The following is a 57,671-nucleotide window of genomic DNA, read 5'->3' on the forward strand; positions in this document are numbered from 1 at the left end:
CCCCCCCCCCCCCCCCCCCCCCCGCCCCCCCCGGCCGCCCCCCGCCCGCCCCCGCCCCGCCGCCCCCCGCCCCCCCCCCCCCCCCCCCCCCCCCCCCCCCCCCCCCACTACATGGATGCTGATGCTGCCGAGCACGGTTCGGCATCCATTCAACGCCAAAAACACACAAGCCCCGGTTTCCCGGGGCTTGTGTGTTTTGTGGTTTTGGCATCACTTGCAGCAAGGCGCTAAAGCTGCCGGAAAAGCTGCCGTTATTGGTATCAGCAGCGGTGCTAAGGCTCTTCTTACCCCCGCCCACTGCACCCAGTACCGGCCAGGTGATGTGCCGGACCCAACGCCACATAGGAAGCTCGAATCATGGCACAAGTCATCAACACCAACATCATGTCGCTCAATGCTCAGCGCAACCTGGGCACCAGCGGCTCCAGCCTGGCCACCTCGATCCAGCGCCTGTCTTCGGGCCTGCGCATCAACAGCGCCAAGGACGATGCCGCCGGTCTGGCGATCTCCGAGCGTTTCAGCACCCAGATCCGCGGTATGGACCAGGCTGCCCGCAACGCCAACGACGGCATCTCGATGGCGCAGACCGCCGAAGGCGCGTTGACCGAAATCGGCAACAACCTGCAGCGTATCCGTGAGCTGTCGGTGCAGTCGCGCAACGCCACCAACTCGCCTTCCGACCGTGAAGCCCTGAACGCCGAAGTGCAGCTGCTGAAGGCAGAAATCCAGCGCGTCGCCGAGCAGACCAACTTCAACGGCACCACCCTGCTGGACGGCAGCTTCCAGGCACAGTCCTTCCAGATCGGCGCCGACCAGGGCCAGACCATCGACATCGCCCAGATCGCCAACGCCAACATCAAGGACCTGGGCAACTGGAACAAGGTCGACACCGCCGCTACCGCTTCTGCTGCAGCCGCCACCGGTGGCTATGTGGCCGGCACCCCGACGGCAGGTACCGGCACGCTGGACCTGAGCGGCCTGACCAGCACCGATGCACTGTCCTTCCAGATCGGCAGCACCACCATCAACGTCGCTGCCGACGCCGGACGTACGACGGCTGCAGGCCTCGCTACTGCCGTGCAGGCTGCCATTGGTACCAGCGTCGCCGGCGTCACCGCCACGGTAGCAACCAACAACGTAACCCTGAGCAACACCAACACTGCAGCCATCTCGGTGACCGGCGGCCTGACCGCCACCGTAACCGCCCAGACGGAAACCGGCGGCACCCCGGCTGACTTCACCGCCGGCAACTTCACCCTGACCGGCAGCAAGGGCACGGCCACCATCAGCTACGGCGCAGCCGGCAGCGGTGCCCAGCGCGCCACCGACCTGGTCAAGGCCATCAACAACCAGAGCTACAACACCGGCGTTTCCGCGTCGCTGGACAGCGCTGGCAAGCTGCAGCTGGCTTCGGCCTCGGGCCAGTTCACCGTTGCCGGCGGCGGCACCACGCTGACCGCGCAGACCGGCCTGACCGCTGCAACCACCACCAACTGGGCCGCAGGTGCTTCGGCAACCGGCTTCGCCGATCTGGACATCTCCACCACCGCCGGCGCCGACAACGCGCTGAACGCAATGGACGCGGCCCTGAGCACCATCAACTCGGCACGTGCCGATCTGGGTGCCGTGCAGAACCGCTTCACCTCGGTGGTTGCCAACCTGAACACCTCGTCGGAAAACATGTCTTCGGCCCGCAGCCGTATTCGTGACACCGACTACGCCAAGGAAACGGCAGAGCTGACCCGCACGCAGATCCTGCAGCAGGCCGGTACCGCCATGCTGGCCCAGGCCAACCAGACCAGCCAGAACGTGCTGAGCCTGCTGCGCTGATCCAGCAAGCAACACCCTCCACGTCGGCGTGATAACGCTGGCGTGGCACAAGCCCCGCCAGCAATGGCGGGGCTTGTGCGTTATGGAAGCACTGCAATGCCAGCGCCTGGATTACGGCGTCGAAGCCGACGCCTTGGCAACACCATTCAGCGCCGCCAAGGGTCCGCCTCTCCCCCGCCGTGAACTGCGCTGTGCGCGCCGGCAGGCACTGGCACGCCGCTTGCAGATGCCTGCGGAGCCACGCAGCTAAAGCTATGCCGCCGCGTGCCGATATCCGGGGTGGCGGTTGCAGCTTCACCCCCTCGCTGAAAGAGGAACATCCATGGCTACGTCTTCCCTGTCCACCATTGGCTCCGGCTTGGACATTCCTACCATCGTCAAGCAGTTGGTTGCAGCTGAACGCGCACCTGCTGCCAACCGCATCAACAACCAGGGAACCACGGCCACCGCCAAACTCTCCGCGCTGGGCAACATCAAGAGCTCGTTGAGCAGCTTGCAGACGGCGATGGACGCCATGGGCAAAGCTGCCGATCTGCGCGCCTATAAAACCTCCGTACCGGAGAAAAGTGGCTTCTCAGCGACCATCGTCACCGACCCCTCTACTGGCAAGACCTTGGCCGCGGCAGGTACGTACAACATCGAAGTGCTCAGCCTGGCGCAGCCGCAGAAGCTCAGCTCCGGCGCGTTTGACGCTGAAGCCGTGGTGGGCGACGGCAAGCTGTCGATCGCTTGGGGCGAGAAGGATTCCATTTCGGTCGATATCGCTCCGGGCAGTAACCTGACCAGCATCGCCGCCGCCATCAATAGTGCAGCCGGTGGCAAAGGCGTCAATGCCACCGTCATCACCGCCAACGATGGCCAGCACCTGGTACTCAATGCCGTCAATGCCGGCACCGACGGTAAGTTGACGGTCACTGCCAGCGGTGGCAATGGCGGCCTTTCCGCGCTGGCCTGGGATGGCAGCAGCGGTGGCATGTCACAGATCAGCGCTGCCACCAACGCGCACGTACGCGTGGACGGGTTTGACCGTGAATCCAGCAGCAACAGCATCAGCGACATCATCGCTGGCGTGACCTTGGACCTGACCAAGGCCGAGGTTGGCACCACCACCCCGTTGACCATCACCCAGAACAATGAACCACTGAAATCGGCGGTGCAGGCCTTCGTTACCGCCTACAACGCCTCCACCAGCCTGCTCAAGACCTCCAGCGCCTATGACGCCGAGAAGGACCAGGCATCGGTACTGACGGGCGATTCGATGGTGCGCGGTCTGCAGCAACAGCTGCGCGGCCAGCTCAGCGCCAATGTCATCGATCTCAAGGAACTGGGGCTGACCATCACCAAGGATGGCACCCTGTCATTGGATGCCAGTGTCTTCGACAAGGCGATGGCCAAGAATCCCGCTGCCGCCGAGGCTTTGGTTGGCAAGAGCGGCAAGCTGTATGAAGGTATGAACAGCATCCTCAAGAGCAACCTGGACAGCGGTACCGGCACCTTGGTGCAGCGTACCGACGCGCTCAACAAGGAAATCAAGAAACTCGGCAAGCAGCTCGACGACCTCGACGCACGCATGGAAAAGGTGTCGGCACGCTACACCGCCCAGTTCACTGCGATGGACAAGCTGGTGTCACAGATGCAGGGCACCAGCAGTTATCTTTCGCAGCAGCTTTCGGCGATGTCGGGCTGATAGCCCAGGACGGGCTCAAGTCATACGCATTGATGGCCGATAGCAGATCACGCCACACACATGATGTATCGGCAGTCGTTGCCATCACTGCACGAATACCAGGAGATTGAGTACATGTACGGTCCCAGCCGCAATTTCGCCGAGCAATACCGCCAGATCGGCGTTTCAACCCGGGTAGTGGATGCCGACCCCCACAAGCTGGTCTCCCTGCTTCTGGAAGGCGCCAGCGAGCGCATGCGGCGTGCCGAGGCCTTCCTTGCCAAGGGCGACCAGGCATTGAAGGGCAAGGCAATCGGCGAAGCCTGCGCCATCGTTGGCCAGCTCAACGGTTCGCTCGACCATGTCGCCGGCGGTGAAGTTGCAGGCAACCTTTCCGCGCTCTACGACTACATCGTGCAGCGCTTGACCGAAGCCAACCTCAATAACGACGTTGCCGCCCTGCAGGAATCACTCTCCCTGCTCAGTGAGATCGAATCTGCCTGGAACGCCATCCCCTCCGACCAACGCAGCACGTCTGCCGCAGCTGGAGCACGCTGATGGCCAACATCGCCAGCGCGATACTTGATGCCCTGCACGCCGATCTCGATGCCCTGAAGAATGCAATCGAGGCGGAAGATCATGACGGTGCCGAGAAGATTGTCGCTGCCCACGATGAGCGTCTGCGCAGCTACATCCAGGAAAACGGCACAGGCGGAAGCGCCGATGCCCTGCAGACGTTGCTGGAACAGCAGCACAGCGTGACCGCACGGATGCGGGAGCTACGCGACCAGGCCGCCATGCACCTGCGCGCCGAGCGTCAATCCACCCGCGCAGCCAGCGCCTATCAGCAGGCTGGAACCCTGGCATGAATCCCACTGGCATCGCTCACCCTGCAGAAACCGAGCTGTTCGACGACACCCTCAGTTGTGAACTGTCACTGCCAGTGGTGTTCGAGGCCGGTGCCAAGGTAAAGCGCCCGGGCAGTGCCGAGATGCTCCTGCGCAGCATCGCCCTGGTCGAGGATGCCCGCAATGTGGACGACGGCGACGAGCGCAACGACAACAGCCTGCAACTGCAGCGGCTGGAAGCACGCCTGGATCTGACCCTGGTACTGCTGGGCCGCCTGCTGCAGCGCGAGGCACCGTCTGCGCCAGCCACTCCGTTACGCTGGTCGCGGCATGGCCTGCGCCTGCAGCGCGAGCAGTTGGGCGGCTTCGTGGCCGGTACCGCTGGCGTCGTCTGCCTGCAACCGGCCGAATGGCTTCCCGACGCGATTGAACTGCCTGTCGTGGTCCTGGCCGAAGCGGATACAGCGCAGGGAGGGCAGCTATGGCTGCGCCTGGATACGCAGAATGATGCGTTGCTTGCAGCGGTGGAACGCCATTTGTTCCGACTGCATCGCAAGCAGATTGCTGACAGCCGCCGCAACCGGTGAGCCTATTCCCACTTTGTGCTCTGGCGCCTGCCTCGCCGCTCCGCTAAGGTGCAGCCTTCCGTTATGACCCGGTCTCCTGTGCGCGTTCTTATTGTCGACGACCACACCTTGGTTCGTGCTGGGCTCACCCGGCTGCTACAGACATTTGACGGTATCCAGGTGGTGGCCGAAGCCAGCAATGCCGAGCAGGCATTGGAAATGGCACTGTTTCATGTGCCGGACCTGATCCTGCTCGACCTGTCCCTGCCCGGCCGCTCCGGGCTCGAAGCCTTGACCGATATCCGCCAGCGGCTGCCGCACGCACGTGCGGTGATGATGTCGATGCACGATGACGCCGCACATGTGCGTGACGCACTGGATCGCGGTGCCGTCGGCTTTCTGGTCAAGGATGCAGCACCGGCCGAACTGGAACTGGCATTGCGCGCCGCCCATGCTGGCCAGATATTCCTGAGCCCGCATATTTCAGCAAAGATGCTCGCGCCGCTGATCGGCAAGGAACGCGCGACCGGCATTGGCGCGTTGTCGCCACGCCAGAAGCAGATACTGCGACGCCTGGGCACCGGCCAGACCACCAAGGAAATCGCCGCTGACCTCGGCATCAGCATCAAGACCGTCGAAACCCATCGGGCACGAATGATGGAGTCGCTGGGCTGCCGCCGCGCCAACGACCTGCTTCTGCTGGCGCTGCGCCATGAAAACGACCTTTCTTGACGCCGGCACGCCAGTCAAAGCGAAGCTGCGTCACGAAATCGGAAAGCCGTCGCCGACACGGCTCAAGCTATACAAATCAATTACTTGCAGAAATAAAGCAGATCCAGTGCGCCAATTATTCGACGCCGCGTAAGGGAATCACCTACATCGCGTAGGGCGAACTTTGACAGCTATCGGGCCAACACCTATTACCGCCCCGACATGAAGCACGCAAGATGCGTTCCACAACGCAGCCATCCACTGGCCGCAACGGGGAAACGCATGAAAGCCACACTCTCAGCCCAGCTGGGCCAGCAACTCCATCTCACGCCTGCCTTGCTGCAATCGATCCGCTTGCTGCAGCTCAACGGCATGCAGCTGGAACTGGAGGTCCGCCAGGCGCTGGAGAGCAACCCGCTGCTGGAGCTGCAGGAGCTGGCAGAGGACGCGCCGGCAGCGACCGATGCCGATGTTGCGCAGACTGAAACCGCTGCGTTCGATGAACTGCCCGAAAGCAATCTGTGGGACGTGCCCGGCGCCAGCTGGAACGCCGACGACGAAGATCGCATGGCACGCGTCGCGGCCGGCGAGTCGACCGACCCGCAGCTGCGCATCCTCAACGCACTTGCTTATGAGCTGGACGATACCGACCTGGCCGTGGTCAGCTTCTGGCTGGACCACTGCGATGAAGCCGGCTACCTGCAGGCCCCGCTGGCCCAGTTGACCCAGCTGGCCAGCGCCCGCCTGGACCGCAGCAGCTCCGATATCGAAGCCCTGCGCCAGCGCCTGCTGCACGGCGAGCCGGCCGGCATGGCCGCCGTCGACCTGCGTGAATGCCTGCTGGCCCAGCTCACCGCCCTGCCCGGCAAGGTCCCGGCTCGCCATCTGGCGCGCCGCCTGCTCGACGCCGACATGCAGCTGCTGGCCAACCACGACTACCCGGCCTTGGCCCGCGCCCTGGATGCCGACGTCGAGGACGTGCAGGAAGCCTTCCGTCTGGTCCTGTCACTGCAGCCACGCCCAGGCGAGACTCTTCTGCCACAGCAGGAACTGAGCGTTATCCCGGACGTGGTCGCCTGGCACGCTGACGGCCAATGGCGGGTAGCGCTGAATCCGGCCACCACCCCGCGCCTGGCCATCAACAGCAGCTACGAGCGGGTTGTCGCCGACAGCAGCGGTGAAGCCGCCCAGCCCCTGCGCGAGATGCTGCAGGAAGCGCGCTGGCTGACCCGCGGCCTGTCGATGCGCTACGACACCCTGCTGCGCACCGCACGGGTCATCGTCGAGCGCCAGGCTGCCTTCCTCGTCAATGGTGACGAGTGCATGGCGCCGCTGACCCTGAAGGAAGTGGCCGATCTGATCGGCATGCACGAATCCACCGTCTCGCGGATCACCTCCGGCAAGTACCTGCAGACCCCGCGCGGCACCTTTGAACTGAAGCACTTCTTCGCCGTACGCCTGGAAGGCGCCAGCGTTTCCGGGCAGGCCGTCAAGGCCATGGTCAAGCGCCTGATCGATGCCGAACCGGAGGCCCGCCCGCTGGCCGACGAGGCCATCGCCGGCTTGTTGTCGCGCCAAGGGGTGAACATTGCACGCCGGACCGTCGCAAAATACCGCGAACAGCTTGATATCGCCCCGGCCCGCGAACGTCGCCGCCAGAGCAGCAAGCCCCAGCCGGCCCGTGTGGGCTGAGACCAAGGATTCCCATGAACAAGCTCACCGTAGTACTGGTCGACGACCATGAAGGCTTCATCAACGCTGCCATGCGTCATTTCCGCAAGATCGACTGGCTGGAAGTAGTCGGCAGCGCAGCCAATGGGCTCGAAGCGATCGAGCGCTCCGAAACCCTGCGCCCGCAGGTCGTGCTGATGGATCTGGCCATGCCGGAAATGGGCGGCCTGCAGGCCACGCGCCTGATCAAGACCCAGGACCAGCCGCCATACATCGTGATCGCCAGTCACTTCGATGATGCCGAGCACCGCGAACACGCACTGCGCGCCGGTGCCGATAATTTTGTCAGCAAGCTGTCCTATATCCAGGAAGTGATGCCGATTCTGGAAGGACTCAAGGTACAAGAAGATGAGTGAATCACGCATTCTGGTGATCGACGCCGACGGCATGCGCGCCGAGCGCACATTGGCCTTGCTCGAATTCATGGACTTCAACCCACGCTGGGTCAGCGAAGCGCAGGACATCGACGTCAGCCGTCATCGCAGCAATGACTGGATGGCGGTGGTGGTTGGCGCGCTTGAAGATGCCGACCGTGCAGCCGGCTTTTTTACTTGGCTGGCCGGGACTTCGCTGCCGCCGCCGGTCTTGCTCGCCGAGGGTGATCCGCTGGCGTTCTCGCGCCACTACGGCCTGCACGAAGCCAATGTCTGGCCGCTGGAACAGCCGATGCGCCACGCGCAGATGGAGACGCTGCTACGTCGCGCCAGCCTGAAGCGATTGGACGCCGAACACCAGGCCGACAACGCCGGCGACAGCGGCCCAACCGGCCACAGCCCGGCCGTTACCGAACTGCGCCAGTTGATCGAGCAGGTCTCCAATTTCGATACCACCGTGTTGGTGCTGGGCGAATCCGGCACCGGCAAGGAAGTAGTCTCACGTGCCATCCACCAGCGCTCGCCGCGACGCGACGGTCCGTTCATCGCCATCAACTGCGGTGCGATTCCGCCGGATCTGCTGGAAAGCGAGTTGTTCGGCCACGAAAAAGGCGCCTTCACCGGTGCGCTGAGTGCACGCAAGGGCCGCTTTGAAATGGCCGAAGGCGGCACGCTGCTGCTGGATGAAATCGGCGACATGAGCCTGCCGATGCAGGTAAAGCTGCTGCGCGTGCTGCAGGAGCGCAGCTTTGAGCGCGTTGGCGGCAACCAGACCATCCGCTGCAACGTGCGGGTCATCGCCGCTACCCACCGCGATCTGGAATCACGCATCGCCGATGGCAAGTTCCGCGAGGACCTGTTCTATCGCCTCAATGTGTTCCCGATCGAAGTACCGGCACTGCGTGAGCGCGCCAGCGATCTTCCGGTACTGGTGGAGACCATCGCCACCCAGCTCGCCCGTACGGGCCGTGGTGAAGTCCGCTTTGCTCCGGAAGCACTGCAGGCGCTCGCAAGCTACGCATGGCCAGGCAATGTGCGCGAGCTGACCAATCTGGTCGAACGCCTGGCCGTACTGCATCCCGGCGGTACTGTACGCGTGCAGGATCTGCCCAGCCGCTACCGCGGTGACCAGGCGAACCTGGCTGCAGCAGCAAGCAGCGACGACGAGCGGCCTATGCTGCTTGGCAAACTGGCTGCAGCACCGGCACAACCTGCCAGCCAGCCCAGCGGCTTGATCAGCAGGATCACTGCGCCGGAGACTGGCAAGCAACTGCCCAGCGAAGGCATGGACCTGCGTGATCACATGGCCAGCATCGAGCTGACTCTGATCAATGAAGCATTGGAGCGTACCCAGGGCGTGGTTGCGCATGCCGCCCAGCTGCTCGGCCTTCGCCGCACCACCCTCGTGGAAAAGCTGCGCAAATACGGCATCGAGCGCGACTCCGCCGAAGCCAGCAGCTGACCTGATCCAGGCAGGCGATGCAACCCAGGGATGTCTGGTCGAGAGTCGGATAAGCCCTCAGCTCCCCCACGCGCTGTACATCCCCAGGCTACGCACCTCGCATCACGGCCGCCGGTTCTCTGGCGGCCGTCTTCGTTTGGGCCAACACGACTCCGGCAAATCGTCGCGGTCGGCATCCCAGGCCCGACAGAAATCCGGCGCATTCACCAACATCAAGGCCTTCACGGTTCCGGCATGCAACTTGCAACTGTTCCAGCAGCTCCCCCACACGTTGCCCGGAACCCCGCACGATGTCCCACTCCATCACCTCTGTTCTCTCCCAGATCCGCACGCTGCAGAACCAGGTGGCGCAAACCGCGCCAATCGGTGATGTGCCGCGCAGCAACGCGATCCAGGGGTTGGCCGAAGGCAATGCCGTTACAGCCCCTTCGTTCAGCCAGGCCTTGCAGGGTGCCATCCAGGGCGTCAACGAAGCCCAACAGAAGTCAGGGCAGTTGGCTGCCGCATTCGAGCGTGGCGATGCCAATGCCGACCTTGCCAAGGTCATGGTCGCCTCCCAACAGTCCTCGCTGGCGTTCCGCGCCACCGTGGAAGTCCGTAACCGTCTCGTCCAGGCTTACCAGGACGTGATGAACATGCCGCTGTAAGGATCCGCACGCATGGCACTCGCGCTGTCCAGAGAATCACTGAATCCGGAACGGGCTGGCGCCTGGTTCGACCGTCTGCAGAGCATGCAGATCACCCGTCGCCTGGGCTTGATGGCAATGATCGCGGTTGCGGTCGCGGCTGGCTTGTTCGTGTTCTTCTGGGCGCAGAAGCCACAGATGATGCCGCTGTACACCGGGCTGGACCAGAAGGCGACGGCCGAGGCCACCGACCTGCTGCGTTCGGCGCAGATTCCGTTTGAGCTGGACGCCACCACCGGCGCCATCAGCGTGCCGGAAAAGAACGTGCATGATGCGCGCCTGAAGCTGGCCGGCTCCGGCCTGACCGAAAGCGGCCGCCTCGGCTTTGAAATGATGGAGCGCGATCCCGGCTTCGGCGTCAGCCAGTTCGTCGAAACCGCACGCTACCAGCACGCGCTGGAAACCGAGCTGGTGCGTACCATCAGCAGCCTGCGTCCGGTCCGCGACGCGCGCGTGCACCTGGCCATTCCCAAGCCCAGCGCCTTTACCCGCCAGCGCGACGTCGCCAGCGCCTCGGTGGTGCTGGAACTGCGCGGTGGCCAGCAGCTGGAACGCAACCAGGTGGATGCCATCGTGCACATGGTGGCCTCCAGCATCCCCGACCTGGCGCCCGAGCGCGTGACCGTCGTCGACCAGAGCGGCCGCATGCTCACCATCGCCGACCCCAACAGCGAAGCCGCGCTCAATGCTGCGCAGTTCGACCAGGTGCGGCGTCTGGAAGGTTCCTACAACCAGCGCATCCGCGAGCTGCTGGAGCCGATGACCGGTGCCGGCCGGGTCAATCCGGAAGTCAGCGTCGACATGGATTTCTCGGTCACCGAGGAAGCCCGCGAGCTGTTCAACGGTGAGCCGCAGAAGGTACGCAGCGAGCAGATCAGCGAGAACAGCAGCGCCACCGCCGGCCCGCAGGGCATTCCCGGCGCCACCAGCAACACCCCGCCTGGCGCCGCAGCAGCACCGCCGGCTACCGCGGCCACGCCGACCGAAACCTCCAAGAACGCCACCCGCAACTACGAGCTGGACCGCACCCTGCAGCACACCCGCCAGCCGCCGGGCCGGGTCAACCGTGTATCGGTTGCGGTTCTGGTGGACCATGTGCCGCGTGCCGGTGCCAACGGCAAGCAGACCGACCAGCCGCTCAGCGCCGCCGAACTGACCCGCGTCGAAGCACTGGTCAAGCAGGCCGTCGGCTTCAATGCCGAACGCGGCGACACGGTGTCGGTGATGAATGCACCGTTCGTGCGTGAATCCATCCCGGTGGAAGCGCCCAAGTGGTGGGAGAACCCGCAGGTGCGTGATGCGCTGCGCCTGGTGCTTGGCGCCATTGTGGTGCTGGCCCTGCTGTTCGGCGTACTGCGCCCGGCGCTGCGTCAGATCACCGGCACCCCCAAGGCATTGTCGGGTCCGGAAGATCCGCTCAGTGCAGACGTCCAGGTACTGGATGACGGCACCGAGATGCCGGCGCTTGCCGCTGACCGCCTGCACCTTGATGGCAAGCCAGCACTGGCACTGCCGGTAGACGCTTACGAAGAACGCCTGCGCATGGCCCGCGAAGCAGTGAAGACCGACTCCAAGCGGGTTGCCCAGGTAGTGAAGGGATGGGTGTCAAATGACTGATGCAATGCCGATGACCGGCGTGCAACGTGCCGCCGTACTGCTGCTGTCGCTCGGCGAAACCGACGCGGCTGAAGTACTGCGTCACATGGAACCGAAGGAAGTGCAGAAGATCGGCATCGCCATGGCCACCCTCACCGATGTCACCCGTGAGCAGGTGCAGAAGGTGATGGACGACTTTGGCGCCGAGCTGGGCAACAAGACCTCCTTGAGCGTCGGCTCGGACGACTACATCCGCAACATGCTGGTGCAGGCCCTGGGCAATGAGAAAGCAAGCAACCTGATCGACCGCATCCTGCTCGGCCGCAATACCACTGGCCTGGATGCCCTGAAGTGGATGGACCCGCGCGCAGTCGCCGATCTGGTCCGCAACGAGCACCCGCAGATCATTGCCATCGTCATGGCCCACCTGGAAACCGATCAGGCCGCCGAAGCGCTGAAACTGCTGCCCGAGCGCACCCGCGTCGACGTGCTGCTGCGTATCGCCACCCTCGACGGCATTCCGCCGAATGCACTGAACGAACTGAACGAGATCATGGAACGCCAGTTCGCCGGCAACCAGAACCTGAAGTCGTCGAACATCGGTGGCGTGCAGTGTGCTGCCAACATCCTCAACTTCATGGACGGCGGCCAGGACCAGGCCATCCTCACCGAAATTGCCCGTATCGATTCGCCGCTGGGCAGCCGCATCCAGGACCTGATGTTCGTGTTCGACGACCTGGTGGACCTGGACGACCGCGAAATGCAGCTGGTACTGCGCGAAGTCAGCGGCGAGCGCCTGGGCTTGGCCCTGCGCGGCGCCGATATCAAGGTGCGCGACAAGATCACCCGCAACATGTCGCAGCGCGCCGCCGAGATCCTGCTCGAAGACATGGAAGCACGCGGCCCGGTGCGCCTGTCCGACGTCGAAGGCGCACAGCGCGAGATCCTAGCCATCGTCAAACGCATGGGCGATGAAGGCACCATTACCTTGGGCGGCGCAGCGGAGGCCATGCTGTGATCAACGCCGTGCGCTGGCACGCCCCGGATCTGAACGCACCGGCAGGCCTGCCGGTGACCGAGGATTTCGACCTTGCGTCGCTGGAAACCATCGTTGCCGAACCTGCGCCGCCGCCGTTGCAACCGCCGACTTTGGAAGAGATCCAGGCCATCCGCGATGCCGCGCAGGAAGAAGGTTTCCAGCAAGGCCACGCCGAAGGCTATGCGCAGGGCCAGGCCGAAGTACGCCGCCTGACCGCGCAGATCGAGGGCATCCTCGACAACTTCAGCCGGCCCTTGGTGCGACTGGAGAATGAAGTGGTTGGCGCACTCGGCGAACTGTCTGTGCGCATTGCCGGCGCCTTGATCAGCCGCGCCTACGAGGCCGATCCATCGCTGCTGAAGGATCTGATCGATGAGGCGCTGGACACGGTCAGCGGTACCCACCGCGATGTCGAAGTGCGCCTGCACCCGGATGACATCGCCGCAATCAGCAATCTGCTGACCCTGCCCGCCGGGCAGCGTCTGGTACCCGACCATAGTCTCAGCCGTGGCGACCTGCGCGTGCACGCAGAGGCTGTGCGTGTCGACGGCACCCTGGATGCGCGCCTGCGCGCTGCGCTGGCCACCGTGCTGCGCCGTGCCGGAGCTACCCAATGAATCCTGCGCCCTCGCCCTCCCCCGCTCCCGCCGACTGGGCTGCCGCCCGCAATCTGCGTCTGGCCGCGCGCCTGGATGGCATCTCGCTGGACGCCGGCGGCGGCCACGGTCTGGTTCGCGAAGGCATTCTTCGTCGTGCCGTCGGCCTCACCCTTGAAGCGGTTGGCTGCGAAGCGCCGATGGGCGCCAGCTGCAAGGTCGAGATCATCGACGGCGGCTGGGTTGATGCCGAAGTCGTCGGCTTCTCCGGCGACCGCACCTATCTGATGCCCAGCGCCGAACTGCATGGCCTGCTGCCCAACGCCCGCGTCGTGCCCTCCTATCGCCGTGGCGGTGTCGAGGTCGGCGAAGGCCTGCTTGGCCGCGTCATCGATTCCGATGGCATTCCGCTGGACGGCAAGGGCCCGATCCGCGCTGAAGGCGTGGTCAGCATGGCCGGTGTGTCGATCAACCCGCTGGCACGCGAACCCATCACCCAGCCGCTGGATGTCGGCGTACGCGCGATCAATTCGCTGCTGCCGATTGGCCGCGGCCAGCGTGTGGGCCTGTTTGCCGGCTCCGGCGTCGGCAAATCGACGCTGTTGGGCATGATGACCCGCTTCACCGCCGCCGATGTGATCGTGGTTGGGCTGATCGGTGAGCGTGGCCGCGAAGTGCGTGACTTTGTCGAATCCACGCTGGGCGAGGAAGGCCTGCGCCGCGCGGTGGTCGTCGCCAGCCCGGCCGACCGGCCACCGCTTGCCCGTCTGCACGGCGCCTACCGTGCCACCGCCATCGCAGAATGGTTCCGCGACCAGGGCTTGAACGTGCTGCTGTTGATGGACTCGCTGACCCGCTTCGCCCAGGCGCAGCGTGAGATCGGCCTGTCCGTCGGCGAGCCGCCAACCACCCGTGGCTACCCGCCGTCGGTATTCGCCAAACTGCCAGCCTTGGTCGAACGCGCCGGCAACGGCGCCAAAGGCCGCGGCTCGATCACCGCCTTCTACACCGTGCTCACCGAAGGCGACGATCCGCAGGACCCGATCGCCGACGCCGCCCGCGCCATTCTTGACGGCCACATCCTGCTGTCGCGGCGCGTTGCCGACAGCGGCCTGTACCCAGCCATCGACGTTGAATCCTCGGTCAGCCGCGTCGTCCAGGACATCGCCGACGACGTCTGGCGCGCGCGTATCCGCAAGCTCAAGCAGCTGGTGTCGGCCTACACCGCCAACCGCGACCTGATCGCCATCGGTGCCTATCAGCGCGGCAACGACCCGCTCACCGACGAAGCACTGGATCGGTGGCCGGAGATCATGGAATTCCTTGGCCAGGACGTGCACAACGCCGCCGACCTGAGCCACAGCCTCAGTGCATTGCACCAACTGGTAGATAGTGAGACGCCCGCATGAGCCCTAGCCGTCGCCTGGACCCGCTGTTGCGCCACGCGCAGGACCGCGAAGATGAAGTCGCCAAAGCCCTGGCCGAGCGCCAGCAAGCCTTGGACATGCATCAATCGCGGCTTTCCGAGTTGCGCCAGTACGCCGATGAGTACGCCAATGCGCAGCTGGCCACTACCAGTGCCGCGCAGCTGCTCAACCGCCGCGCCTTCCTCGATCGGCTCGACAACGCGGTCGAAGCACAGAGCAAGACCGTGGACAGCAACCAGGAACGTGTTGATGCCGAACGCGCCCGCCTGCTGCTGGCCAGCCGCGACAAGGCCGTGCTGGAACAGCTGGCTGCCAGCTATCGCGCGCAGGAAAAGCAGGTCGCTGACCGTCGCGACCAGCGCGAGATGGACGATATCGGTGCCCGCCGTGCGCGCCTGAAGAAGACCGAAGGCGACGCCGAAGGGGAAAGCCAGTGAATGTTCTTTCCTCCGCACTCGGCGGCACCAGCACCATCGACAGCAGCAACGGCGCGCGCAGCAACAGCACCGACAAGTCCAGCGACAACGGCTTCGATTCAATGCTCAACAGCAAGCCAGCCACGCAGAAGCCTGCCGCCAGCAAGCAAGGCAGCACGGACGCCAAGCCCGCCAATGAAGCGCGCGGCGAAGACAGTTCCAGCGAAGCCACAACGGAGCAGAGCACCGCTACCGACAGCAGTACCAGCAACGACGACAAGCCCGACACGCAGACCGCCGCGGAAGACGCGCCGTGGCCGCCGTTTGGCTTGTCGGCGATCGTTGCCCAGCCAGCGGAGCCCGCAGCGAAGGCACCAGCGGCCCTTGCGGCCGCGAACCTGGATGAGGCCGCGCCAGCCAATCCCACGGCGGCGGCGCTCCCTGCCCTGCCAACTGTTCCGGCTGCTGCCACAGCCAAGCCGGCCACCATCAGCGCTGACGAGGCCAGCGCAGAGCTGAGCCTGCCCTTGGCCGCAGCGGCCGCGAACGACGATGCGAGCAGCCTCAACCTCGATGTCGATACCCCGGCGCCCGCCACGTTTGCGTCCTTGCTGCATAACCAGGCCCTGCAGGAAGTCCGCGCAAGCGCCCCGGCAAGCAGCATCACCGCGCCCACGCCAACCCCGGATCTGAATGGCGGCGACTTCGACGAGGCCATCGGCGCCCGCGTCGGCTGGCTGGCGGAGCAGAAGATCGGCCACGCCCACATCCGCATCAACCCGGAAAACATGGGCGAGATCGACGTCAAACTGCAACTGGACGGCGACCGCGTCCACGCCAGTTTCAGCAGCGCCCACGCCGACGTCCGCCACACCCTGGAAAGCAGCCTGCCGCGCCTGCGTGAAATGCTGGGGGAGCAGGGCCTGCAGCTGAGCCACGCCGATGTGGGCCAGCAATCGACGCCGCAGCAACAGGGCGAAAAGGGCGAGACTGGCAGCGGTTTGGCAACCGGCAGCCAACTGGAAGGCACCGACCTCCCAGTCACCACCCCACACAACCTGCGTATGCGCGGCCTGCTGGATGCGTATGCCTGAAGGCACACGTAGAGCATGACCCGCTGTAGGAGCGGCGTAAGCCGCGAAGCTGATGGTGTTTCAGTTCGCCAGCTTCTCGGCTTACGCCGCTCCTACAGCGAGGTAACCGCGATTCACAGCCACACCGCATTCCAGAAAGGATAGAAGCGAACTGATGTGACCAGCCCGGCCCTTACCGGTGGAAGCGCGGCCTAGACGCAGTGCCTTGTGGCCGCTGTATGGGTTGATCGGTTGCAGGGGCATGCCCAAAGGGTGATGCCACCATCGGCTGTTTACCGTCCGTTGGCAGGCCATTTATGCGTCGGCAGAACCGGCATCAGCTTCGCGGCTTACGCCGCTCCTACAGCGGCACAAGCTCTCGGGCCCCGCGTCAAATTCCCGCCATCGGCCCTTTCACCTCCTCCGGCACAGCCCTTGCATCTGACTGGGCAGCAATCCTGAGGAGCTCCACGTGGCCGTTGCCGCTGATAAAAACCGCAAAGCTGAACCCACCAAGGAAGCGGCAAGCAAACCGAAGCGCTCGTTGTTGGTTCCCGCCCTGATCGCCGTGTTTGCCGCAGCCGCGGCCGGTGGCGGGGTCTGGTACTTCACCCAGGGCAAGGACCACGCCGAAGCCAGCAAGGAAGCCAAGCCCAAGACCCCGGCGCCTGCCCAGTACTTCGCGCTCGACCCGGCCTTCGTGGTCAACCTCAGCGGCCCGGTCGATGGCCCACGCTACCTGCAGGTCGAGGTACAGCTGATGACCCGCGATCCGCTGGCACTGACCGCGCTGCAGACCCATGCCCCGGCCATCCGCGCCAAATTATTGATGCTGTTCTCGCAGGTCGAGCCGGCGCAGATCGCCGACCGCGCGGGCAAGGAAAAGCTGCAGGCCTCGGCGCTGGCCGAAGTGAAGAAGCTGATGAAGGCCGAGACCGGCCAGAACAGTGTCGACGACTTGTTGTTCACCAGCTTTGTGACCCAGTAAGGCGCCACGATGAGCATCAACGACCTGCTGTCCCAAGACGAGATCGACGCCCTGTTGCATGGCGTCGATTCCGGCTCGGTCAACACCGCCGAGCCAGCGGCGGCACCTGGCGAAGCACGCTCGTACGACTTCGCCAGCCAGGACCGCATCATCCGTGGGCGCATGCCGACCCTGGAAATGGTCAATGAACGCTTTGCGCGCTTGTGGCGCATCGGCCTGTTCAACCTGATCCGGCGCTCGGCCGAGTTGTCGGTACGCGGTATCGAGTTGATCAAGTTCGGTGACTACCTGCATTCGCTGTATGTGCCGACGAACCTCAACCTGATCCGCTTCAAACCTTTGCGTGGTACCGGACTGATCGTATTCGAACCGACCTTGGTGTTCGCCATCGTCGACAACTTCTTTGGTGGTGACGGGCGCTACCCCACCCGCATCGAAGGCCGCGAATTCACCGCTACCGAAATGCGCGTGATCCAGCTGCTGCTGAAGCAGACCTTCACCGACCTGCGTGAAGCCTGGGGCCCGGTGATGAACGTCGATTTCGACTACATCAACTCCGAGATCAACCCGCACTTCGCCAACATCGTCAGCCCACGCGAATACGTGGTGGTCAGCCGCTTCCATGTCGAGCTCGACAGCGGCGGCGGCGACATCCACATCACCTTGCCGTACTCGATGCTGGAGCCGATCCGCGAACTGCTCGACGCCGGCATCCAGAGCGACCGCAACGACCGCGACGAGAGCTGGGCGGTGATGCTGCGCGAGCAGCTGGACACTGCTGAAGTCGAACTGTCCAGCGTACTGGCCAAGCGCCGGATGAGCCTGCGCGAGCTGACCCGGTTGAAGATCGGCGATGTGTTGCCGATCGAAATGCCCAAGCAGGTGCCGCTGTGCGTGGAAGGCATCCCGGTGTTCACCGGCGAGTTTGGTGTGTCCAACGAACGCAACGCCATCAAGATCACTGCAACCCATCCTCCGGGAAAGCGTCCCAGCGTTCCCGTGATTCAGGAAAACACCGATGAATGACAACCACTCCCCCGAAGCTGAAAACGCCGCTACGCCGGCACAGTTCAGCAACCTGCAGGCCGACAACGGCGTCAGCACCGATCTGGATCTGGACGTCATCCTCGACGTTCCGGTGACCTTGTCGCTGGAAGTAGGCCGCGCGCGCCTGCCAATCCGCAACCTGCTGCAGCTCAACCAGGGCTCGGTGGTGGAGCTGGAACGCGGTGCCGGCGAATCGCTGGACGTATTCGTCAATGGCACGCTGATCGCGCATGGCGAAGTCGTCGTCATCAATGATCGCTTCGGTGTGCGCCTGACCGATGTGGTCAGCCCCAGCGAGCGCATCCGGAGACTGCGTTGATCGCATTGCTCGCCTATGCCGCACCGGCCGCCAAGGCAGCCGCGCCGGTCGGCCAGCATGCGGCCAGTGCGCCCGGCCTGTTCGGCGCCTTCTTCACCTTGCTGCTGGTGCTGGGCCTGATCATCGGCCTGGGCTGGCTGCTCAAGCGCATGCCCGGCGGTAGCTTCCGACCGGCTGAAGGCTTGAAGGTGGTCGCCAGCATCAATGTCGGCGCCAAGGAACGCGTGGTGGTGGTCGACGTCAATGGCCAGCAGCTGCTGCTGGGCATTACCGCCGGCGGCATCAGCACCTTGCACCAGCTGCCCGAGCCACTGCCGCAGACGCCCGCACCGGCCCTGCCCAATCTCAAACAATTACCGAATTTCGCCCAGCTGCTGGCACAGAAGCTGCGCAAGGAACCCTGATGATGTCGGGCCAACGCTTTTACTCACACGGCTTCAACTCACGTACGTTTTGGCAGCTGCTGGTCGTGTTGGCAATGCTGGCATTGCCGCTGTTTGCCTGGGCCGCACCCGGCCCGCAGGTACCGGCACTGCCGGATGTAAACGTCGGCAAGATCGGCGGTGCGCCGGTCAGCCTGCCGTTGCAGACCTTGTTGTTGATGACGGCAATCACCTTGCTGCCATCGATGCTGCTGGTGCTCACCGCCTTCACCCGCGTGATCATCGTGCTCGGCCTGCTGCGGCAGGCACTTGGCACCGGTCAGACCCCGTCCAACCAGATCCTGCTTGGTCTGGCCCTGTTCCTGACCGCGATGATCATGATGCCGGTCTGGGACAAGTCGTGGTCCACCGGCATGGCGCCTTACCTCGATGGCAAGATCGACTTCCAGACCGCCTGGCAGCTGACTACCGCGCCACTGCGCGCCTTCATGCTGGCGCAGGTACGCGAGACCGACCTGATGACCTTTGCCGGCCTGGCCGGACAAGGCCCGTATGCCAGCCCGGATGCAATTCCGTTCCCGGTACTGGTTGCCTCCTTCGTCACCAGCGAACTGAAGACCGCGTTTGAAATCGGCTTCCTGATCTTCATCCCGTTCGTCATCATCGACCTGGTCGTATCCAGCGTACTGATGTCGATGGGCATGATGATGCTGTCACCGATGCTGGTCTCAGCACCGTTCAAGATCTTGCTGTTCGTGTTGGTGGATGGCTGGGTGCTGGTGGTGGGGACTTTGGCAGCCAGCTTCAACGCGGTGTGATCCCGCACTGAGCGCAGGACATATCCCCTGCGCTGTGTTTCGCACCGGTTCAATGGAAGTCGCGGCTGCGTACGTCCAGGCTGCCCAACAGCGGCGACAGATCATCCAGGCGGCGTGCGATCAGATGACGCACGCCGTTTTCGGCTTCCAGCCGTCCACTGACCTGCAGCAGCCGTGATTCCAGGAACACCTGCCGCTGCCGCTCGGCCAGCTGCCGCCAAACCACCACATTGATCTGGCCGAACTCATCTTCCAGCGTGATGAAGGTGACGCCGCTGGCGGTTGCCGGCCGCTGCCGGCCGCGCACCAGACCGGCCACCAGCACATTGCCGGTGCTGCGCATGTTTTCCAGATCCTTGGAACTGCGGCAGCGGCGCGCGCTCAGCTGTCGCCGCAAGCGGGCCAGTGGATGCAGCTCCAGCGTGGTTCCCAACAAGGCGTAGTCCGCGTTCATATCCTCGCCGACGCTGGGCATCGGCAAGGCGACATCAACCTCGGCGGTCGCCGGCTGATCATCGAACAGCGGCCGCTGGTCTTCGACGCCGGCAATCGCCCAGCGCGCCCGATGCCGGTTACCGACCATCCCGCGCAACGCCCCTGCATCTGCCAGCAAGGCCCTTGCACGCGCATCCAGATCGGCCCGCCGGCACAGGTCGGCGATATCGGCAAACACGGCCTGCGCCCTCGCCTGTTCGATCCGCAATGCGTCCTCGGCATTGAAGCCGCGTACCAGGCAAAAGCCCAGGCGGATCGCCAGTCGCTCATTGTCGCGCTCCCATTCCAGCGAGCACTCCCATCCGCTGTAACGCACATCCAGCGGCCGCGTCGCTACGCCGTGCCGGCGCACATCCTGCAACAACTGATCCGGGCTGTAGAAACCCATCGGCTGGCTGTTGAGCAGTGCACAGGTGAACTCGGCAGGATGGTGGCATTTCAACCAGCTGCTGGCATAGGCGATCAACGCGAAACTGGCCGCATGGCTTTCCGGAAAACCATAGCTGCCGAAACCTTTGATCTGCTCGAAGATACGCTCGGCGAACGCCAGCGGATAGCCGCGCTCCAGCATGCCTTCGGTGAGCTTCAACCGATGCGGCTCCAGCCCGCCGTGGCGCTTCCAAGCTGCCATCGAACGACGCAGACCATCGGCTTCGCTGGCGTTGTAGCCCGCTGCCACCATCGCGATCTGCATCACCTGTTCCTGGAACAGCGGCACGCCCAGCGTACGTTTAAGCACTTCCTTCAGGGCTTCGGAGGGATAGTTGATCAACTCCTCACCGGTACGGCGGCGCAGATACGGGTGCACCATGTCGCCCTGGATAGGACCAGGACGGACGATGGCCACTTCAACCACCAGGTCGTAGAACGTCTGCGGCCGCAGCCGCGGCAGCATCGCCATCTGCGCACGCGATTCGATCTGGAACACACCGATGGTATCGGCGCGACTGATCATCGCGTAGGTTTTCTTGTCTTCCTGAGGGATCGTCGCCAAGGTGAAATGCAGGCCGCGATAACGCTCGATCAGATCGAAACAACGGCGCACCGCAGTGAGCATGCCCAGCGCCAATACGTCGACTTTCATCAGGCCCAGCGTTTCAAGATCATCCTTGTCCCACTGGATCACGGTGCGCGCCTCCATCGCCGCATTTTCCACCGGCACCATGCTGTGCAGGGCGCGCTCGGAAATGACGAAGCCGCCCGGATGCTGGGACAGGTAATGTGGGAAGTCGATCAACTCATTGGCTAGTATCAGGATGCGGCGCAGCAGCGGGCTATCCGGGTCGAAACCATGCTCGCGCAGGCGCTCCTCCTCTGGAATGCTGTCCGACCAATGGCCGACGCAGGAAGTCAGCTGGGTGATCACGTCACCGGGCATGCCCAGTACCCGCGCCACATCACGCAGGGCACCACGCCCGCCGTATTGCGTGGCGACGGCAGCCAAGGCAGCGCGCTCACGGCCATAGCGCGAAAACACGTACTGGATGACTTCCTCGCGTCGTTCGTGCTCGAAGTCAACGTCGATATCCGGCGGCTCATCGCGGTCGTCCGAAATGAAGCGCTCAAACAATAGATGGCTGTGCGAAGGATCCAGCTCGGTAATACCAAGCACGAAGCACACCACCGAATTGGCGGCCGACCCGCGGCCCTGGCAGAGGATGCCGATGCTGCGTGCATAGGCCACCAGATCATGCACGGTGAGGAAGTACGAGGCGTACTTTTTCTTGGCGATCAGGCCCAGTTCCTTTTCGATCAAGGCCTGCGCCTGCGGCGGGGTTCCATCCGGCCAACGCTTGCCTGCACCACGCGTCACCAGCTCCGCCAGCCAGCACTGCGCGGTGTAACCGGCGGGCACCACCTCGCTGGGATACAGATAGTTGACGGCTTCTTTCAGATCAAACCCGGCGCAGCGTTCGGCGATGCACAGCGTCTGCTGCAACAACTCGGCTGGATAGATCGCCTGCAACGCCTGCAGCGGACGCAGATGCCGCTCACCGTTGGCGAACAACCGCTGCCCGGCCTCGGCAACGGTGACGCGGTGGCGGATGGCCGTCATCACATCCTGCAATGCCCGGCGTCCACGCGCATGCATATGCACGTCGCTAGCGGCCACCAATGGCAGCTGCAGCTGTGCGCCCAGCACCTGCAGCTGCTGCAGACGCGCGTCATCATCGGCACCGTGGTGCAGTTCCACCGCAATCCAGCAGCGCTGCGGGAACCATTCCCGCAACTGCATGCCCTCGGCAGGTTCTGGTTGTGCCGCAGGCAGCCACAAGGCCAGCAGGCCGCTGCGATCAATCGCCGCCAGGTCCTCGGCCAACAGCCGGTACTCGCCCTTTTCCGCGCGCCGCCTTGCCTGGGTTATCAGCCAGCACAGCGCTTGGTAGCCTGCGGAGTCTTCCACCAGCAGGACCAGCTTGGCGCCGTTTTCCAGTTGAATTTCGCTGCCGACAATCAACTGCAAACCGGTTTCCCTGGACGCGCGCCAGGCGCGCACGATGCCGGCCAGCGTGCATTCGTCGGTGATCGCCAGTGCCTGGTAACCATGCGCCTTGGCCCGCGCGAACAATTCATCCGCAGTCGATGCGCCGCGCTGGAAACTGAAAGCGGACAGGCAATGCAGTTCGGCATAAGTGGTATTCATGCGAACCAGCCCTGCAGCATGAAGCCACCCTCGCCGCCCACCTCGCGCCAGGCCCAGGCCTGCTGGCCGAAGCGGGTACTGACCCGGTAGTAATCACGGCGTACGTCATCACCATCCCACCAACCACTCTCGATCCGTTCCGGCGCCGACAGCAACTCCGGGCTTGCTCCCGGCCAAGGCTGCGGCGTGCGCAGCAACCAACCGGGACGTACTGGCGACGGCGAGCTGTTGGTTGTTGAACCTGCAGCTGGGGCAACCTCGCCACGCCAGGCATATTCCGGACGGTGGTCGGCATGGACGCGCAGGCCGTGCACGGATTGATCGCCAAGGCGGGCACGCAGGCGTTCGCGCAGTTGTTCCCACGGCATGCTCTGCTGCGGACGGGTATCGAACAGCTCGCGGTGCTCTGGCACAAAGGCCGGCAACTGATCGGCGCGCAGGCCGAACTGACGCACAGGCGCCGGTATCTTGGCCTGCTCCAGACGGCTGCGGGCAATCTCGAACAACAGGCTGGCATCGCGCTCCGCGGCCAGCAGGCCGATCTCCAAGGTGGTGGGCGGCCGATCCTCGTGCTCCAGCAACAGCGCAAAACGCTGCACGCTGCCGTCGCGGCCGGCAAGAAATGCGGCAAGGTCCGAGGTCAGGCGCCGCAACGGGAATAGCAGGGCCTGCGAGGATTCCACCTCGTAGCCGAGTTCGATGCGCAGCTCGAACACATCCGGCGGCTGATACGGCTGCAATACGAAGGCGCGCTCGCCAAGCAAGGCATCCAGCTGTCGCAGCACATCCGGCGCAAAGCGCCGGTTGATGCTTGCCCGTGGCAGGCCCTGCAACTGTTTGACGGTGCGGATACCCATGCGCGCGAATGCCGCCGAAGCACTGGCACCAAACCCCGCACGCGCCACCGGCAGCTGCCCGAGCAATGCGGCCAAGCCAGCCTCATCCACGCTCAAACCATCACGCGCATTGGCCAGTGCGCGTGCAGCCACCGGATTGGGCGCCAAGGCGATGCGGTGACGGAAGCCCAAGGCGTCCAGCTCCTGCCGCAGACGCGCCTCGAACTTCGGCCATGGCCCGAACAGCGCCAGGCTGTGCTCGATTTCGATGATCAGCGACTGCGCATACTGCAGGCTTACCTGCGAACTGAATTGATAGGCCCAGGCCGCAAGAAACCGATGCCACTCCGACTGCGCGTCAGGCTCGTAGGGGTGTATTTCAAACCCGGTCGCCAATGCCTGTGCCGTCACCAGCGATTGCCCTGCCTTCAGCCCCAGCGCCGCCGCCGCCGGATTGACCGCATGCAGCACCCGCCGCTGGCTGGGCCCACTGATCAAAACCCGCGCCGCGTCCGGCTCGGCGCAGCCACGCAGCACGCCGTCCATGGCCAGATGCGGCAATAGAATGCAGGCCCAGCGCATGGCTTACTGCTCCCGGGCAAAAGGCAACGGACGTGACGGCACCATGCCACCACGACACTTCAACACCCGCAGCTGCGCCGGCTGCGCGTCGATGGCGATACGCAAGGCAGCTGGCGAAGGATTTCTGGCCGCCTGCAACGGCCGGCTGGCAAAACCCAGCGTCTGCCCTGATTCGGCAGCAACCTGCAGCCGTCGCAAGGCCTTGTCCTCGGCCATCTGCGGCCAGCACAGCACGGCACCGCAGCTGCCCGAACGCAGGCATTGCTCAGTAGCCCACAGCGCATCACGTTGATCATTGGCCTGCACCACCTGCAACTGGCGCAGGTCGATACCCGCCGCCTGCCAGGCCGGCGCATAGGGAATATGTGGCGGTGCCACCAGCACCACGCGCTCGCCAGCCTGGGTCAAACGCGCCAACGAAGGCCACAGCAGCCGCAGCTCACCCACGCCTTCTGCCGGCAACAGGATCTCGCTCAGCGCCGACTCCGGCCAACCACCGGTAGGCAGCACATCGTCCAATTGCGCATAGCCCGTTGGCTGACGGCTGGCCGGCAGTGGCGCAGGCCGGCCACGCCAGACCCGGCGTTCGTGCAGCAGGTTGTCGAGGGCAACAACCGCGCCCATCAGCCGCGCCGGACCAGACCACAGAACACGCCCTCGATGGCGAAGTCCTGATCGTGCTGCACTTCAATCGGCGCATAGGCCGGGTTGCGCGGCAGCAGCCGCAGCCTTGTACCACTGCGCGAAAGCCGCTTGATGGTCAACTCACCGTCCAGCCGCGCCACCACCGTCTGTCCATTGCGCGCATCACTGCTGCGCCGGACCCCGACCAGATCACCGTCGAAAATGCCGTCGTCGATCATCGAATCGCCTTGCACGCGCAGCAGGTAATCCGGGCGCGCGGCAAACAGCCGTTCGTCCAGTGCCAAGGTGTCGGCGAGCTCTGCGTCAGCACCGATCGGCGCACCCGCCGCGACCCGCCCAAGCACGGGCACCTGCAACAGCTCCGTCCGTGGGATATGCCCCGCCGGGCGAATCCCGCGGGCCTGACCCGCAGCCACCTCGATCAGGCCAGCCTCGCTCAAGGCCAATACATGCTTGCGAGCTGCCCCGCGCGATGCGAGCCCACAGGCAGCCGCGATCTCGGCCAACGAGGGCGCCTGCCCGTGCCCAGTCACCTGGTCACGGATGTAGCGAAGGATGGCAGCACGGCGGGGGCTGAGGTCAGTCATGGAGTACATTTGTACTCCATCTGCACAAAGCCCGCCAGAGGCTAAGCACCGCTATTCAGGTGAATGCGGAAAACACATTGCTGCTGCTATCTTTCGCGCCATATGGACCGGAAAGCTTCCATGAAGTCATACCCGTCCCTCCCGCAGGCATTGCGCAGCGTGCCGCTGCGTACCATTGCTCCGGTCACCATGCTGGCTTTGTTGTTCTTCGCGATCTGGCTGTGGTTTGACGGACAACGCATTGCTGCCGGAGTCAGCTGTCTGTTGTCGGCGCTGGCCCTGCTGGCCACTGTATGGATCCATCAGCGCAAGCCCCGGTTGGAACTGGGTGGCGTATTGTTATGCGTGGCGACGGTGGGCGGCTGCCTGCTCTCTGCCCAGCAGTTGGGCAACGACGCTTTGCCATGGTCCTATCTGGCCTTGATGTCCAACTTCTTCATCGTCCGCAACCAGATTGCCACCCCACTCAACCTGATGTTGGTTGCCGGCCTGTTGCTGATGCCAGACCTGCTGCTGGGGCACTCCGCGCAGTTGCAGGCACTGATCGTCATCGTGCTGGTGTTCGGTTTTGGCTACCACTTCTCCCACCGCCTGCAAGGCGACCGCACGCGACTGGAAATGTTGGCATCGCTGGATGCACTGACGGGGGTGCCCAATCGGCGTGCGCTGGAAAAATCCTTGCAAGCGCATATTGATGGCGTCCGCGATGAACGCTACCGGCAAGGTCTGGTGGTGATCGACATCGATAATTTCAAGGAGGTCAACGACCACTACGGCCATGCTGCCGGGGATGCCGCCCTGTCCGACCTGGCTGCAATCCTGCGTTTTGAACTGCGTGAAAACGACCAGGTATTTCGCTTTGGCGGCGAGGAATTCGTGATTCTTGCTGATACCGGCAGCCATGAAGCCTTGGCAAGCTTCACCGAGCGGCTGCGCAAGGCGGTGTATGAATCGCTGCGCGGACCCGGCGGTCGCATCACCATCTCAGCCGGGGCGGCAATGTATGCCGGCGAGCAACGCTGGCAGGACTGGTTCGCGCGCGCCGATGCCGCCTTGTATGAAGCCAAGGGCAAAGGCCGCAACAGCGTGGTGGTGACGGAGTAGCTTTGGCTTTGGCTTTGGCTTTGCCCCCTCCCTTGCGCCGCAGGCGTAGGGGTGGGTTGGGGAGGGGTAGCTTTTGCTTCGGCTGTTGCTCTGCTCTAGCCTCAGCTTTGGCTGTTGCCCTTGCTCCCTTCTCCCGCCCACGGGAGAAGGTGGTGCACAGCACCGGATGAGGGGAGCTTTTCCGCTTGATCGCGCAGGGCGCCCTCACCTGCCCTCTGGGCATCCTCTCCCGCCAGCGGGAGAGGCGACTGCAACAGCAAACGAAAGGGCCGCTTGCGCGGCCCTTTCTGTACAGCATCAAGCAACTGTTTCGATCACGAACGCAGCGGGATCACCCGGATCTCGACGCGGCGGTTCTGCGCGCGGCCAGCATCGGTGCTGTTGTCGGCAATCGGATAGGCCTTGCCTGCGCCCAGGGTTTCAATGCGCTCGCGCTGCACGCCCTGTGCAGTCAGGTAGGCAGCTACCGCATCCGCACGCTCCTTGGAAATGCGGTTGTTCACCGCATCGGTACCGATGCTGTCGGTGTGCCCGACCACTTCGATCATGGTCTGGTTGTATTCGCTCAAGGTGCTGGCAACGCCATTGAGCGCACCGTAGAACTGAGGCTTCAGCGTGGTTTTGTTGAAATCGAAGGTGATGCCGTCGGGCAGGCTCAAGGTGATGTTGTCACCTTCGCGCTGCACGTCGATACCGGTATTGGCAGTGCGCTCACGCAGTGCACGCTCCTGACGGTCCTGGTAGTTGCCAACCGCAGCACCGCCGAGTGCGCCGATACCGGCGCCGACCATTGCGCGCTGGCGACGTTCGGTGGCGTTGCCGCCGCTGAGCAGGCCTGCAGCAACACCGATGGCCGAGCCGATCAAGGCGCCCTTGCCGGTCTTGTTCTGCTGCTGGGTCTGATTGCCGTACTGGTCCTGCTGCACATACGAGCCACCGGTAGCACAGGCCGAGAGGACGGCTGCCGCCACCAAGCCAATGGAAAGATTACGAACAACAGTAAGGGTGGTCATCTGAGTCTCCTGATAGGCCGGACTGGCCAGCGTGGATTTGCCGGGCAAGCATAAACATCGCGATGCACAACCTGCGTGAGTCGATACCTTCGTTACAGGTATCCATTCATCTAACTGTCTTGCACGTTAAGCCCGTGTCAGCGACACCGCTGGTACGCGGCCAAGGCCTCATCGCGGCCCTTGGCCAGGTCGACCAAAGGCTGCGTCGGATAGCTTGGCGCAAGCTCGGCCAGCAGCTGTGGGAACTGCCAGGGTGCGAACCGCGCCTTCACCGGCAGTGCAGCCAGCTCGGGGACCCAGCGGCTGATGTAGCGCGCGTTCGGATCAAACTTCTGCGCCTGCGTCACCGGATTGAACACACGGAAATACGGCGCGGCATCCGCACCGGTACCCGCGATCCACTGCCAGCCCATGCTGTTGTTCGCCAGATCGGCATCCACCAGCGTGTCCCAGAACCAGCGTGCACCCTCCTTCCAGTGCATGCGCATGTGCTTGCACAGGAAGCTGCCCGCCAGCATCCGCACGCGGTTGTGCATGTAACCCGTCGCCCACAACTCACGCATGCCGGCATCGATGATGGGAATACCGGTGCGGCCCTGTTGCCAGGCCGCCAGCATCTCCGGCTGCGCCGGTTCCCAGGCAAAACGTTCAAAGCGCGGATTGAGGTTGACGTCACTGGTCTGCGGGAAGTGATGCAGCAGATGCCAGGAGAACTCACGCCAACCCAGCTGGCGGATATAGCCATCAATGTCGGCATCACGGCCGGCGCTGCGCATGCCTTCCAGCGTATGGGCGATACGCCACGGCGCGATCTCGCCGAAATGCAGGTGTGGCGACAACAGCGACGTACCCGTGCGGTCCGGCAGATCACGCTGCTCGCGGTAGCCATTGAGCGCACCGTCGCCGAATACTTCCAGCGCTTCCTGTGCACCTGCCTCACCGGGCTGCCAGTGCTCCCAGAAACCTGCATCCCAACCGAGTCGCGGCTCCAGCGCAAGCGCCTGCAAGGGCAGGCCCGCCAGCTTCACCGGACTCAGCGTGCGTGGTGCTTCGGACAGCTCAGCCAGCCGCCACCGGGTCAGCGCGTTGCGCCAGAACGGCGTGAATACCTTGTACGGGCCACCTTGCAGCGTGGCCAGTTCCCAGGGCTCGAACAGTAAATAGCCGTTGTGGCTTTCCACCTGCAGGCCCTGCTCGCGCAGGCCGCGCTTGATGGCTGCATCACGCGGCTGCGTGGCCGGTTCGTACTTACGATTCCAGTAGACCGCTTCAGCGCCGCTCTCGGCAATCAACGCCTGCAGCTGCACCATGCTGTCGCCTCTGCGCAGCACCAGCGCCGAACCGATTGCACGCAGCTGCGCATCCAGATGCTGCAGCGAACGATGCAGCCATGCATCGGAGGCCGCGCCCGGCGCCCAAGCGCCCTCTTCCTGCGGCGCATGGATGTAGACCGGCACGATTTCATGACCGGCTTCGATCGCGGCCTGCAATGCCGGGTTGTCACGCAGCCGCAGGTCGCGACGGAACCAGACAATGGCGGTGGACATGCAGCAGCTCCCGCTTATTCGAACGAACCCACCGAATCGTGGCTCAGGTTGTCAAAGCGGGTGTATTCGCCGAAGAACTTCAATTTGCACGAACCGGTGGGACCACCACGGTGCTTGCCGATGATGATCTCGGCCAGGCCTTTGTCCGGCGAATTTTCCTTGTTGTAGTAATCGTCGCGGTAGATGAAGACGATCATGTCCGCATCCTGCTCGATAGCGCCGGATTCGCGAAGGTCGGCCATCACCGGGCGCTTGTCGGTACGGGTTTCCAAGGAGCGGTTGAGCTGTGACAACGCAATCACCGGCACGTGCAGTTCCTTGGCCAGGCCCTTGAGCGAACGCGAGATCTCCGAGATTTCGGTCGCGCGGTTTTCGCTGTTGCCCGGCACGCTCATCAGCTGCAGGTAGTCGATCACGATCAAGCCCAGATCGTGCTCGCGCTTGAGCCGGCGGCACTTGGAACGCAGGATTTCCGGCGACACGCCCGGCGTATCGTCGATGAAGATCTTGGTTTCCTTCAGCATGCGGATGGCGCCGGTGACGCGGCTCCAGTCCTCATCCTCCAGCTGGCCGGTACGCAGGCGCTGCGCGTTGATGCGGCCGTTGGAAGAGATCAGACGCATCGCCAACTGCGATGCGGACATTTCCATCGAGAACACCGCCACGCCCTTCTTCGACTTGATCGCCGCGTACTCGGCGATGTTCAAGGCGAAGGTGGTCTTGCCCATGGCCGGACGCGCGGCCAGGATGATCAGATCGGTCGGCTGCAGGCCGGCGGTCATCGCATCGAAGTCGTTGTAACCGGTCGGCAGACCGGTGATGTTGCCGCCGTTCTCGAAGCGGTTACGCAGCTCCTCGAAAGCGTCCTTCAATGCGCCCGGCATGGCAACGAAGTCGGTACGCCCGCGAGCGCCCTGCTCGGCAATGGCGAACACCGACTTTTCGGCGGTCTGCAACAGCTCGGAGCTGTCGCGCCCTTCCGGCTGGAAGCCGTCGTTGACGATGTCGGTGCCGACCTGGATCAACTGCCGCAGCACCGCCTTGTCGCGCACGATCTCGGCATAGGCGCTGATGTTGGCCGCCGACGGCGTGGTGCTGGCCAGTTCGATCAGGTAGGCGCCATCGCCAACCATGTCCAGCTTGCCCTGCGACTCGAACCATTCACCCAGGGTCACCGCATCGAACGGGCGATCGCGCTCGGACAGCTCGCGGATCGCGCGGTAGATAAGCTGGTGGTCGCGCCGGTAGAAGTCCTTGTCGGTCAGCGCCTCGTTGACGCGGTCATAGGCCTCCGGCGCCAGCATCAGGCCACCCAGCACGGCCTGCTCGGCTTCCACCGAATGAGGGGGCACGCGCAAGGCGTCGATGCGCTGATCGCTGCGATCGGAGCGGTCATTGCGGTCACCGCGATCGCGGTCGGAACGGAAACCAGTACGGGCGGACATGAAAAGCGTTATTCCTGCAATAAGGCCGTGCGGCCATGGTAGGTGGGCATCGCCCACCGGGATACGTACAAGTCTGTGGATAACCTGTCTACAACCCAAGCCTGCAAGGGCTGCGGGTTGGGCTGGCATACAGAAACAAGAACCCGGTGCCGTTGCAGCACCGGGTGCGGATTATCGCATGAGCAGCATCAGCGCCGCCCTGCCGACTGGGGCCTCAGGCGTGCTGCTGGCGCTCGATCCAGGCCAGGAACTTGTCGACGAAGCCCTGCAGGAACTTGCTGATGCCTTCGTTGGTGATGCTGCCATCAGCCTCGATCAGCCCGTCCTTGAAGTGCAGGAAGGCCTCCGGCTGCGGCATCACCGCCAGATCGACGAACACCAGTACATTGCGCAGATGCTGCTGGGCCAAGGCGCTGCCGATGGCACCGATGGAGGTACCAACCACCGCTGCCGGTTTGCCGGCAAAGGCGTTGTCGCCGTATGGGCGCGAGGCCGTGTCGATAGCGTTCTTCAACACCCCGGGAATCGAACGGTTGTATTCAGGAGTGACGAACAGCACCGCGTCAGCGGCGCGCACCTGGTTCTTCATGCGCGTGCCCTGCGCCGGGAACTGGCTATCGTGATCCTGGTTGTAGAGCGGGATGTCACCGATCTGGATGTAGTCAAACTTGACCCGATCACCGCCCAGCTTCTCCAACGCCAGTGCCAGCCGTCGATTGATCGATTCCTTGCGCAGACTGCCGACGAAAACCGCGATCTTGTACTGGCTCATGACCACCTCGCTCCGTAGGAAGGGCACAGGCTAGCCAGAATGGGCTTCGCAACAGGTGAAGGCAACGCCCTCGCACACTACCCGCGCAGGTAAGGCAGCATCAAAGACGCAGACGGCCGGTAATCCCGCCGTAGGCCAGCCTCACGGTATCGAAGCCATACTTCGACTCCAGCCGCTTGATGATGAAATGTCCGCGTGCCATGTCCTGGTAATAAGCGGTGAACATGGTGTTCAAGGTGGCGCCAGCCACCGCACCGATCACCGGTACCGCCTGCGCGACAAACTTCTCCGACACCACCACACCAAAACGGGCGGCGATCTTCTCGACGATCCTGGCCAGCCACTTGCCGGCTTCCTTCGGGCCCAGCCCTAGCAGTACGCCGTGGCTGCCGCTGATCGCGCTACCGGCCAACTCCGCCGACAGATGCCGCATCACCTCGGTGGTGAAGCCCCGCGCCAGGTAATAACCGGTCTCGCTGGCATCGTCCTGGCCGGAATTGCCGCCCAGCGCGAACACTTCCAGACAGGCCTGCCGGGTCGCCATCTCGTTCAGATCGAAACCTTCGCTACGGGCGACATCGGCCACCGCACGCATGATGATGGTGGTCGACAGTGGCAACTCGATCGCCAGCGCCGGCAGGCCACCTGCCCCACCCAGCGCACCGGACGCGGCCGCCGCTAGCTTGTGCAGGCGCGGTGATGCCGGCTTGCCGGGCTGCTTGTTGTCCATCGTCCACAGCGCCGTCTGCGCGGCCTTGTACAAGGCCGCCTCGGTGACGCCCTGGATGCGCGAGGACACCGCTGTCGGCAGCTTGCGGACCGCAAATTCCAGCGGCCCGCCAATCAGGTTGGCCATCTTGGCGGTGAGTGTCGGCGACTCCAGCAGACCTACCGCGCGTTCCAGATCGGCCAGATCCTGCGCGTTGTCCTGCAGACGAGGAACCAGGTCGCTCATGCTCAGCCAGCTTCCGGCAAACCCGCCAGCACGCCCATGAACTGCCGGTAGTGGCGCAGCTCGGCGATGGAATCGTGCACGTCACTCAGCGCAGTGTGGCTGGAGGTCTTGGTGACCCCGGCAGCAACCGCAGGCGACCAGCGCTTGGACAATTCCTTGATCGTCGATACATCCAGGTTGCGGTAATGGAAGTACTTCTCCAGCCGCGGCATCTGCCGGTGCAGGAAGCGCCGGTCCTGGCAGATCGAGTTGCCACACATCGGCGAGGCACCGGCCTTGATCCAGTCCTGCAGGAAGGCAATGGTCCTGGCTTCGGCCTGGCCCAGCGTGGTGCTGCTGTCCAGCACGCGCTGCCACAGGCCCGAGCGATGGTGCTGGTTGCGGTTCCACTCATCCATCGCTTCCAGCGTGGCCAGCGAGTGATTGATGGCGTACTCAGGACCTTCGGCCAACACATTGAGTTGGCCATCGGTAACGACGGTTGCGATCTCGATGATGGAGTCGTTGTCCGTATCCAGACCGGTCATCTCCAGATCAATCCAGATCAACCGATCATTGCCTGCGCTGTTGTCCGCCATGTGCTGCCTCGTGCTTGGGGCCGGCGATCAAGCGCCGCACGGCCGGAATATCCAAGCGCACATGATACCCCTGCCGAAGGTAGGGGCTGCGTCAAAGGTCGTCAGGGGTCAGCAGCGGGCGGCCACGCTTGGCCCTGAAGTAATTGGTCAGGCGCAGGCTGGCCTCTTGTGCCAGCACCCCGCCCTGCACCTGCACGCGATGGTTGTGGCGCGGGTCGGTGAGCAGATTGAACACGCTGCCGCAGGCGCCGGTCTTGGGATCGGTGGCGGCAAACACCACCCGCGCGACCCGCGCATGCACCAACGCCATCGCGCACATCGCGCAGGGCTCCAGCGTCACGTACAAGGTGCCGCCAACCAGCCGGTGATTGCCCAGCACCGTGCCGGCCTGGCGCATCGCCACGATCTCGGCATGCGCGCTAGGGTCATGGTTGGCGATGTTGAGGTTCCAACCCTCGCCCAGCAACGCACCATCGGCGCCCACCAGCACCGCACCGACTGGAATCTCGTCAAACTCGCGCTGCGCGCGATCGGCCAACGCCAGCGCGTGGCGCATCCACTGTTCGTCGCTGAGGGCTGGATCAATCTGGGACATGCAGGCAATACAGGAATGGAAGCGGCGCAAGGTTAACGCAGATGACTACCGGCTGCCGCCTTCCGGCCCGTCAGCCAAGCCGACTGAAGTGCCGATGCTTATTACAACAGCCAAGAAGGCGACGCGCGCGCAAGGCATCTATCTGTGGGGCCGCCGTAAGCCGCGAAGCTGACCTCGCCCAACCCTTCGCGCCAGTGTCATCTCATGACCCGCTTGCTTCGCGGTTTACACCGCCCCCCACAAGAATCGAATGCCCGCGGCCCAGCATCGAGTTCCGCGCACCACAAATGCATGAACGAACAACATTGCGGCCAACGCACGGCCTCGCCGCATCGTCTGAACAGACAACCCGGCTCTACGGGGGCGCAGCGTTCTCGCGCTGCCGAACCGAAACCCGGTTTCTCCCACTGCGCTTGGACGCATACAGCATTTCATCCGCCGCTTTCAGCACAGCTTCGATCTCGAAACTGCTCTGCGGCCAATTGGCCAGGCCCAGCGAAATGGTGATCGCGCCGACCTTGGCGATCTTCATCTCTTCCACCGCCACACGCAGACGCTCGGCTACCTGCCCCGCTGTTGCCAGGGTGGTGGAAGGCAGCAGGATCAGAAACTCCTCGCCGCCGACACGCAACGGCACGTCATAGGCGCGGCAGGCCTCTCGCATGCGCTGGGCGAGCAGCTGCAGGACCTGGTCACCGACGTCGTGGCCGTAACTGTCGTTGATCCGCTTGAAGTGATCGATATCGATCGAGATGACCGAGAACGTATCACCCTGACTCTCGAAATTCGCCAGCGCTTCATCCAGGCGACGGCGGTTGCCCAGCTTGGTCAAGGGATCGGTGGCGGTATCCTCGCGCAGCTTGCTGAAGCTTTTGTGGATGGCATCAACACCGATCAGCAAGGCCTTCTTGAGCTCGCGCGACTCGAAGTACCAGGACTTCACCGAGCGGATGTCTTTGGCCGAGGACGGGTCCTCCATGTTGCGAGCACCATCAGCCAACAAGCGCAGCGGACGCGAGATCAGCCGCGCGCTCCACAGGACCAGGATCAAGGTCAGCAGCGTCGCGGGCAGCGCCCGGTATAGCGTGCTCTGCATCAGCTGGGTCAATGGCGCGAGCGTGACCTCCTCGGGACGTTGGGCGACGATGCCCCAGCCGGTCGAGGCTACCGGCGCGTAGCCAGCCAGCATTTTCACGCCCTGTGAGTTCACCGCGCGCCCCTTGCCGGCCTGACCCGCCGCGACACGGTCCACCACCACGTTCTTGTCCACGAAATCACCGATCCGGTCTGGATTTGGGTGATAGATGATGCGTTTCTGCTTGTCGACCACGAACAGGTAGGACCCATCCACGTAGAAGTGCTGGCCGAGCAGACGGTCAAGGATGTTCTCCTTCTGCAGGTAGATCGCACCACCGACCGCGCCAAGATAGCGGCCGGACGGGGACACTATCGGGTGATTGATGAAGACAATGAAGTTGCCGGTCGCGGACTGGTACGGCGCACTGATCAACGGTCGCTTCTCCCGCAGCGCGGTCTTCACTGCCTCGCTGTTGAGTACCCGTCCCTGCAACCCCAAGGTTTCGGGAGAGGTCGCGAGCACCTTGCCGCCTGCGTCGAAGATGGTGATGGAGTTGAAGCTCTTGCTCATCATGCGCAGGCGTGCAGCTTCCTCCTCCAGTTGGGAGACGTCGTCCATTTTCATCGCGAGCAGCTGCGCGGTGTAGGCCAGCTGCAGCTGGGATGCCTGCAGGAAGTCCTCGGTGCTCTTTGCCAGCTTGTTGGCGTAGGCGTAGTTGCCATCCAGCGTCGTGTCCACCAGCTGCTGACGCTGCACGGTGTAGCCGGCATAGAACGTATTGGCGAACGGCACCAGTGCTCCGATCAACGTGAGCACCAAAATAAGTTTTCGTAAATCCATGGATGCCAACGCGGACGCTTGAAGGTGTTGCCGCGACGAACCCATGCATGCCCGGGCGCGCAGCTCCCCCAAGCTGGGTCCATTTTACCAGCGGACCTGTCTGGTTTGACTGAAACCGGTGTCATTCCACTGCGGACAGCTGCCCGGGCAACGCGCCTCAACCCACAAAAAAGCCGCTGATGCCAGCGGCTTTTTTGAATATCTGGCGGGCAAAGTGGGATTCGAACCCACGGAAGGTTTGACCCTTCGCCGGTTTTCAAGACCGGTGCCTTAAACCGCTCGGCCATCTGCCCGTAACGTACCGCTCCCCGGATAACGCTCCGGGGCGCGCATTCTCGCATGCCTGTGGGCTTTTTTGTTCAACCCGCTTCGATTGCCAGCGAACCGGCCATCGACGCACGGATCTTCTCCTTGGCGCGCTCACAGGCACCGCCGCAGTGCAGGCGTGACGCCTCCAGCTCGGTCGGCAGGTGTTCGGCCAGGAAGTCGATGAATACCCGCACCGCCGGCAACAGCCCGCGCCGCGAGGCGAACACCGCGTGGCAGATGCCCTGCGGCAGCGACCAGTCCGGCAACACCACTTCCAGCTCGCCGTTGCGCACGGCCTCGGCACAGACGGTTTCCGGCAACATGGTGATGCCGAAACCATCCTTGACCATGGCCTGCAGCAGCGGGAAATCGAAGCCGGCCACGCGCGGCTGAAGCTCGACCCGGCGCACTTCACCACCCGGCCCGTGCAGCTCCCAGCGCTGGCGCGCCTCGTCTTCGCTGATGCTCAGGGTGACGTGGTTGCCCAGGTCCTCCGGCGAAGCCGGCCGCCCTGCCCGATCCAGGTACGCCGGGCTGGCAACCAGCAGTTCCTGCACCTGGCCGAAGCTGCGCATCACCAGGCTGCCATCGTCATCCAGGCGCGAGCGCACGCGCAGGGCGACGTCGTAGCCTTCATTGATGATGTCGACGCGGCGGTTGCTGATGTTCAGCTGCAGCCGCACCTTCGGATATTGCTCGAGGAACTTGGGCAGTAGCTTGGGCAACTGCATCTGCGCCAGCGACACCGGCACGCTGGCGCGTACCAGCCCGCGCGGTTCGGCACTGAGCCTATCCACGACTTCCCGCGCAGCTTGTGCTTCGGCCAGCATGGTCTGCGCATGCCGATGCACGCTCATGCCGACATCGGTGACCGCAAAGCGCCGCGTGGAACGCTGCAGCAGGCGCACACCGAGGTCGGTCTCAAGCTGGCTGATGCGCCGGCTGAGGCGTGATTTCGGGATGCCCAGGGCACGCTCCGCGGCAGCAAAGCCGCCATGGTCGACCACCATGGCGAAGTAATAGAGGTCGTTGAGGTCCTGCATGGATTGAGCCCATCATTGGAACGAACCGGTAAATTTAATCACCTTTGTCCTGTATTTACAAATCAGACCTCAAACAGTCCTGATTGGAGGTTCAGGGTGCCGATTGCCAAGCGCTGCCGACGGCCATTCATTTTTGAAGGCCGCAGCGTCCTGGGGCGGCGTGCTTTTGTAGGAGCCGCGTCAGCCGCGAAGTTGGTGATCCTTGTGGTCGACGGTTTTCGTGCAATTTCTGCGCTGCTGGCTTCGCGGCTAACGCCGCTCCTACAAGGCGCTGCAGCTTTGCAGTGTTGGGGGTAGCGATTGAAGCGCTATCGGGCAGGCTTCTGCCGAGCATGGCTCGGCACTACCAGTGCTTGGCTGCCCGCTTTTGTGGGAGCGGCGTCAGCCGCGAAGCCCGAAATCCTTGCGATTGCGGGCTTTTCTGCAATTACAGCTGATCTAGCTTCGCGGTTTACACCGCTCCCACAAGGATCAGGGGCCTTGTGGGCACGGGCACCGACGCGATATCGGGCAGGCCGCTGCCGAGCATGGCTCGGCAGTACATGCCAGATCTGCAACGCGATCGTCTGTTGGTCAGGCGATGCTTTCGGCGCCGCCCATGTACGGGCGCAGTACTTCGGGAATGGTGATCGAGCCGTCGGCGTTCTGGTAGTTCTCCATCACCGCGATCATTGCGCGGCCTACCGCGACGCCCGAGCCATTGAGGGTGTGTACCAGCTCCGGCTTGCCGTTGGGGTTGCGCCAGCGGGCCTGCATGCGGCGCGCCTGGAAGTCACCGCAGTTCGAACACGAAGAGATCTCGCGGTAGGTCTGCTGCGACGGCAGCCAGACTTCCAGATCGTAGGTCTTGATCGCCGAGAAACCCATGTCGCCAGTGCACAGCAGCACCTTGCGGTACGGCAGCCCCAGCTTCTGCAGCACCGCTTCGGCGCAGCCAGTCATGCGCTGGTGCTCGGCTTCGCTGTCTTCGGCAGCACAGATGCTGACCAGCTCCACCTTCTCGAACTGGTGCTGGCGGATCATGCCGCGCACGTCGCGGCCACCGCTGCCGGCCTCGGAGCGGAAGCACATCGAATGCGCGGTCATGCGCACCGGCAGGCGCTCGGCGTCGATGATCTCGTCGCGGACGATATTGGTCAGCGGTACTTCCGAGGTTGGGATCAGGTAGCGCGTGGATTCACCCAGCGCGGTCTTGAACAGGTCTTCCTCGAACTTGGGCAGCTGGCCGGTACCGCGCAGCGAGTCGGCATTGACCAGCACCGGCACGTTGGTTTCTTCGTAGCCATGCTCGTTGCTGTGCAGGTTGAGCATGAACTGCCCCAGCGCACGGTGCAGGCGGGCGATCGAGCCGCGCAGCACGGTGAAACGCGCGCCGGACAGTTTGGCCGCGGTTTCCGCGTCCAGGCCGTTGTTGCGGGCCCCCAGTTCGACGTGGTCGAGCACCGGGAAATCGAATTCGCGCGGGGTACCCCAGCGCAGCTGCTCGACGTTCTCGCTCTCGTCCTTGCCGGCCGGCACATCGGCGGCCGGCAGGTTCGGGATGCCCATCGACAGGGTTTCGATCTGCTCGCGCAGCACATCGAGCTGGGCCTCGGAGCTCTTCAGCTCATCGGCGAAGGCTGCCACTTCAGCCATGATCGCCGACACGTCCTCGCCCTTGGCCTTGGCATGGCCGATCGACTTGGAACGGCTGTTGCGCAGGCTCTGCAGCTCCTGGGTGCGCACCTGGATGCGCTTGCGGTCAGCCTCCAGCGATTCGAAGGCGGCCACATCCAGCACGTAGCCGCGCGTACTGCGCAGGCGGTCGGCAAGTTCGGCGGGCTGCTGGCGAAGAAGGGCTGGATCAAGCATGGCTGGGCACTGTGTACGGGTGTGAGTCATAGATTATCGCGCGAACTGCGGCTTTCTGCCGCGTGATTCACCTTTCCTGTGCAAGAATCGGCGTGATCCATACGGTCAAGACCATGTCCGCCCCAAGCTCCCGCTCCGACCAGAACTTCACGTTTCACCTGCCCCGCAGCAGCTTGAAGATTGCCGGTATCGCCTTTGGCGTCGGTGTATTGCTGTTCCTGGTGGTCTGGCTCAACGCCCGTCGCCACAACGAGTTCTACCGTGCCGACACGGCCCAGCCGCAGGCCAACAGCGCGGTAATGGCGCCACTGCCGGCACCACTACCGGCCGGGGCCGGCGCCAGCGACATGCCCGATGCGCGCCCGGAAGCCGTGGATGAAACCCCCGAGCTGGTGGAAACCGCGCCGGCCCCACCGCCGCAGCCCATTGCCGAGGCGACGCCGGTCGAAACCGCGCCAGCAGCGCCAGTGGCCACCACCGCCCCCAGCGACCAGCCGGTGCCGCTGCCTGGCCAGAGCCCTGCCCCGGAATATCCTGCTGCGGCGTTGCGCCGTGGTGAAAGCGGCACGGTAGTCGTCCACGTGGACGTAGATGCCAGCGGCGCGCCGCTGGACGTGCGGGTTATCCAGCGCAGTGGCTCGCGCGAGCTGGATCGTGCCGCGCAGGAGGCGGTACGCGGCTGGCGTTTCCAACCCGCGCAGAGTAACGGCCAGCCAATGCAGGGCAGCCTGGAAGTCCCGTTCGACTTCAAACCGACGCCTTAAGCTGAACCCCGGCTCCCCAAGGGGGCCGGTTCATGCTGAAAGTCATTCGCCGTTTGGGAGCAGCAGACCAGACTTGTTGCGTAGATGTTACGCAGAGCACCCAAGTCGATGTCCAGCATCCCCCACCAGCACAGCAGCACCCACCATCCAGTTCCAGCCCGCCCGCAAGGCGTTGCTGCAGCTTGGCTGTGGGGCCTGCTCGCGGTCGCGGTTGTGACGATCTTCAGCGTATTGGGCTACCGCACCCTGCAGGCGCCAGTCGCTTCCGGCCCGGTTTCCATCACCACCGCCGACACCACGTCGGTGGTCAGTGTTGCCGGCAACCGCGATGCAGAGCCTCTGTCCAGCAACCCGACGCCGGACTACCCCGCCGCCGCGCTCAATGCCGGCCTTGAAGGCGATGTGATCGTGCGCCTGCAGATTGACGCCAATGGCAAAGTCAGCCAAGCCAGCGTGATCGGGCATGAGGGCGGCGTTGATCCAGCGCTGGACAAGGCCGCCATCGAAGCACTGCGTCAATGGCGCTTCCAGCCCGCGATGCGGGATGGGCGCGCCATCAACAGCGTCGTGCAGGTGCCGGTGGAGTTCAGGACCGGACGCTGAGTCCGAAGCCGGTGCCGTTGGCCAGGCTGTCGAAGCCCGGGAACGAGGTCGCCACGTTGGCCACATCATTGATGCGCACTTCACCGGTGCTGAGCTGGCCGGCAATGGCAAAGGCCATCGAGATACGGTGATCGCCGTGGCTTTCGATAGTACCGCTACCCAGTGGGCCACCAAAAATGGTCGCACCATCTTCGGTTTCATCCACGCGCAGACCGAGATCACGCAAGCCGGTCGCCATCGCCGCCAGGCGATCTGACTCCTTCACCCGCAGTTCCGCCGCACCGCGCACGACGGTCTGGCCTTCGGCGGCAGCAGCGGCGACAAACAGCGCCGGGAACTCATCGATCATGTCTGGCACCAGCGCTTCCGGAATCTCTACCCCCTTGAGCTGCGCATAGCGCACAACCAGGTCAGCGACCTGCTCGCCACCGTGCTCGGCGTGGTTCTCCTCGGTGATGTCCGCGCCCATCAAACGCAACGCAGCCAGCAGGCCGGTACGACGCGGGTTCAAGCCAACCGAGCGCAGGCGTACTTCCGAGCCGGGAATGATGCTGGCGGCAACGATGAAGAACGCCGACGACGAGAAATCCGCCGGTACCGAAATATCGGTCGCACGCAGGCGCTGGCCGCCACGCAGGCGCGCCTTGCCGGGCTCGAACTCGATCTCCACGCCGAACGCACGCAGCATGCGCTCGGTGTAGTCGCGGGTTGGATGCGGCTCGATCACCGAGGTGTCGCCCTGCGCATACAAGCCAGCCAGCAACACCGCTGACTTCACCTGCGCACTGGCCACCGGCAATTCGTAATGAATGCCCTGCAATGCTTGTCCGCCGTGGATGTGCAGCGGCGGCGTGCCATCGTCCTGGGTGTCGATACGCGCGCCCATCTGTGCCAGCGGCCCGGTCACGCGGCGCATCGGCCGCTTGGACAGCGAGGCGTCGCCGATCAGTGTGGTGTCGAACGGCTGCGCGGCGAGCAGGCCCGCCAACAGGCGCATGCCGGTGCCGGCGTTGCCGCAGTCCAGCTCGCCCTGCGGCGCCTTCAAGCCATCCACGCCAACGCCATGGACGATCCGCTGCGACGCCGACGGGGTTTCGAAACGCACGCCCATCTGCTCGAAGATATGGGCGGTGGCGCGGGTGTCCTCGCCTTCAAGAAAACCATCGATATGCGATACACCATCGGCCAGCGCGGCAAACATCACCGAACGATGCGACACCGACTTGTCGCCGGGAATGGCGAGCGTGCCCTGCAGGGCGGAACCTTTGCGTGCAATCCAGTAGGGCTGGGAACTCATGCGGTCTCTCTGATCTGCTGTGTTCCTTCCGCGAAGGCGGCGGAAGGAAGAATGTTCAAGTTGCTGGGCAACTGAGGGAAAAGCGCCCCCATCCGCCCTTCGGGCACCTTCCCCCGCACACGGGGGAAGGAACTGCGCGCCTGTCAGGGCACGGCGACCGGGTAGGAGCCGAGCACCTTGATCTGCGCCGAGTGCGCCTTCAGCTCGGCCAACGCGGCCTGCATCGATTCGTCTTCGATGTGCCCGGCCAGGTCGATGAAGAAGCCGTATTCCCACTTGGCCTGATGCGATGGCCGCGATTCGATGCGGTTCATGCTGATGCCGTGACGTGCGAACGGGCTGAGCACGTCGAACAGCGCACCGGGCTTGTCGTGGATGAAGACGAGCACCGAGGTACGGTCATGGCCGGAGGACGGGAACAGTTGGCGGCCGATCACCAGGAAACGCGTGGTGTTGTCCGCATCGTTCTGGATCGGCTTGGTCACCACTTTCTTCAAGCCGTATACGTGCCCTGCACTCTCGCCGCCGATGGCCGCTGCGTCTTCCGCATTGCGGGCGCGGCGGGCGCCCTCGGAGTTGCTGGACACCGGTACCTTCTCGGTCTTGGGAAGGTTGGCACGCAGCCAGGCCGAGGTCTGCATGAAGGCCTGCGGATGCGCGTAGATGCGCTCGATGTCTTCGATGCGGCCAGTGCGTGAAAGCAGGTACTGCTGCACGCGCAGCTCGACTTCGCCACATATCTTCAGGTTGGAGGTCAGGAACATGTCCAGCGTGATCTGGATCGTGCCCTGCCCGGAATTCTCCACCGGCACCACGCCAAAGTCGGCGTTGCCGTTTTCCACTTCCTGGAAGATCTCCTCGATGTTGGCCAGCGGCAGGCCCAACGCCGAGCGACCAAAGTGCTTGTGCGCAGCCTGCTGGGTGAACGAACCTTCCGGGCCGAGGTAGCCGATCTTCAGCGGCTCCTGCTGGGCCAGGCAGGCCGACATGATTTCGCGGTAGACATGCACCAGCACTTCATCGCTGAGTGGGCCTTCGTTGCGGTCCACCACCATGCGCAGCACCTGCGCTTCGCGCTCGGGCCGGTAGTAATCAACGGCTGCCGCCAGCTTGCCCTTGGCCTTGCCGACCTGGTGGGCGAAGTTGGCCCGCTCGGCGATCAGGGCCTGGATGCTGCGGTCGATCTGGTCGATCTTGGCACGCACATCCGACAGCACCGGCTTGGCGACGGTGAGGGTTTCAGCCGCGGCTTTCTTGCTGGCGGCAACTTTCTTCACTGCAGCCGGCTTGGCCGGAACCTTCTTGGCGGCAGGTCTGGCTGCGGTGGCCGGCTTGGCCTTGCTGGCGGTCTTGCTTGGCTTGGTCGCCATGGAATCGTCTACCTGTTACAGGCCGGCGCACTGCGCACGGCGGGAGTTGTTCAACCGTTGCGCTGCTGGAAATCACGCATGAATGCGGCAAGCGCCTGCGCGCCTTCCAGCGGCATGGCGTTGTACAGCGAGGCGCGGATGCCACCGACGGCCTTGTGGCCCTTCAGCGCCAGCAACCCAGCAGCCTTGGACTCGCTGACAAAGCGCGCATTGAGTTCTTCGCTGGGCAGGAAGAACGGGATGTTCATGCGCGAACGCACTGCCGCTGCCACTTCATTGCGGTAGAAGCCGCCGGAGCCGTCGATGGCGTCATACACCGCCGACGACTTGGCAAGGCTGAGCTTGGCAAAGGCTTCAACGCCTCCCTGGGCCAGCATCCACTTGAACATCAACCCGGCCAGATACCAGTTCCAGGTCGGTGGTGTGTTCAACATCGAGTCGCGCTCGACGTGCGAGCGGTAGTCGAAGATGTCGGCACGCGGCTGGCCGGTACGCTCCAGCAGATCGCGACGGATGATGACCACGGCAATGCCTACCGGGCCGAGGTTCTTCTGTGCGCCGGCATAGATCACGCCATAACGCGACACATCGATCGGCTCGGAAGCAATCGACGAGCTGAAGTCGGCAATCAAAGGTACGTCACCCACATCGGGTACGTCGCGGAATTCGATGCCGTGGATGGTTTCGTTTGCAGTGACGTGTACATAGGCCGCGTCGTCCGACAGCTGCCATTGCGAGCGCGCCGGAATATCCCGGTAGCCACTGGCCTCACCGCTGGCGGCGATGTTCACGTTGACATAGGGCTGGGCCTGTTTGACCGCGGTCTTGCCCCAGTGGCCACTGACCACATAGTCCACGCGCTGGCCGGGGCTGGCGAAATTCAGCGGCAGCAAGGCCTGCTGGGTGGTAGCACCGCCACCAAGGAACAGCACCGCGTAGTCGTCCGGAATGCCGATCAGGCGACGCAGATCGGCCTCGGCCTCGGCCGCCACGGCCATGAAATCGGCGCTGCGGTGGCTGATCTCGACAATGGACGCGCCTACGCCATTCCATTCCAACATCTCCGCCTGCGCCTGACGCAGGACCGATTCCGGCAATGTCGCAGGGCCGGCACTGAAATTGAATGCGCGCGTCATGTCACACCTGTTGAGCAGAACCCCTAGTATGCCGCAGCGCAACAGCCTTGGGCCATCCGGAAAAGGTTGCATCTGCACCCATTCGGCCCCGCCGTTTCAGCCCTGCCCGCACAACAGGTTCACTGCAGCCGGAACCGCTGCTCAGCGTGCCCCGAACAGCAACAAGGCACTGATTGCCGCACCCAGCAACAAGGCACTGAGCAGCAACCAAGGCCAACGCCGCGGCAACCGGGGCTTGGCCGGGGCCAGCGTCGATGGCGTGAGCGCTACCGGTTCCTCATCGTCCTCCGCCGTGAAAGCCGCACTGACGGAGATCGGACCCAGCGGAATTTCCAGCACAAATCGGTGGTTGCCTTCGAACACGATCTGGTCACCGGCCTGCAGCCAGCAATGACGGGTGATCACGCCGTTGACCAGGGTGCCGTCGGCCGAGCCCAGGTCGCGCAGCAACACCTTGTCGGCGTGCCGTTCGAAACGGGCATGACGCTCGGCGAAGGCCGGGTCGTCGATGAGAATGTCGCTGGCCGGATCGCTGCCGATGATGCGCGGCTTGTCCAGGGTAAAGCTGCGGCCGTGATGGCGCCCGCCTACACCACGTAACAGCACCCGCAGGTCGTCGCCGCCGTCAGTCGGGGCTTCAGGGGGATGCGCCACCTGCTCGCAGTCGCCACGCAGCAGCATTTCCGCGCCGTCGGCATACACCGAGTCACCTGCCCGCAGCAGCGCCATGCGCCGCACCGGCCGACCGTTGACGTGGATACCGCGGCCACCACTGGCAACCTGCAGCCAGACCCCGCGCTGATCGGTACAGAACTGGGCCAACAGCAATGGGCCGACGCTGCCGTCGCCCAGCCGGACTTGACCCGAGGCGTGGCGCACAATGCGCTGAACACCCGGCATCAATGACTGATCCGGCTGCTGACGATTACTGAAATGGACTTGCAGAGTACGCACCGGCAGCAGACTAGCAGGTCATCCGGTCATGCAGAAGGTGTACGCAAGGCTTGGACTACGCCGCGCTGGTACGCACAATGGCGCATCTTTCTTACAAACAGCAGTTCAGGCCACACGCCATGTCCACCATTGATATCCAGCACGCCCATTCCCTGTCCGATGACAAGGCCCGCACCGCCATCGCCGAAGTCGCGGAAAAACTCCAGGAGCGCTTCGACGTGGCCACCCGCTGGGACGGCCCGGTGCTGCACTTCAACCGCTCCGGCGTGGACGGTGCCATCGAGCTGCTGCCAGGCGCCGTACGGGTGAAGGCCGAGCTTGGCTTCCTGCTGTCGGCAATGAAAGGCATGGTGGAATCCGAAATTCAACGCGTGCTGACCGACAAGCTCGGCTGAGCCGGCCCGTCACACAACTCGAGCTGCCAAGCCGTTACGGTGTAGCTGGACTCTTCAACCCCGCACAGGAGCATCGTCATGACCACCTACGAGCAACGCCCGGAAGACGAGGACGACAGCGCTGGCGCGCAAGGCCAGGCCGAGCGCTTGACCAGGAAGGTGACCGAGTCGGCCCAGCAGGTCTGGCTGGCCGGCCTGGGCGCGCTGTCGCGTGCGCAGGCCGAGGGCAGCAAACTGTTCGACACCCTGGTCAAGGAAGGCCAGGACAGCGAAGCCCGTTCCCGCGAGCAGTCGCGCAAAGGCGAAAGCCTGCGCGATACCGTGGAGAACACCTTGGGCCAGGCCCGCGAGCGCGCCGCCGGTACCTGGGACAAGGTCGAAAAGTCGTTTGAAGACCAGGTCCACAACGTGCTGCGACGCATGGACATCCCGTCGCGCTCGGACATCGAGGCCCTGAACGACCGCCTGGACGCCCTCAACCGCCGCCTTACCCGGGCCGAGAGCCGCGCCGCGCACGACGGGCAGCAGGCTGAAGACCAGTGATGTTGCAAAGCAGCATTAGTTGAGCAAGAATCAATCACCCGCCAGCAGTACCGCGCCGTAAGTCTCCCTCCCCTCACGGCATCGGATGGCGGGTTTTTCATGCCTGCGATTTGTCCAGGCAGCCGGATTCCGGGTTTCGAACCTGCCAGCGAGCGATAATCCGCTGTTTACCGCACCGCTCTCGCAACAGCAGGCGGCGGCCGCAAACGCTGGAGACACGCATGCAAACCCCGCACCCGGACCCTGATCCCGGTACCCAGACCCGGCATGCCCTGCACGGCCACTACCCGCGTGCCGAGACCGTGGCTGACTTCCGCAGAAATCTGGCGCTGGTCCGCGAGCGCATCGATGCCGCCTGTCAGCGCGTCGGCCGGGACCCGGCCAGCGTGCGGCTGCTGCCAGTCAGCAAGACCATCGACGAGGCCCATATCCGCCTGGCCTATCAAGCCGGTTGCCGCATGCTGGGCGAGAACAAGGTGCAGGAGGCCCACCACAAGTGGGAGGCCATGCAGGATCTGGGCGACCTGCGGTGGTCGGTCATTGGCCACCTGCAGACCAACAAGGCCAAGCTGGTGGCGCGCTTTGCCAACGAATTCCAGGCCTTGGACAGCCTGCGCCTGGCCGAAACCCTGGAGCGTCGGCTGCAGGCCGAAGGCCGCTCGCTGGACGTGTTCGTGCAGGTAAACAGCTCCAACGAGGCCAGCAAGTACGGCCTGGCGCCTGAAGCGGTCGCCGGCTTCCTGCAGGCCCTGCCGCGCTCCGGCGCGTTGCGGGTCCGCGGCCTGATGACCCTGGCCCTGTTCTCCGCCGAGCCGGCCCGGGTCCGGGCCTGCTTCATGCGCCTGCGTGCGTTGCGCGATCAATTGCGCCAGCACGCACCCGCCAACATCGGGCTGGATGAGTTGTCGATGGGCATGTCCGGGGACTTCGAGATCGCCATCGAGGAAGGCGCCAGCGTGGTCCGCGTCGGCCAGGCCATCTTTGGCGCGAGGGCGCTACCAGACAGCCATTACTGGCCAGCCACAACGCCAGCGGATTAATTCACGGGAGCACTCAAAAAGGCGAAGTCAGCCTGCTCTTACGGTCGTCAGGGAAGATAGACTGGGCGCCATCTATAGGCTTTCAGGTATGTCGATGTTTTCGTGGATTCTGGCCCTGTTGCTTGCGTTGCTCTTGTGGGGCCTGGCTTCTGCATACCTCTGGTTGGTCGCCCGCCGCCAAACCGAGCGCCAGCATGGCTTGGCCGCATTGGCTGGCATGCGCTGGCGTGAGTTTTCCCGCATCGTGCACCAGGCCATGGCCGAGCAGCGCGACCTGCACCCGCTCACCGACGACGATGAAAACGACCGCGGCACCAGCAGCGATTTCCTGCTGCAGCGTGATGGTCAGCGCTGGCTGGTGTCGTGCAAGCACGGTCGCGCCTACCGTTTCGACGCGAGCGCGATCCACGAACTCGCATCGGCCATCAGCCTGACCGGTGCCGTTGGCGGGCTGCTGATCACCGAGGGTCACGTCGAGCGCGATGGTCTGGCCGAGGCAGAAAAGAGCTCGATCGAAGTCATCGATGCACGCCAGTTGTGGCAGCTGCTCAAGCCCTACATGCCGGCCGAGGCGCATGAGACCGTGACCGGCATCGCCCGCCGCGAGGCGGTGCGCCATACCGGCATCGCCGGCCTGGCTGCAGTCACCCTCGGCCTGCTGGCCGGCATGGGCTACATGACCATGCAAGGAGACGCTCCGGCCACCGCACCCGTCGCTGCGGCGCCACAGCTTGCCGTTGAACCAGCTGCCGCAGCAGCTTCGGAAGGGGCCGCACAACCTGCTGCCGAGCCCGCCGCTGAACCAACCAAGGCCAAACCTGCAGCGGCGACCGCACCGCATCCGGGCGACCTTGTGCAGGACCCGGACGCGGCCACCCTGCTGCGCTACCAGCAATCCGTTTCAAAGGCCTTGGCCGGCACTTCCGGCGTGGTCAGCGGCATCTGGCTGACCCGCTCCACCTTGTCGGTGGAGCGCAACGGCGAAGACGCCCAGGTGTGGCCGCTGATCTGTCAGCAGCTGCAACGCTACCCGGCACTGCGCACTACCCGAGTTCAGCTCAACCCGCGTCCCGGCGTGGATGAGCCGGTGCGCTGGCGGCAGTGCAGCACTATCTGACGGCCAGCAGCGTCCAACCAGGCCATCGGCTTGGTTGGATGTTGAATCAGACGGATTGAATCAGACGTCTGGAATCAGCGTGCGCCGGGCGCGAAGCGCGCAATCAGATCGTAAGCGTCGCCGAGGAACATCTGCCGCACCCAGGTAATGGGCAGCTCACCGCGCCAGGTCTGGCGGTCGATGACCAGGCAGGCCGTGCCCACCGGCACCTTCAACAATGCGGCTTCATCGGCAGTTGCGGCCACCGCACTGATGCGGTGCTGGCCGCGTGTCCACGACACGTTCTGCAGCAGCCAACTGCCCGGCGCGTGGATGGAAAAGTCCACTTTCAGAGTTTCCGGCACCGCTTCGGGATTGATCAGGCGGCGCTCCAGCGCCAGCGGCTTGCCGTCGGCCATGTGCAGGCAGCGCATCGCCAGCAACTTGCCCTCACCTACCAGCAGCAGCTCTTCGGCCACGGCATCCTTGGCCTTGCGATGTGCGCGCTCCAGCAGCTGGAAGCCGTATTCGTGGCCGCGATCGGTGACCGCCACCTCGATGTCGGGGATTTCCAGCGCCACCTGCTCAAGGTGCGGTGGCTGCCGGGCAACAAAGGAACCGGCGCGACGGCGACGCTCGATCATGCCGCTCTCGGCCAGCGCGGTAAGCACCTTGTTCACCGTCATCCGCGAGCAGTCGTACTGCTCCATCAACTCGTGTTCAAACGGAATACGGAAGCCGGGCTCCCATTCGCCGCTGAGGATGCGACCTTCGATGTCACTGCGGATGCGGTGGTTGAGGGTGGGAGCTTTCTTGCCCTTCACTCGGGTTTCCTGAAAGAGACGGTATCTGGCCGATAACCGACCTTAGCCCAGTATCCGTGCAAGCGCGGTACGGTAGCGCGCGCTGATCGCATCACGGTTCACGTGACGACCATCGCGGACCAGGGCCCGACCGTTGCGCCAGACACTGCGAAGGGCGCCATTACGTGCGGCGAACAGCCAGCTGTCAAGCAAGGCGTCACCGCTACGGTTGAGCAGGGCTGGATGCTGGGCATCCAGTTCCAGCAGATCGGCGGCAGCGCCCACACTCAGTCCAGCCTGCACGCCCAGCGCCTGCGCACCTCCCTCGCCCGCCTGCTGGTAGAGCCAGCGACCGCTGGACAAATCACCCGGCGAGAGCACATTGCGTCCGCGCAACTGCAGACGCTGCCCGTATTCGAGCAGGCGCAGCTCCTCGGCCGCATCGATCAATACATTGGAGTCGGAACCGACACCGAAACGGCCACCGGCCTGCACGAACCCGCGCATCGGGAACAGGCCATCGCCCAGATTTGCCTCGGTGATCGGGCACAAGCCGACCACCGCGCCACTGTCCGCCATCAACCGTACTTCCTTGTCGTTGACATGGGTGGCGTGCACCAGGCACCAACGCGCATCCACTGCTGCATTGGCGTACAGCCATTCGACCGGGCGCTGACCGCTCCAGGCCAGGCAGGCATCCACTTCGCGGGTCTGCTCGGCGATATGGATATGGATCGGGCCCGGCGCCAACGCGACCAGCGCCTGCAATTCCTCCGGCGTGCTCGCGCGCAGGCTGTGCGGTGCCAGCCCCAACACCGCATCAGGGCTGTTCACCAACGCCCGCTTGCAGCCCTGCAACAGCTCGGCAAAACCGTCGACATCATGCAGAAAGCGGCGCTGCGCCGGGGTGGGCGCGGCACCGCCAAAATCACTGTGCGCGTAGAACACCGGCAGCAGGGTCAAGCCCAACCCGGTTTCATCCGCTGCTGCGGCAACACGTACCGACATTTCGGCGTGGTCGGCGTAGCGGCTGCCGTTTTCGGTATGGTGCAGATAGTGGAACTCGCCGACGCGGGTGAAGCCGCTCTCCAGCATCTCCATGTATGCCTGCGCAGCAATGGCCTGGAAGGTATCCGGGTCCAAGCGGTCCAGGAACCGGTACATCAGCTCGCGCCAGCTCCAGAAGCTGTCACCAGAACGTCCACCAACCTCTGTAAGCCCGGCCATCGCCCGCTGGAAGGCATGGCTGTGCAGGTTGCCCAAGCCCGGCACCACCACATCCAGACGCTGTGACTGGCCGTCCCAGACTTCGCCGACAACCACTGCCGTGATCACGCCAGCGACGCTGTCGATGCGCACATCCTGCGCCCAGCCCTGCGGCAACAAGGCCTGGGCGGCGTAGAAACGAACGGTTGAGGCTGGCTTGATCACTGTCACTGGACACTCTCCGATGGTCGCCGTTATTGTATATACAAATAGGTACGGAGAGGGACAATGCACTGCGACACGCTATGGCATAACGCCAACCTGATGACCCTGGACGACGCCTCGGGCGGGCTGGGCAGCATCCGCGACGGTGTTGTCGCCGCCCGCGATGGCCGCATCCTGCATGTCGGCCCAGCAGCGGATGCACCTGCATTTGAAGCCGACAACCGCATCGACTGCAATGGTCGCTGGATCAGCCCCGGCCTGATCGACTGCCACACCCACCTGGTCTATGCCGGCAACCGCGCAGGCGAGTTCGAACAACGGCTGCAGGGCGTGAGCTATGCGCAGATCGCCAAGGCCGGTGGCGGCATCGTTTCCACCGTCAGCGCGACCCGCAATGCCGATGACGCGGCATTGATCGAGGCCAGCCTGCCACGCCTGGATGCAATGCTGGCCGAAGGCATCACCACCATCGAGATCAAATCCGGCTACGGCCTGACCCTGGCCGATGAACGCAAGCAGCTGCGGGTGGCCCGAGCACTGGGGACACTGCGCAAGGTTGAGATCGTGCCGACCTTTCTCGGTGCGCATGCAGTGCCGCCGGGCTACGAGGCACAGGCTTACATCAACGAAGTCTGCGCAGTGATGATTCCAGCAATCGCCGCTGAAGGACTGGCCGACGCCGTAGATGTTTTCTGCGAGAACATCGCGTTCTCGCCCGCGCAGGCGCAACAGGTTTTCGATGCCGCCAAACAGCACGGGCTGGCAATCAAGATCCACGCAGAACAACTGTCCAACCAGCACGGTGCGGAATTGGCCGCACACAATGGCGCGCTGTCCGCCGACCATATCGAACACCTGGATGAAGCAGGGATTGCCGCGATGCGCGCCTCGGGCACGGTCGCCGTACTGCTCCCCGGCGCCTACTACTTCACCCGCGAGACCGTGCAGCCCCCCATCCAGGGCCTGCGTGATGCAGGCGTACCGATGGCGCTGGCAACCGACAGCAATCCAGGCACTTCGCCACTCACCAGTCCGCTGCTGACCATGAACATGGGCGCCACCTTGTTCCGCATGACCGTGGCCGAGTGCATCGCCGGCTTCACCCGCGAAGCCGCGCGCGCCCTCGGTCGCGGTAATCGCATTGGCAAGCTGATGACCGGCATGGACTGCGATCTGGCCATCTGGGACATCGACGCCCCCGCCGACCTGGTCTACCGGATCGGCTTCAACCCTTTGCATGCCCGCGTCTGGCGCGGGCAAACCGTCTGAACTCCCCCGCTTCAATCTCGCACTTTGAACCTCGCACTGCTGGAGCACGCATGAGCACTACCTTGACCCTCCTCCCCGGCCACGTTCCGTTGTCGCAATGGCGGCAGATCTATCGCGGCGCAAACGTGCGCCTGGACGAGTCAGCCCAAGCCGCGGTGTTGCGCAGCGCGCAAGTGGTGGATGCCATCGTCGCCAAGGGCGAGCCGGTCTATGGCATCAATACCGGCTTCGGCAAGCTGGCCAGTGTCCGCATCGAGCGGGAAGACCTGGAGACCCTGCAGCGCAATATCGTGCTGTCGCACGCCGCCGGTGTAGGCGAGCCGATGCCGGTCGATGTCGTGCGACTGATGATGGCACTGAAGTTGACCAGTCTCGCGCAAGGCGCATCGGGCATCCGCCCGCAGACGCTGGCACTGCTGGAAGCGATGCTGCAGAAGGATGTAGTGCCGGTGGTGCCCTGTCAGGGCTCGGTTGGCGCCTCCGGCGACCTCGCGCCGTTGTCGCATCTGGCCAGCGTGATGATTGGTGTTGGCGAGGCATTTGTTGGCGGCGTGCGCATGTCGGCCGAGGCCGCCTTCGTGCAGGCCGGTCTGCAGCCCTTGGTACTGGGCGCCAAGGAAGGTTTGGCACTGCTCAATGGCACCCAATACTCGACCGCTTATGCACTGGCCGGTCTGTTCGAGATCGAAGTGGTGTTCCAGGCTGCACTGGTTACCGGCGCCTTGTCGGTGGAAGCCGCCAAGGGCTCGGATACTCCGTTTGATCCGCGCATCCACAGCATCCGTGGCCAGCGCGGACAGATCGCCACCGCCGCTGTGCTACGCGAGCTGATGCAGGGTTCGGCGATCCGCGAATCGCACCGCGACAACGACGTGCGCGTGCAGGATCCTTACTGCCTGCGTTGCCAACCGCAGGTAATGGGTGCTGCGCTGGATGTGATGCGCCAGGCAGCCACCACCCTGGAAATCGAGGCCAATGGCGTCTCCGACAACCCGCTGGTATTCACCGATACCGGCGAAGCACTGAGCGGCGGCAACTTCCACGCCGAGCCGGTGGCATTCGCAGCGGACATGCTGGCGATGGCGGTCTGCGAGATCGGCTCGATCAGCGAGCGCCGCACCGCGATGCTGGTGGATCCGGCGTTGTCCGGCCTGCCGGCCTTCCTGACCCCGAAGCCCGGCTTGAACTCCGGTTTCATGATTCCGCAGGTCACCGCGGCAGCATTGGTTTCCGAGAACAAGCAGCGTGCCTATCCGGCCAGCGTCGATTCGATTCCGACCTCGGCCAACCAGGAAGACCATGTGTCGATGGCTGCGCACGGCGCACGTCGACTTATCGCCATGGCTGAGAACGCTGCCAACGTCATCGGTATCGAACTGCTTGCTGCCGGCCAGGGCTGTGACTTCCATGCGCCGCTGCGTTCGAGTTCGGCGTTGGAGCAGGTGCGTTCGACCTTGCGCGCGCAGGTGCCTACCTTGGTGGATGATCGTTACTTCCATCCGGACATGGTGGCTGCGACTGCATTGGTGCGTGCTGGTGCGCTGACGGCCGGGCTGGGCGTGCAGTTGCCGGGTGTTGATGTGACTGACAAGGCTTGATCGAAGCGTATGCAGAGCTGCTGGCTAGCGTTGAGGCTTTATCGCGAAGAGCGCCCTCACCTGCCCTCCGGGCATCCTCTCCCGCATGCGGGAGAGGCGACAGCGAGCAGCGCTGCAATCTGCCAGACCAAGCACAGTTCGCCGCAAGCCACGATGCAATCCCTTCTCCCGCTTGCGGGAGAAGGTGGCGCGAAGCGCCGGATGAGGGGAGCTTTTCGGCTTCACCGCGAAGAGCGCCCTCACCTGCCCTCCGGGCATCCTCTCCCGCACGCGGGAGAGGCGACAGCGAGCAGCGCTGCAATCTGCCAGACCACGCACAGTTCGCCGCAAGCCACGATGCAATCCCTTCTCGCGCTTGCGGGAGAAGGTGGCGCAAAGCGCCGGATGAGGGGAGCTTTTCGGCTTCACTGCGAAGAGCGCCCTCACCTGCCCTCCGGGCATCCTCTCCCGCACGCGGGAGAGGCGACAGCTAGCAGCGCTGCAATCTGCCAGACCACGCACAGTTCGCCGCAAGCCACGATGCAATCCCTTCTCCCGCTTGCGGGAGAAGGTGGCGCAAAGCGCCGGATGAGGGGAGCTGTTGACCTTCACCGCGTAAAGCGCCCCCTTCTGCCCTTCGGGCATCTTCCCCCGCTACCAAGGGAAGAACAAAGCCCACCCTGCCCCAGGAACCCCCATGACGAACACCACTGACTGGCTGCAGATCCACCACGGTCACGCTCCACTGATCGTCAGCTTTCCGCATACCGGCACGGAATTGCCTGCATCGCGCGTCGGCCACTTCGTATCACCGTGGCTGGCACGCCGTGACGCCGACTGGTGGGTGCAAGAGCTCTATGCCTTTGCCAAAGCGATGGGTGCGACGACGGTACGCACCGCGATCTCGCGCTCGCTGATCGACGTCAATCGCGACCCCTCCGGCATCTCCCTGTACCCAGGCCAGAACACCACCGGCCTGTGCCCACTCACCACCTTCGACAACCAGCCGCTGTACCGCCAAGGGCACGAGCCCGACGAGGCAGAAATCCAGTACCGTCGCGATACCTGGTTCGATCCCTACCACGCTGCGTTGGCCGGCGAGATCGCACGTCTGCGCGCTCAGCACGAAACCGTTGTCGTCTATGACGCGCACTCGATCCGCTCCCTGATTCCGCATCTGTTCGATGGCGAACTGCCGCAGTTCAATATCGGCAGCGCTGGCCCCAGCGGTGCACCTGATACCTCGTGCGACAACGCGCTCACCGATGTGGTCGAGAACCTGTGCGCGCTGAGCGGCATGAGCCATGTGCGCAACGGCCGCTTCAAGGGTGGCTGGATTACCCGCCACTACAGCAACACCGCCAATGGCGTGCACACCCTGCAGATGGAGCTGGGCTGCCGTGGCTATATGCACGAACCAGCACCCGAAGACGTGGACGAGCACAGCTGGCCCACGCCCTACGACCCCGAACACGCAACCCCCGTCCGCAACACCTTGCAGCAAGTGCTCGGCGCTTGTCTGGAATTTGCTACCAGGAGAAATGCATGACCCGTCACGACCCCTCCCGCAACCCGCGCGCACCTCGCGGCAACACGCTCAACTGCAAATCCTGGCAGACCGAAGCGCCGTTCCGCATGCTGCAGAACAACCTCGATGCCGAGGTCGCCGAAGACCCGACTTCGCTGGTGGTCTACGGCGGCATCGGCCGCGCCGCGCGTGATTGGGAAAGCTACGACAAGATTCTGGAAACCTTGAAGCGCCTGGACGACAACCAGACCCTTCTGGTGCAATCCGGCAAGCCGGTCGGCGTGTTCCCCACCCATCCGGATGCACCACGCGTACTGATCGCCAACTCCAACCTGGTGCCGCACTGGGCCAACTGGGAGCACTTCAACGAGCTCGATAAGAAGGGCTTGATGATGTACGGGCAGATGACCGCCGGCAGCTGGATCTACATCGGCAGCCAGGGCATCGTCCAGGGCACCTATGAGACCTTTGTCGAGATGGGCCGCCAGCACTACGGTGGCAGCCTGAGCGGCAAGTGGATCCTCACCGCCGGTTTGGGCGGCATGGGTGGCGCACAGCCACTGGCTGCTTCGCTGGCCGGCGCCAGCAGTCTGACCATCGAATGCCGCCAAAGCAGCATCGACTTCCGCCTGCGCACCCGTTACGTCGACGAACAGGCCACCGACATCGACGATGCATTGGCACGCATCGCCAAGTACACCGCCAGCGGTGAAGCCAAGTCGATCGCCCTGCTCGGCAATGCCGCCGAGATCCTGCCGGAACTGGTACGCCGCGGCGTGCGCCCGGATTGCGTCACCGACCAGACCAGCGCCCATGATCCGGTGCACGGCTACCTGCCGATTGGCTGGAGCGTGGAGCAGTGGTTGGCCGAACAACAGGCCAATCCCGAGAAGGTCCGCGATGCCGCCAAGGCCGCGATGCGCGTGCACGTCGAAGCGATGCTTGCCTTCCATGCCGCCGGCATTCCGACCGTCGATTACGGCAACAACATCCGCCAGATGGCCTTCGACGAAGGCTTGCAGAACGCCTTCGATTTCCCCGGCTTCGTACCTGCCTATGTGCGCCCGCTGTTCTGCCGCGGCATCGGCCCGTTCCGTTGGGTAGCACTGAGCGGCGACCCGGAGGACATCTACAAGACCGACGCCAAGGTCAAGGAAATCATCGCCAATGATCCCAACCTGCACCGTTGGCTGGACATGGCGCGTGAGCGCATCAGTTTCCAGGGTCTGCCAGCGCGTATCTGCTGGGTCGGCCTTGGACTGCGACACAAGCTCGGCCTGGCCTTCAACGAGATGGTACGCAATGGCGAACTGAGCGCACCGGTGGTGATCGGCCGCGATCACCTGGACAGCGGCAGCGTCGCCTCGCCCAACCGCGAAACCGAATCGATGAAGGACGGCTCCGATGCGGTTTCCGATTGGCCGCTGCTCAACGCCATGCTCAATGTCGCCGGCGGCGCCACCTGGGTAAGTCTGCACCACGGCGGCGGCGTTGGCATGGGTTACTCGCAGCATTCCGGCGTGGTCATCGTCTGCGACGGCAGCGAAGCCGCCGACCAACGCATCGCCCGCGTGCTGTGGAACGACCCCGGTACCGGCGTGATGCGCCATGCCGATGCCGGCTATGACATCGCCATCGACTGTGCCAAAGAGAAGGGGTTGGATCTGCCTGGCATCCTCGGCTGATCCAGCATCCTTGGCTGTGAACGCAACGGGCAGGCCAATGGCCTGCCCGTTGTGCTTTTGGCACTGCAGTCAAACTGCTTGCGCCCGCCGGAGCCCGGGTCACCGCAACGCCTGCACTCCCGGCTACCATCGTCTGCTTCAAGGCTGCAGCCGGCGCAGGCCTCCCGTTACGCGGATCCATGCGATGTGCTATTGAAGGCCAACGAACGAACCGATGGTCCCGCCATGCGTGGCTTGCTTGTCCTACTCCTGTTATTCGGCGCGGGGAGTGCCCCGGCCCTGGACCTGTCGGTCCCCGCACCGGCGCGGCTTCAGGCCGCCGATGTCGATGCAGCCATGCCAGGGCTTGCAAGACTCACCTTGGCCCGCCTGTCCCAAGACGACGAACAACAGCTGCTGGACACCCGCTTCCGCCTGCAGATTGTCGCGGGCCAGTATCCACAGGCACTCGAGAGCATCCGCAAGCTGCGCGCATTACGCGGGGATTCGACCCAGCAACCACCGCTTTACCTCCAGTACCAGATCTACGCGCGGGCCAAGCAGCTGCAGTTAACGCAGCGGATCAATTTCGCCGATGCATGGAAACGCAGTTTTGCAGACAACTTCCAGCGTCTCGATGACCCAACGGCCCTGAAGGCCGAGTTCGCCTTTGGAACCAACCTGCAGCGGTTGCGCGAACAAAGGGACCGGCTGGTCGATGCTACCGACAGCGTCGCTGCACTGAACGACGAACAAGCCGTCGCCTTGCTGCGTGCATGGCAGGTACACCGTGCTTACGCGGAATTTCTACCGCTGGCTCCGCAGGCGATCAGCGAAGACGACGCACGGCGTTACAGCATTGATCGCAACATCAGCATCACCACCAGCGATGGCGCACGCATCTCCGCGATCTCCGTGCATCCGGCCAACGCCACGACCCTACCGGTGCTGCTCACCTTCACCATTTACGCCAATGACGACTGGGCGTGGATGGATGCAAAAACCATGGCTGCGCACGGCTATGGCAGCGTGGTTGCTTACAGCCGCGGCAAGGGCCGCAGCCCTGATCCGATCCGCCCGTATGAGCACTATGGCAGCGATGCCGCAGCCGTGATTGCCTGGGCCGCCGCCCAGCCCTGGAGCAACGGCAAGGTCGGCATGTATGGCGGCAGCTACAGCGGCTTCACCCAATGGGCAGCGCTCAAGCAGCGTGCACCCGCACTCAAGGCCATCGCTACCTCGGCAACCACCGCACCCGGTATTGATGTGCCGATGGAAGGTGGGATCTTCCTGAACTTCATCTACCCGTGGCCGTTCTACACAACCAACAACACCTCGCTGGACGACGCCACTTATGCCGATAGCGCTCGATGGAATGCACTGAACAGCCGTTGGTATCAAGGCGGGCAATCCTATCGCGAGCTGCCGAAGCTGGACGGCACCGCGAATCCCTTGTTCGAACACTGGTTGCAGCATCCAACCTACGATGCGTACTGGCAGGCAATGATTCCGCAAGGGCGCGAGTTCGCCGATATCGGCATCCCGGTGTTGGCGACAACCGGCTATTTCGACGGCGCGCAAATTGGCGCCCTGCACTACTTCCGCGAACACCTGAAACAGCGCCCGGACGCCGACCACACACTTCTGATCGGCCCCTATGAGCACTTCACCATGCAGACCGGCGTGCCGGAACAAGTGCAGGGCTA

At 63.9% G+C, this 57,671-nt stretch carries 54 protein-coding genes and 1 tRNA gene (1 of these 55 running past the window's edge); 34 read left to right on the plus strand and 21 right to left on the minus strand.

The features are described 5' to 3' along the window. Positions 1-357: 357 nt before the first annotated feature. From ACVOLS_RS04830 to fliP, 22 genes are all read left to right on the plus strand, one after another. A complete protein-coding gene (locus tag ACVOLS_RS04830) occupies positions 358-1,830 on the plus strand; it encodes a flagellin N-terminal helical domain-containing protein (protein WP_282272097.1) in 1,473 nt (490 codons plus the stop codon). Positions 1,831-1,912: 82 nt separating this feature from the next. Beyond that, the gene (locus tag ACVOLS_RS04835; protein ID WP_481544696.1) at positions 1,913-2,080 is read left to right on the plus strand and encodes a hypothetical protein; all 168 of its coding nucleotides are present in this window, start codon (positions 1,913-1,915) and stop codon (positions 2,078-2,080) included. 72 nt (positions 2,081-2,152) lie between these two features. Beyond that, positions 2,153-3,517, plus strand: coding sequence for a flagellar filament capping protein FliD (gene fliD, locus ACVOLS_RS04840; RefSeq protein WP_481535032.1), 1,365 nt, complete (start codon positions 2,153-2,155; stop codon positions 3,515-3,517). 114 nt (positions 3,518-3,631) lie between these two features. Next, positions 3,632-4,054, plus strand: a complete 423-nt coding sequence (gene fliS, locus ACVOLS_RS04845) for a flagellar export chaperone FliS (protein ID WP_481544697.1) — start codon at positions 3,632-3,634, stop codon at positions 4,052-4,054. Then, positions 4,054-4,365, plus strand: coding sequence for a hypothetical protein (locus ACVOLS_RS04850; RefSeq protein ID WP_481544698.1), 312 nt, complete (start codon positions 4,054-4,056; stop codon positions 4,363-4,365). Before fliS ends, ACVOLS_RS04850 begins: the two co-directional genes overlap by 1 nt. Beyond that, on the plus strand, positions 4,362-4,931 hold the full coding sequence (locus ACVOLS_RS04855) for a PilZ domain-containing protein (RefSeq protein WP_481544699.1): 570 nt from the start codon (positions 4,362-4,364) through the stop codon (positions 4,929-4,931). Before ACVOLS_RS04850 ends, ACVOLS_RS04855 begins: the two co-directional genes overlap by 4 nt. Positions 4,932-5,009: 78 nt before the next feature. Then, positions 5,010-5,642, plus strand: coding sequence for a response regulator (locus tag ACVOLS_RS04860; RefSeq protein WP_481544773.1), 633 nt, complete (start codon positions 5,010-5,012; stop codon positions 5,640-5,642). A gap of 261 nt (positions 5,643-5,903) precedes the next feature. Further along, positions 5,904-7,313, plus strand: coding sequence for an RNA polymerase factor sigma-54 (gene rpoN / locus ACVOLS_RS04865; protein WP_481544700.1), 1,410 nt, complete (start codon positions 5,904-5,906; stop codon positions 7,311-7,313). Positions 7,314-7,327: 14 nt separating this feature from the next. Further along, positions 7,328-7,708, plus strand: coding sequence for a response regulator (locus tag ACVOLS_RS04870; RefSeq protein WP_313172108.1), 381 nt, complete (start codon positions 7,328-7,330; stop codon positions 7,706-7,708). Then, a complete protein-coding gene (locus ACVOLS_RS04875) occupies positions 7,701-9,188 on the plus strand; it encodes a sigma-54 dependent transcriptional regulator (protein WP_481544701.1) in 1,488 nt (495 codons plus the stop codon). Before ACVOLS_RS04870 ends, ACVOLS_RS04875 begins: the two co-directional genes overlap by 8 nt. Positions 9,189-9,478: 290 nt before the next feature. Further along, a complete protein-coding gene (gene fliE / locus ACVOLS_RS04880; RefSeq protein ID WP_481544702.1) occupies positions 9,479-9,835 on the plus strand; it encodes a flagellar hook-basal body complex protein FliE in 357 nt (118 codons plus the stop codon). A 12-nt stretch (positions 9,836-9,847) separates the two neighbouring features. Continuing rightward, complete coding sequence (gene fliF / locus ACVOLS_RS04885) at positions 9,848-11,491, plus strand: flagellar basal-body MS-ring/collar protein FliF (RefSeq protein ID WP_481544703.1); 1,644 nt, start codon at positions 9,848-9,850, stop codon at positions 11,489-11,491. Positions 11,492-11,501: 10 nt separating this feature from the next. Next, on the plus strand, positions 11,502-12,488 hold the full coding sequence (gene fliG, locus ACVOLS_RS04890) for a flagellar motor switch protein FliG (protein ID WP_057628133.1): 987 nt from the start codon (positions 11,502-11,504) through the stop codon (positions 12,486-12,488). Then, on the plus strand, positions 12,485-13,126 hold the full coding sequence (locus tag ACVOLS_RS04895) for a FliH/SctL family protein (protein ID WP_481544704.1): 642 nt from the start codon (positions 12,485-12,487) through the stop codon (positions 13,124-13,126). The genes fliG and ACVOLS_RS04895 overlap by 4 nt, the downstream gene beginning before the upstream one ends. Then, a complete protein-coding gene (gene fliI, locus ACVOLS_RS04900; RefSeq protein WP_481544705.1) occupies positions 13,123-14,514 on the plus strand; it encodes a flagellar protein export ATPase FliI in 1,392 nt (463 codons plus the stop codon). The genes ACVOLS_RS04895 and fliI overlap by 4 nt, the downstream gene beginning before the upstream one ends. After that, a complete protein-coding gene (fliJ, locus tag ACVOLS_RS04905) occupies positions 14,511-14,969 on the plus strand; it encodes a flagellar export protein FliJ (protein ID WP_481544706.1) in 459 nt (152 codons plus the stop codon). Before fliI ends, fliJ begins: the two co-directional genes overlap by 4 nt. Further along, positions 14,966-16,042 carry a flagellar hook-length control protein FliK gene (locus ACVOLS_RS04910; protein WP_481544707.1) on the plus strand — a complete coding sequence of 359 codons (1,077 nt, stop codon included), beginning with the start codon at positions 14,966-14,968 and terminating at the stop codon, positions 16,040-16,042. The genes fliJ and ACVOLS_RS04910 overlap by 4 nt, the downstream gene beginning before the upstream one ends. A gap of 451 nt (positions 16,043-16,493) precedes the next feature. Continuing rightward, positions 16,494-17,009, plus strand: coding sequence for a flagellar basal body-associated FliL family protein (locus ACVOLS_RS04915; protein ID WP_481544708.1), 516 nt, complete (start codon positions 16,494-16,496; stop codon positions 17,007-17,009). Between the two features lie 9 nt (positions 17,010-17,018). Continuing rightward, a complete protein-coding gene (fliM, locus tag ACVOLS_RS04920; protein ID WP_481544709.1) occupies positions 17,019-18,035 on the plus strand; it encodes a flagellar motor switch protein FliM in 1,017 nt (338 codons plus the stop codon). Next, the gene (gene fliN / locus ACVOLS_RS04925) at positions 18,028-18,375 is read left to right on the plus strand and encodes a flagellar motor switch protein FliN (protein ID WP_481544710.1); all 348 of its coding nucleotides are present in this window, start codon (positions 18,028-18,030) and stop codon (positions 18,373-18,375) included. Before fliM ends, fliN begins: the two co-directional genes overlap by 8 nt. Further along, positions 18,372-18,779, plus strand: a complete 408-nt coding sequence (gene fliO, locus ACVOLS_RS04930) for a flagellar biosynthetic protein FliO (RefSeq protein ID WP_481544711.1) — start codon at positions 18,372-18,374, stop codon at positions 18,777-18,779. The genes fliN and fliO overlap by 4 nt, the downstream gene beginning before the upstream one ends. Positions 18,780-18,853: 74 nt before the next feature. Then, on the plus strand, positions 18,854-19,576 hold the full coding sequence (gene fliP / locus ACVOLS_RS04935; protein WP_481544774.1) for a flagellar type III secretion system pore protein FliP: 723 nt from the start codon (positions 18,854-18,856) through the stop codon (positions 19,574-19,576). A 49-nt stretch (positions 19,577-19,625) separates the two neighbouring features. On the opposite strand, the gene ACVOLS_RS04940 is transcribed toward fliP, so the two are convergent. The 4 genes from ACVOLS_RS04940 to lexA are packed head-to-tail and all read right to left on the minus strand — an operon-like array spanning position 19,626 to position 25,365. Continuing rightward, positions 19,626-22,715: an error-prone DNA polymerase gene (locus ACVOLS_RS04940; protein ID WP_481544712.1), complete on the minus strand. Its 3,090-nt coding sequence runs from the start codon at positions 22,713-22,715 to the stop codon at positions 19,626-19,628. Next, positions 22,712-24,133, minus strand: a complete 1,422-nt coding sequence (locus tag ACVOLS_RS04945; protein ID WP_481544713.1) for a Y-family DNA polymerase — start codon at positions 24,131-24,133, stop codon at positions 22,712-22,714. Before ACVOLS_RS04945 ends, ACVOLS_RS04940 begins: the two co-directional genes overlap by 4 nt. A 3-nt stretch (positions 24,134-24,136) precedes the next feature. Next, positions 24,137-24,757 carry a translesion DNA synthesis-associated protein ImuA gene (gene imuA / locus ACVOLS_RS04950; protein WP_481544714.1) on the minus strand — a complete coding sequence of 207 codons (621 nt, stop codon included), beginning with the start codon at positions 24,755-24,757 and terminating at the stop codon, positions 24,137-24,139. After that, positions 24,757-25,365 (minus strand): transcriptional repressor LexA, encoded by a 609-nt coding sequence (lexA, locus tag ACVOLS_RS04955; protein WP_481544715.1) that lies wholly within the window; start codon positions 25,363-25,365, stop codon positions 24,757-24,759. The genes imuA and lexA overlap by 1 nt, the downstream gene beginning before the upstream one ends. A gap of 120 nt (positions 25,366-25,485) precedes the next feature. Between lexA and ACVOLS_RS04960 the strand changes: the two genes are divergently transcribed. Next, positions 25,486-26,469: a GGDEF domain-containing protein gene (locus ACVOLS_RS04960; protein WP_481544716.1), complete on the plus strand. Its 984-nt coding sequence runs from the start codon at positions 25,486-25,488 to the stop codon at positions 26,467-26,469. A 314-nt stretch (positions 26,470-26,783) separates the two neighbouring features. Here ACVOLS_RS04960 and ACVOLS_RS04965 read toward each other — a convergent pair whose 3' ends face one another. The 11 genes from ACVOLS_RS04965 to serS form a co-directional block, all read right to left on the minus strand. Next, on the minus strand, positions 26,784-27,482 hold the full coding sequence (locus ACVOLS_RS04965; RefSeq protein ID WP_481544717.1) for a YiaD family glycine zipper/OmpA-like lipoprotein: 699 nt from the start codon (positions 27,480-27,482) through the stop codon (positions 26,784-26,786). Positions 27,483-27,619: 137 nt separating this feature from the next. Beyond that, positions 27,620-29,029 carry a cryptochrome/photolyase family protein gene (locus tag ACVOLS_RS04970; protein ID WP_481544718.1) on the minus strand — a complete coding sequence of 470 codons (1,410 nt, stop codon included), beginning with the start codon at positions 29,027-29,029 and terminating at the stop codon, positions 27,620-27,622. Positions 29,030-29,043: 14 nt separating this feature from the next. Continuing rightward, a complete protein-coding gene (locus ACVOLS_RS04975; RefSeq protein WP_481511325.1) occupies positions 29,044-30,474 on the minus strand; it encodes a replicative DNA helicase in 1,431 nt (476 codons plus the stop codon). Positions 30,475-30,688: 214 nt separating this feature from the next. Then, positions 30,689-31,246, minus strand: coding sequence for an NADPH-dependent FMN reductase (locus ACVOLS_RS04980; protein ID WP_481544719.1), 558 nt, complete (start codon positions 31,244-31,246; stop codon positions 30,689-30,691). Between the two features lie 100 nt (positions 31,247-31,346). Further along, complete coding sequence (locus ACVOLS_RS04985) at positions 31,347-32,201, minus strand: EcsC family protein (protein ID WP_481544720.1); 855 nt, start codon at positions 32,199-32,201, stop codon at positions 31,347-31,349. Positions 32,202-32,203: 2 nt separating this feature from the next. Continuing rightward, positions 32,204-32,779 (minus strand): oligoribonuclease, encoded by a 576-nt coding sequence (gene orn / locus ACVOLS_RS04990; protein WP_481544721.1) that lies wholly within the window; start codon positions 32,777-32,779, stop codon positions 32,204-32,206. A gap of 91 nt (positions 32,780-32,870) precedes the next feature. Continuing rightward, positions 32,871-33,374, minus strand: a complete 504-nt coding sequence (gene tadA, locus ACVOLS_RS04995; RefSeq protein ID WP_481544722.1) for a tRNA adenosine(34) deaminase TadA — start codon at positions 33,372-33,374, stop codon at positions 32,871-32,873. A gap of 355 nt (positions 33,375-33,729) precedes the next feature. After that, complete coding sequence (locus ACVOLS_RS05000; RefSeq protein WP_481544723.1) at positions 33,730-35,268, minus strand: sensor domain-containing diguanylate cyclase; 1,539 nt, start codon at positions 35,266-35,268, stop codon at positions 33,730-33,732. A gap of 227 nt (positions 35,269-35,495) precedes the next feature. Next, a tRNA-Ser gene (locus ACVOLS_RS05005) sits at positions 35,496-35,585 on the minus strand. A 66-nt stretch (positions 35,586-35,651) separates the two neighbouring features. After that, a complete protein-coding gene (locus ACVOLS_RS05010; RefSeq protein ID WP_282267030.1) occupies positions 35,652-36,644 on the minus strand; it encodes a LysR family transcriptional regulator in 993 nt (330 codons plus the stop codon). Between the two features lie 573 nt (positions 36,645-37,217). Continuing rightward, the gene (gene serS, locus ACVOLS_RS05015; protein WP_481544724.1) at positions 37,218-38,495 is read right to left on the minus strand and encodes a serine--tRNA ligase; all 1,278 of its coding nucleotides are present in this window, start codon (positions 38,493-38,495) and stop codon (positions 37,218-37,220) included. A 113-nt stretch (positions 38,496-38,608) separates the two neighbouring features. Here serS and ACVOLS_RS05020 point away from each other — a divergent pair, with 113 nt between their 5' ends. Together ACVOLS_RS05020 and ACVOLS_RS05025 are read left to right on the plus strand one after the other, a co-directional pair. Next, positions 38,609-39,259 (plus strand): energy transducer TonB, encoded by a 651-nt coding sequence (locus ACVOLS_RS05020; protein ID WP_481544725.1) that lies wholly within the window; start codon positions 38,609-38,611, stop codon positions 39,257-39,259. Positions 39,260-39,367: 108 nt separating this feature from the next. Beyond that, entirely contained in the window at positions 39,368-39,862 is a 495-nt protein-coding gene (locus ACVOLS_RS05025) for an energy transducer TonB (protein WP_481544726.1), read from the plus strand. On the opposite strand, the gene aroA is transcribed toward ACVOLS_RS05025, so the two are convergent. From aroA to ACVOLS_RS05045, 4 genes are all read right to left on the minus strand, one after another. Continuing rightward, positions 39,846-41,159 carry a 3-phosphoshikimate 1-carboxyvinyltransferase gene (aroA, locus tag ACVOLS_RS05030; RefSeq protein ID WP_481544727.1) on the minus strand — a complete coding sequence of 438 codons (1,314 nt, stop codon included), beginning with the start codon at positions 41,157-41,159 and terminating at the stop codon, positions 39,846-39,848. The two genes, ACVOLS_RS05025 and aroA, sit on opposite strands and share 17 nt — an antisense overlap. A 143-nt stretch (positions 41,160-41,302) precedes the next feature. Further along, positions 41,303-42,529 (minus strand): prephenate dehydratase, encoded by a 1,227-nt coding sequence (pheA, locus tag ACVOLS_RS05035; protein WP_481544728.1) that lies wholly within the window; start codon positions 42,527-42,529, stop codon positions 41,303-41,305. 50 nt (positions 42,530-42,579) lie between these two features. Next, entirely contained in the window at positions 42,580-43,665 is a 1,086-nt protein-coding gene (gene serC / locus ACVOLS_RS05040; protein ID WP_481544729.1) for a 3-phosphoserine/phosphohydroxythreonine transaminase, read from the minus strand. Positions 43,666-43,806: 141 nt separating this feature from the next. Then, complete coding sequence (locus ACVOLS_RS05045) at positions 43,807-44,619, minus strand: FHA domain-containing protein (RefSeq protein ID WP_481544730.1); 813 nt, start codon at positions 44,617-44,619, stop codon at positions 43,807-43,809. Positions 44,620-44,738: 119 nt separating this feature from the next. Between ACVOLS_RS05045 and ACVOLS_RS05050 the strand changes: the two genes are divergently transcribed. The 4 genes from ACVOLS_RS05050 (at position 44,739) to ACVOLS_RS05065 (ending at position 47,714) form a co-directional block, all read left to right on the plus strand. Continuing rightward, a complete protein-coding gene (locus ACVOLS_RS05050) occupies positions 44,739-45,014 on the plus strand; it encodes a polyhydroxyalkanoic acid system family protein (RefSeq protein ID WP_282267046.1) in 276 nt (91 codons plus the stop codon). Between the two features lie 78 nt (positions 45,015-45,092). Further along, positions 45,093-45,557, plus strand: coding sequence for a phasin family protein (locus ACVOLS_RS05055; RefSeq protein ID WP_481544731.1), 465 nt, complete (start codon positions 45,093-45,095; stop codon positions 45,555-45,557). Positions 45,558-45,778: 221 nt separating this feature from the next. Beyond that, positions 45,779-46,597, plus strand: coding sequence for a YggS family pyridoxal phosphate-dependent enzyme (locus ACVOLS_RS05060; RefSeq protein WP_481544732.1), 819 nt, complete (start codon positions 45,779-45,781; stop codon positions 46,595-46,597). A 94-nt stretch (positions 46,598-46,691) separates the two neighbouring features. Next, entirely contained in the window at positions 46,692-47,714 is a 1,023-nt protein-coding gene (locus ACVOLS_RS05065) for a restriction endonuclease (RefSeq protein ID WP_481544733.1), read from the plus strand. Positions 47,715-47,788: 74 nt separating this feature from the next. Here the strand turns inward: ACVOLS_RS05065 and hutC are convergent, their stop codons facing one another. Both hutC and ACVOLS_RS05075 read right to left on the minus strand, forming a co-directional pair. Beyond that, entirely contained in the window at positions 47,789-48,517 is a 729-nt protein-coding gene (gene hutC, locus ACVOLS_RS05070) for a histidine utilization repressor (RefSeq protein WP_481544734.1), read from the minus strand. Between the two features lie 42 nt (positions 48,518-48,559). Then, positions 48,560-49,924, minus strand: coding sequence for a formimidoylglutamate deiminase (locus tag ACVOLS_RS05075; protein WP_481544775.1), 1,365 nt, complete (start codon positions 49,922-49,924; stop codon positions 48,560-48,562). A gap of 66 nt (positions 49,925-49,990) precedes the next feature. On the opposite strand from ACVOLS_RS05075, the gene hutI reads away from it, so the two are divergent. The 5 genes from hutI to ACVOLS_RS05100 form a co-directional block, all read left to right on the plus strand. Continuing rightward, positions 49,991-51,196: an imidazolonepropionase gene (hutI, locus tag ACVOLS_RS05080; protein WP_481544735.1), complete on the plus strand. Its 1,206-nt coding sequence runs from the start codon at positions 49,991-49,993 to the stop codon at positions 51,194-51,196. 50 nt (positions 51,197-51,246) lie between these two features. Further along, complete coding sequence (gene hutH, locus ACVOLS_RS05085; RefSeq protein ID WP_481544736.1) at positions 51,247-52,794, plus strand: histidine ammonia-lyase; 1,548 nt, start codon at positions 51,247-51,249, stop codon at positions 52,792-52,794. A gap of 676 nt (positions 52,795-53,470) precedes the next feature. Next, positions 53,471-54,322, plus strand: a complete 852-nt coding sequence (hutG, locus tag ACVOLS_RS05090; protein ID WP_481544737.1) for an N-formylglutamate deformylase — start codon at positions 53,471-53,473, stop codon at positions 54,320-54,322. Further along, positions 54,319-55,986, plus strand: a complete 1,668-nt coding sequence (gene hutU / locus ACVOLS_RS05095) for a urocanate hydratase (protein ID WP_481544738.1) — start codon at positions 54,319-54,321, stop codon at positions 55,984-55,986. Before hutG ends, hutU begins: the two co-directional genes overlap by 4 nt. Before the next feature lie 360 nt (positions 55,987-56,346). Beyond that, a protein-coding gene (locus ACVOLS_RS05100; protein WP_481544739.1) for a CocE/NonD family hydrolase crosses the window boundary here: on the plus strand, positions 56,347-57,671 show its 5' portion. It continues 775 nt past the right edge of the window; 1,325 of the gene's 2,100 nt are visible here — the first part of the coding sequence; its start codon is at positions 56,347-56,349; its stop codon lies beyond the right edge, outside the window.

The sequence above is a fragment of the Stenotrophomonas sp. STEN038 genome, assembly GCF_056759895.1.

Bases quoted from the DNA above. Each gene is read 5' to 3' on its own strand.
- ACVOLS_RS04830 (WP_282272097.1), top strand. From the start codon at position 358: ATGGCACAAGTCATCAACACCAACATCATGTCGCTCAATGCTCAGCGC.
- ACVOLS_RS04835 (WP_481544696.1), top strand. From the start codon at position 1,913: ATGGAAGCACTGCAATGCCAGCGCCTGGATTACGGCGTCGAAGCCGAC.
- fliD (WP_481535032.1), top strand. From the start codon at position 2,153: ATGGCTACGTCTTCCCTGTCCACCATTGGCTCCGGCTTGGACATTCCT.
- fliS (WP_481544697.1), top strand. From the start codon at position 3,632: ATGTACGGTCCCAGCCGCAATTTCGCCGAGCAATACCGCCAGATCGGC.
- ACVOLS_RS04850 (WP_481544698.1), top strand. From the start codon at position 4,054: ATGGCCAACATCGCCAGCGCGATACTTGATGCCCTGCACGCCGATCTC.
- ACVOLS_RS04855 (WP_481544699.1), top strand. From the start codon at position 4,362: ATGAATCCCACTGGCATCGCTCACCCTGCAGAAACCGAGCTGTTCGAC.
- rpoN (WP_481544700.1), top strand. From the start codon at position 5,904: ATGAAAGCCACACTCTCAGCCCAGCTGGGCCAGCAACTCCATCTCACG.
- ACVOLS_RS04870 (WP_313172108.1), top strand. From the start codon at position 7,328: ATGAACAAGCTCACCGTAGTACTGGTCGACGACCATGAAGGCTTCATC.
- ACVOLS_RS04875 (WP_481544701.1), top strand. From the start codon at position 7,701: ATGAGTGAATCACGCATTCTGGTGATCGACGCCGACGGCATGCGCGCC.
- fliE (WP_481544702.1), top strand. From the start codon at position 9,479: ATGTCCCACTCCATCACCTCTGTTCTCTCCCAGATCCGCACGCTGCAG.
- fliF (WP_481544703.1), top strand. From the start codon at position 9,848: ATGGCACTCGCGCTGTCCAGAGAATCACTGAATCCGGAACGGGCTGGC.
- fliG (WP_057628133.1), top strand. From the start codon at position 11,502: ATGACCGGCGTGCAACGTGCCGCCGTACTGCTGCTGTCGCTCGGCGAA.
- fliI (WP_481544705.1), top strand. From the start codon at position 13,123: ATGAATCCTGCGCCCTCGCCCTCCCCCGCTCCCGCCGACTGGGCTGCC.
- fliJ (WP_481544706.1), top strand. From the start codon at position 14,511: ATGAGCCCTAGCCGTCGCCTGGACCCGCTGTTGCGCCACGCGCAGGAC.
- fliM (WP_481544709.1), top strand. From the start codon at position 17,019: ATGAGCATCAACGACCTGCTGTCCCAAGACGAGATCGACGCCCTGTTG.
- fliN (WP_481544710.1), top strand. From the start codon at position 18,028: ATGAATGACAACCACTCCCCCGAAGCTGAAAACGCCGCTACGCCGGCA.
- fliP (WP_481544774.1), top strand. From the start codon at position 18,854: ATGCTGGCATTGCCGCTGTTTGCCTGGGCCGCACCCGGCCCGCAGGTA.
- ACVOLS_RS04940 (WP_481544712.1), bottom strand. From the start codon at position 22,715: ATGAATACCACTTATGCCGAACTGCATTGCCTGTCCGCTTTCAGTTTC.
- ACVOLS_RS04945 (WP_481544713.1), bottom strand. From the start codon at position 24,133: ATGCGCTGGGCCTGCATTCTATTGCCGCATCTGGCCATGGACGGCGTG.
- imuA (WP_481544714.1), bottom strand. From the start codon at position 24,757: ATGGGCGCGGTTGTTGCCCTCGACAACCTGCTGCACGAACGCCGGGTC.
- lexA (WP_481544715.1), bottom strand. From the start codon at position 25,365: ATGACTGACCTCAGCCCCCGCCGTGCTGCCATCCTTCGCTACATCCGT.
- ACVOLS_RS04960 (WP_481544716.1), top strand. From the start codon at position 25,486: ATGAAGTCATACCCGTCCCTCCCGCAGGCATTGCGCAGCGTGCCGCTG.
- ACVOLS_RS04965 (WP_481544717.1), bottom strand. From the start codon at position 27,482: ATGACCACCCTTACTGTTGTTCGTAATCTTTCCATTGGCTTGGTGGCG.
- ACVOLS_RS04970 (WP_481544718.1), bottom strand. From the start codon at position 29,029: ATGTCCACCGCCATTGTCTGGTTCCGTCGCGACCTGCGGCTGCGTGAC.
- ACVOLS_RS04975 (WP_481511325.1), bottom strand. From the start codon at position 30,474: ATGTCCGCCCGTACTGGTTTCCGTTCCGACCGCGATCGCGGTGACCGC.
- ACVOLS_RS04980 (WP_481544719.1), bottom strand. From the start codon at position 31,246: ATGAGCCAGTACAAGATCGCGGTTTTCGTCGGCAGTCTGCGCAAGGAA.
- ACVOLS_RS04985 (WP_481544720.1), bottom strand. From the start codon at position 32,201: ATGAGCGACCTGGTTCCTCGTCTGCAGGACAACGCGCAGGATCTGGCC.
- orn (WP_481544721.1), bottom strand. From the start codon at position 32,779: ATGGCGGACAACAGCGCAGGCAATGATCGGTTGATCTGGATTGATCTG.
- tadA (WP_481544722.1), bottom strand. From the start codon at position 33,374: ATGTCCCAGATTGATCCAGCCCTCAGCGACGAACAGTGGATGCGCCAC.
- ACVOLS_RS05010 (WP_282267030.1), bottom strand. From the start codon at position 36,644: ATGCAGGACCTCAACGACCTCTATTACTTCGCCATGGTGGTCGACCAT.
- serS (WP_481544724.1), bottom strand. From the start codon at position 38,495: ATGCTTGATCCAGCCCTTCTTCGCCAGCAGCCCGCCGAACTTGCCGAC.
- ACVOLS_RS05020 (WP_481544725.1), top strand. From the start codon at position 38,609: ATGTCCGCCCCAAGCTCCCGCTCCGACCAGAACTTCACGTTTCACCTG.
- ACVOLS_RS05025 (WP_481544726.1), top strand. From the start codon at position 39,368: ATGTCCAGCATCCCCCACCAGCACAGCAGCACCCACCATCCAGTTCCA.
- aroA (WP_481544727.1), bottom strand. From the start codon at position 41,159: ATGAGTTCCCAGCCCTACTGGATTGCACGCAAAGGTTCCGCCCTGCAG.
- pheA (WP_481544728.1), bottom strand. From the start codon at position 42,529: ATGGCGACCAAGCCAAGCAAGACCGCCAGCAAGGCCAAGCCGGCCACC.
- serC (WP_481544729.1), bottom strand. From the start codon at position 43,665: ATGACGCGCGCATTCAATTTCAGTGCCGGCCCTGCGACATTGCCGGAA.
- ACVOLS_RS05050 (WP_282267046.1), top strand. From the start codon at position 44,739: ATGTCCACCATTGATATCCAGCACGCCCATTCCCTGTCCGATGACAAG.
- ACVOLS_RS05055 (WP_481544731.1), top strand. From the start codon at position 45,093: ATGACCACCTACGAGCAACGCCCGGAAGACGAGGACGACAGCGCTGGC.
- ACVOLS_RS05060 (WP_481544732.1), top strand. From the start codon at position 45,779: ATGCAAACCCCGCACCCGGACCCTGATCCCGGTACCCAGACCCGGCAT.
- ACVOLS_RS05065 (WP_481544733.1), top strand. From the start codon at position 46,692: ATGTTTTCGTGGATTCTGGCCCTGTTGCTTGCGTTGCTCTTGTGGGGC.
- hutI (WP_481544735.1), top strand. From the start codon at position 49,991: ATGCACTGCGACACGCTATGGCATAACGCCAACCTGATGACCCTGGAC.
- hutH (WP_481544736.1), top strand. From the start codon at position 51,247: ATGAGCACTACCTTGACCCTCCTCCCCGGCCACGTTCCGTTGTCGCAA.
- hutG (WP_481544737.1), top strand. From the start codon at position 53,471: ATGACGAACACCACTGACTGGCTGCAGATCCACCACGGTCACGCTCCA.
- hutU (WP_481544738.1), top strand. From the start codon at position 54,319: ATGACCCGTCACGACCCCTCCCGCAACCCGCGCGCACCTCGCGGCAAC.